49 protein-coding genes (2 of these 49 running past the window's edge) are annotated in these 57378 nt (G+C 56.3%); 32 read left to right on the plus strand and 17 right to left on the minus strand.

Translation table 11 applies throughout. The features are described 5' to 3' along the window. A protein-coding gene (locus NYE92_RS21245; RefSeq protein WP_014593230.1) for a Bax inhibitor-1/YccA family protein crosses the window boundary here: on the plus strand, nt 1-247 show its end. The gene continues 461 nt to the left of window position 1, outside the view; the window shows 247 of its 708 coding nt (coding positions 462-708); the start codon falls outside the window, past its left edge; its stop codon occupies nt 245-247. Between the two features lie 41 nt (nt 248-288). Here the strand turns inward: NYE92_RS21245 and NYE92_RS21250 are convergent, their stop codons facing one another. Genes NYE92_RS21250 through NYE92_RS21260 form a run of 3 tightly spaced genes read right to left on the minus strand, consistent with a single transcriptional unit; the run spans nt 289 to nt 3256 of the window. Further along, nucleotides 289-1254 carry a lysylphosphatidylglycerol synthase domain-containing protein gene (locus NYE92_RS21250; RefSeq protein WP_014593231.1) on the minus strand — a complete coding sequence of 322 codons (966 nt, stop codon included), beginning with the start codon at nt 1252-1254 and terminating at the stop codon, nt 289-291. Beyond that, entirely contained in the window at nt 1254-2498 is a 1245-nt protein-coding gene (gene clsB / locus NYE92_RS21255; protein WP_014606268.1) for a cardiolipin synthase ClsB, read from the minus strand. The genes NYE92_RS21250 and clsB overlap by 1 nt, the downstream gene beginning before the upstream one ends. After that, nucleotides 2495-3256: an endonuclease/exonuclease/phosphatase family protein gene (locus NYE92_RS21260; RefSeq protein ID WP_228225295.1), complete on the minus strand. Its 762-nt coding sequence runs from the start codon at nt 3254-3256 to the stop codon at nt 2495-2497. The genes clsB and NYE92_RS21260 overlap by 4 nt, the downstream gene beginning before the upstream one ends. A 177-nt stretch (nt 3257-3433) precedes the next feature. On the opposite strand from NYE92_RS21260, the gene NYE92_RS21265 reads away from it, so the two are divergent. The 3 genes from NYE92_RS21265 (at nt 3434) to dusC (ending at nt 6388) form a co-directional block, all read left to right on the plus strand. Beyond that, on the plus strand, nt 3434-3826 hold the full coding sequence (locus NYE92_RS21265) for a YbhQ family protein (protein WP_013025119.1): 393 nt from the start codon (nt 3434-3436) through the stop codon (nt 3824-3826). Nucleotides 3827-4049: 223 nt separating this feature from the next. Next, entirely contained in the window at nt 4050-5399 is a 1350-nt protein-coding gene (gene rhlE / locus NYE92_RS21270; protein WP_014593234.1) for an ATP-dependent RNA helicase RhlE, read from the plus strand. A gap of 2 nt (nt 5400-5401) precedes the next feature. After that, the gene (gene dusC / locus NYE92_RS21275; protein WP_014593235.1) at nt 5402-6388 is read left to right on the plus strand and encodes a tRNA dihydrouridine(16) synthase DusC; all 987 of its coding nucleotides are present in this window, start codon (nt 5402-5404) and stop codon (nt 6386-6388) included. A 29-nt stretch (nt 6389-6417) separates the two neighbouring features. On the opposite strand, the gene ppk2 is transcribed toward dusC, so the two are convergent. Together ppk2 and NYE92_RS21285 are read right to left on the minus strand one after the other, a co-directional pair. After that, on the minus strand, nt 6418-7335 hold the full coding sequence (ppk2, locus tag NYE92_RS21280; RefSeq protein WP_104933274.1) for a polyphosphate kinase 2: 918 nt from the start codon (nt 7333-7335) through the stop codon (nt 6418-6420). Nucleotides 7336-7349: 14 nt separating this feature from the next. After that, nucleotides 7350-8954, minus strand: coding sequence for an inorganic phosphate transporter (locus tag NYE92_RS21285; protein ID WP_014606264.1), 1605 nt, complete (start codon nt 8952-8954; stop codon nt 7350-7352). Nucleotides 8955-9117: 163 nt separating this feature from the next. Here NYE92_RS21285 and NYE92_RS21290 point away from each other — a divergent pair, with 163 nt between their 5' ends. Next, nucleotides 9118-10140, plus strand: a complete 1023-nt coding sequence (locus NYE92_RS21290) for a transporter (protein ID WP_259019414.1) — start codon at nt 9118-9120, stop codon at nt 10138-10140. Nucleotides 10141-10234: 94 nt separating this feature from the next. Here NYE92_RS21290 and NYE92_RS21295 read toward each other — a convergent pair whose 3' ends face one another. Together NYE92_RS21295 and NYE92_RS21300 are read right to left on the minus strand one after the other, a co-directional pair. Then, nucleotides 10235-11386, minus strand: coding sequence for a L,D-transpeptidase family protein (locus tag NYE92_RS21295; RefSeq protein ID WP_259019415.1), 1152 nt, complete (start codon nt 11384-11386; stop codon nt 10235-10237). A 196-nt stretch (nt 11387-11582) separates the two neighbouring features. Then, a complete protein-coding gene (locus tag NYE92_RS21300) occupies nt 11583-13397 on the minus strand; it encodes a glycoside hydrolase family 15 protein (RefSeq protein ID WP_259019416.1) in 1815 nt (604 codons plus the stop codon). Between the two features lie 156 nt (nt 13398-13553). Here NYE92_RS21300 and NYE92_RS21305 point away from each other — a divergent pair, with 156 nt between their 5' ends. After that, nucleotides 13554-14327, plus strand: a complete 774-nt coding sequence (locus tag NYE92_RS21305; protein ID WP_014606261.1) for an SDR family oxidoreductase — start codon at nt 13554-13556, stop codon at nt 14325-14327. On the opposite strand, the gene NYE92_RS21310 is transcribed toward NYE92_RS21305, so the two are convergent. After that, entirely contained in the window at nt 14321-14902 is a 582-nt protein-coding gene (locus NYE92_RS21310; RefSeq protein ID WP_014593240.1) for a DedA family protein, read from the minus strand. The genes NYE92_RS21305 and NYE92_RS21310 overlap by 7 nt on opposite strands. A 207-nt stretch (nt 14903-15109) precedes the next feature. Here NYE92_RS21310 and NYE92_RS21315 point away from each other — a divergent pair, with 207 nt between their 5' ends. From NYE92_RS21315 to NYE92_RS21325, 3 genes are all read left to right on the plus strand, one after another. After that, nucleotides 15110-15697, plus strand: a complete 588-nt coding sequence (locus tag NYE92_RS21315; protein WP_013025130.1) for a Yip1 family protein — start codon at nt 15110-15112, stop codon at nt 15695-15697. A 175-nt stretch (nt 15698-15872) separates the two neighbouring features. After that, a complete protein-coding gene (gene pbpG, locus NYE92_RS21320) occupies nt 15873-16820 on the plus strand; it encodes a D-alanyl-D-alanine endopeptidase (RefSeq protein WP_014593242.1) in 948 nt (315 codons plus the stop codon). Between the two features lie 135 nt (nt 16821-16955). After that, nucleotides 16956-19406, plus strand: a complete 2451-nt coding sequence (locus tag NYE92_RS21325) for a DUF3772 domain-containing protein (RefSeq protein ID WP_014606259.1) — start codon at nt 16956-16958, stop codon at nt 19404-19406. 62 nt (nt 19407-19468) lie between these two features. Here the strand turns inward: NYE92_RS21325 and dld are convergent, their stop codons facing one another. After that, nucleotides 19469-21172 (minus strand): D-lactate dehydrogenase, encoded by a 1704-nt coding sequence (gene dld, locus NYE92_RS21330; protein WP_019106157.1) that lies wholly within the window; start codon nt 21170-21172, stop codon nt 19469-19471. A 151-nt stretch (nt 21173-21323) separates the two neighbouring features. Between dld and bglX the strand changes: the two genes are divergently transcribed. From bglX to NYE92_RS21370, 8 genes are all read left to right on the plus strand, one after another. Then, nucleotides 21324-23621: a beta-glucosidase BglX gene (bglX, locus tag NYE92_RS21335; RefSeq protein ID WP_259019417.1), complete on the plus strand. Its 2298-nt coding sequence runs from the start codon at nt 21324-21326 to the stop codon at nt 23619-23621. Nucleotides 23622-23816: 195 nt separating this feature from the next. Further along, nucleotides 23817-24923 carry a suppressor of fused domain protein gene (locus tag NYE92_RS21340; protein WP_259019418.1) on the plus strand — a complete coding sequence of 369 codons (1107 nt, stop codon included), beginning with the start codon at nt 23817-23819 and terminating at the stop codon, nt 24921-24923. Between the two features lie 178 nt (nt 24924-25101). Then, nucleotides 25102-26997, plus strand: a complete 1896-nt coding sequence (locus tag NYE92_RS21345; protein ID WP_026021034.1) for a methyl-accepting chemotaxis protein — start codon at nt 25102-25104, stop codon at nt 26995-26997. A gap of 148 nt (nt 26998-27145) precedes the next feature. Further along, the gene (gene idi / locus NYE92_RS21350; RefSeq protein ID WP_014593247.1) at nt 27146-27679 is read left to right on the plus strand and encodes an isopentenyl-diphosphate Delta-isomerase; all 534 of its coding nucleotides are present in this window, start codon (nt 27146-27148) and stop codon (nt 27677-27679) included. A gap of 235 nt (nt 27680-27914) precedes the next feature. Beyond that, nucleotides 27915-28772, plus strand: coding sequence for an ABC transporter substrate-binding protein (locus NYE92_RS21355; RefSeq protein WP_085980253.1), 858 nt, complete (start codon nt 27915-27917; stop codon nt 28770-28772). 3 nt (nt 28773-28775) lie between these two features. Then, complete coding sequence (locus NYE92_RS21360; protein WP_015700702.1) at nt 28776-29957, plus strand: ABC transporter permease; 1182 nt, start codon at nt 28776-28778, stop codon at nt 29955-29957. Further along, nucleotides 29944-30891, plus strand: coding sequence for an ABC transporter ATP-binding protein (locus tag NYE92_RS21365; protein ID WP_015700701.1), 948 nt, complete (start codon nt 29944-29946; stop codon nt 30889-30891). The genes NYE92_RS21360 and NYE92_RS21365 overlap by 14 nt, the downstream gene beginning before the upstream one ends. Beyond that, nucleotides 30879-31610, plus strand: coding sequence for an ABC transporter permease (locus tag NYE92_RS21370; protein WP_013025141.1), 732 nt, complete (start codon nt 30879-30881; stop codon nt 31608-31610). Before NYE92_RS21365 ends, NYE92_RS21370 begins: the two co-directional genes overlap by 13 nt. A 172-nt stretch (nt 31611-31782) precedes the next feature. Here the strand turns inward: NYE92_RS21370 and NYE92_RS21380 are convergent, their stop codons facing one another. After that, nucleotides 31783-32517, minus strand: coding sequence for a MerR family transcriptional regulator (locus NYE92_RS21380; RefSeq protein ID WP_013025143.1), 735 nt, complete (start codon nt 32515-32517; stop codon nt 31783-31785). A 149-nt stretch (nt 32518-32666) separates the two neighbouring features. Between NYE92_RS21380 and NYE92_RS21385 the strand changes: the two genes are divergently transcribed. The 4 genes from NYE92_RS21385 (at nt 32667) to ybiB (ending at nt 37110) form a co-directional block, all read left to right on the plus strand. Beyond that, nucleotides 32667-33230 carry a helix-turn-helix domain-containing protein gene (locus NYE92_RS21385; protein ID WP_042677159.1) on the plus strand — a complete coding sequence of 188 codons (564 nt, stop codon included), beginning with the start codon at nt 32667-32669 and terminating at the stop codon, nt 33228-33230. Then, nucleotides 33227-33757 carry a GNAT family N-acetyltransferase gene (locus NYE92_RS21390; RefSeq protein ID WP_014593251.1) on the plus strand — a complete coding sequence of 177 codons (531 nt, stop codon included), beginning with the start codon at nt 33227-33229 and terminating at the stop codon, nt 33755-33757. The genes NYE92_RS21385 and NYE92_RS21390 overlap by 4 nt, the downstream gene beginning before the upstream one ends. A 194-nt stretch (nt 33758-33951) precedes the next feature. Further along, nucleotides 33952-36114, plus strand: coding sequence for an ATP-dependent DNA helicase DinG (gene dinG, locus NYE92_RS21395; protein ID WP_014593252.1), 2163 nt, complete (start codon nt 33952-33954; stop codon nt 36112-36114). A gap of 27 nt (nt 36115-36141) precedes the next feature. Beyond that, nucleotides 36142-37110 carry a DNA-binding protein YbiB gene (gene ybiB / locus NYE92_RS21400; protein ID WP_014593253.1) on the plus strand — a complete coding sequence of 323 codons (969 nt, stop codon included), beginning with the start codon at nt 36142-36144 and terminating at the stop codon, nt 37108-37110. Here ybiB and NYE92_RS21405 read toward each other — a convergent pair. Further along, on the minus strand, nt 37107-38270 hold the full coding sequence (locus NYE92_RS21405; protein ID WP_259019419.1) for a M20 aminoacylase family protein: 1164 nt from the start codon (nt 38268-38270) through the stop codon (nt 37107-37109). The two genes, ybiB and NYE92_RS21405, sit on opposite strands and share 4 nt — an antisense overlap. Before the next feature lie 142 nt (nt 38271-38412). Beyond that, a complete protein-coding gene (locus NYE92_RS21410) occupies nt 38413-39468 on the minus strand; it encodes a LacI family DNA-binding transcriptional regulator (protein ID WP_019106162.1) in 1056 nt (351 codons plus the stop codon). A gap of 269 nt (nt 39469-39737) precedes the next feature. On the opposite strand from NYE92_RS21410, the gene NYE92_RS21415 reads away from it, so the two are divergent. After that, on the plus strand, nt 39738-40934 hold the full coding sequence (locus NYE92_RS21415; RefSeq protein WP_013025150.1) for an L-talarate/galactarate dehydratase: 1197 nt from the start codon (nt 39738-39740) through the stop codon (nt 40932-40934). Between the two features lie 72 nt (nt 40935-41006). Then, nucleotides 41007-42320: an MFS transporter gene (locus NYE92_RS21420; protein ID WP_105078741.1), complete on the plus strand. Its 1314-nt coding sequence runs from the start codon at nt 41007-41009 to the stop codon at nt 42318-42320. Nucleotides 42321-42418: 98 nt separating this feature from the next. On the opposite strand, the gene hutU is transcribed toward NYE92_RS21420, so the two are convergent. Further along, nucleotides 42419-44101, minus strand: coding sequence for a urocanate hydratase (hutU, locus tag NYE92_RS21425; RefSeq protein WP_022623659.1), 1683 nt, complete (start codon nt 44099-44101; stop codon nt 42419-42421). A 10-nt stretch (nt 44102-44111) separates the two neighbouring features. Continuing rightward, nucleotides 44112-45668, minus strand: coding sequence for a histidine ammonia-lyase (gene hutH, locus NYE92_RS21430; RefSeq protein ID WP_014593259.1), 1557 nt, complete (start codon nt 45666-45668; stop codon nt 44112-44114). 303 nt (nt 45669-45971) lie between these two features. On the opposite strand from hutH (NYE92_RS21430), the gene hutC reads away from it, so the two are divergent. Continuing rightward, complete coding sequence (hutC, locus tag NYE92_RS21435; RefSeq protein WP_014606249.1) at nt 45972-46727, plus strand: histidine utilization repressor; 756 nt, start codon at nt 45972-45974, stop codon at nt 46725-46727. On the opposite strand, the gene NYE92_RS21440 is transcribed toward hutC, so the two are convergent. Then, nucleotides 46711-47256, minus strand: a complete 546-nt coding sequence (locus NYE92_RS21440; protein ID WP_014593260.1) for a HutD family protein — start codon at nt 47254-47256, stop codon at nt 46711-46713. The two genes, hutC and NYE92_RS21440, sit on opposite strands and share 17 nt — an antisense overlap. Then, complete coding sequence (locus NYE92_RS21445; RefSeq protein WP_072138656.1) at nt 47253-48608, minus strand: formimidoylglutamate deiminase; 1356 nt, start codon at nt 48606-48608, stop codon at nt 47253-47255. The genes NYE92_RS21440 and NYE92_RS21445 overlap by 4 nt, the downstream gene beginning before the upstream one ends. An 84-nt stretch (nt 48609-48692) precedes the next feature. Between NYE92_RS21445 and hutI the strand changes: the two genes are divergently transcribed. The 7 genes from hutI to hutH (NYE92_RS21480) all read left to right on the plus strand — a co-directional run bounded on the left by hutI (nt 48693) and on the right by hutH (NYE92_RS21480) (nt 55976). Beyond that, the gene (gene hutI / locus NYE92_RS21450) at nt 48693-49910 is read left to right on the plus strand and encodes an imidazolonepropionase (protein ID WP_259019420.1); all 1218 of its coding nucleotides are present in this window, start codon (nt 48693-48695) and stop codon (nt 49908-49910) included. After that, a complete protein-coding gene (gene hutG / locus NYE92_RS21455) occupies nt 49907-50698 on the plus strand; it encodes an N-formylglutamate deformylase (protein ID WP_259019421.1) in 792 nt (263 codons plus the stop codon). Before hutI ends, hutG begins: the two co-directional genes overlap by 4 nt. A 662-nt stretch (nt 50699-51360) precedes the next feature. Next, nucleotides 51361-52209, plus strand: a complete 849-nt coding sequence (locus NYE92_RS21460) for a transporter substrate-binding domain-containing protein (RefSeq protein WP_014606246.1) — start codon at nt 51361-51363, stop codon at nt 52207-52209. A gap of 12 nt (nt 52210-52221) precedes the next feature. Beyond that, the gene (locus NYE92_RS21465) at nt 52222-52941 is read left to right on the plus strand and encodes an ABC transporter permease (RefSeq protein ID WP_207806346.1); all 720 of its coding nucleotides are present in this window, start codon (nt 52222-52224) and stop codon (nt 52939-52941) included. Nucleotides 52942-52952: 11 nt separating this feature from the next. Next, nucleotides 52953-53684 carry an ABC transporter permease gene (locus NYE92_RS21470; protein ID WP_013025162.1) on the plus strand — a complete coding sequence of 244 codons (732 nt, stop codon included), beginning with the start codon at nt 52953-52955 and terminating at the stop codon, nt 53682-53684. A 1-nt stretch (nt 53685) separates the two neighbouring features. Continuing rightward, nucleotides 53686-54477, plus strand: coding sequence for an ABC transporter ATP-binding protein (locus NYE92_RS21475; RefSeq protein WP_013025163.1), 792 nt, complete (start codon nt 53686-53688; stop codon nt 54475-54477). Further along, nucleotides 54477-55976 (plus strand): histidine ammonia-lyase, encoded by a 1500-nt coding sequence (hutH, locus tag NYE92_RS21480; protein ID WP_072138657.1) that lies wholly within the window; start codon nt 54477-54479, stop codon nt 55974-55976. The genes NYE92_RS21475 and hutH (NYE92_RS21480) overlap by 1 nt, the downstream gene beginning before the upstream one ends. Nucleotides 55977-55979: 3 nt before the next feature. Here the strand turns inward: hutH (NYE92_RS21480) and NYE92_RS21485 are convergent, their stop codons facing one another. Continuing rightward, the gene (locus NYE92_RS21485; RefSeq protein WP_210475852.1) at nt 55980-56609 is read right to left on the minus strand and encodes a flavin reductase family protein; all 630 of its coding nucleotides are present in this window, start codon (nt 56607-56609) and stop codon (nt 55980-55982) included. 318 nt (nt 56610-56927) lie between these two features. On the opposite strand from NYE92_RS21485, the gene NYE92_RS21490 reads away from it, so the two are divergent. Continuing rightward, nucleotides 56928-57378, plus strand: partial view of an SDR family oxidoreductase gene (locus NYE92_RS21490; RefSeq protein ID WP_014593269.1) — the start only. The gene runs 656 nt beyond the window's last position; only the first 451 of its 1107 coding nucleotides appear in the window; the start codon lies at nt 56928-56930; its stop codon lies beyond the right edge, outside the window.

Here is a 57378-nt window from a genome sequence, read left to right on the forward strand (position 1 = left end):
GGCATCGCTGGTGAACTTCTGGCTGAAAAGCCCGGCGTTGATGTGGGCGATTACCTACATTGGCGTGGTGGTGTTTGTGGGCCTGACGGCCTATGACACGCAGAAACTGAAAAACATTGGCGAGCAGATTGATGCGCGCGACACGGAAAACCTGCGTCGCTACTCGATCATGGGCGCGCTGACGCTCTACCTTGACTTCATCAACCTGTTCCTGATGCTGCTGCGTATTTTCGGCAATCGCCGCTAAAAAACGGGCTGCTCTGGTTTGCCAGAGCAGCCGCTCCCCGGTTACGACTTCTGCAGTTTCTGTTCGTTTTTATGCCGCATATGCTTAGCGCGACTCTCCAGCCCCAGGTACAGCACCAGCGCCAGCAGCAGGGGCAAAATAAAGTAGAGCACCCGGTAGGCCAGCAGTGCGGCAATAATGGTACCGTGAGAGAGATCTTCGCCGCTCAACAGCGCTAAAAACACCGCCTCAAGCACGCCAATCCCCGCCGGAATATGAATAATCACGCCAGCGATACTGCTGATCAATAAAACCCCCAGCACCATCGGATAGCCCACATCCCGGCCCAGTAGCAACCAGATAATGGTGCCCATCACCATCCAGTTGGCACAGGAAACGGCAAACTGAAACAGCGCCATACGTAATGAAGGCAGCTGTAACGTCTGGCCTTTGACCGTCCAGCGGCGACGTTTTGAAAAGGCACAGGACCAGAGGTAGAAGGCGACCAGCACCAGCAAGACAACCCCGATCAGCCGTAGCGTGGTTTCGCCAATAAACCAGCCGCTGGGAATGGAAACCATGCCCGCGCTGAAGACGACGCCCGCCAGCAGGATATAGCCCAGCCAGTTGGTGGCAATGCTGAGTGAGAAAATGCGCGTAATGGTACCGCTGTCCAGGCCAAGGCGTGAATACAGTCGATAGCGCATGGCCACGCCGCCAACCCAGGTACTGAGGGTCAGGTTAAAGGCATAGCAGATAAACGACACCAGCATCACCTGGCGCCTGGCCAGTTTATGACCGCAGTAGGCGCGACCGATCAGGTCGTAACAGCCATACACGAGGTAGCTGACGATCACCAGGCCTGCGGCGGTCAGCACCACGAAACGGTTGTAGTTGACGATAACTTTATAGACGTCATCCCAGTTCACCTTGCGTGCATAGATGACCAGCAGCACAATGACGGCCACGAAAAACAGGCCGGTGAGTATTTTTTTTGCCAGTTTCCAGCGCGGATGCGTGTTTGCCATCAGGATTTCGCTCCTTCATTGTTGGCTTCGACGCGATCTTGCGTCTCCATTTCAGGCTGCACGGGCGGGTCAACCTGGGCCAGTTTTGGCGTGTGTGCCGGCAGCCAGCCGGCGATTGCAGGAAAGTGGCGCAGGAAGTGGAACACTACGACGCTTTTCGACAACTGCCACCAGTTACGCGGCGGCAGTTTATCCTCCTGAACGCGCTGGCAATCTTCTGCCAGTAAATGCTCAAGATTGTCGCGTAATGTCTCATTAAAGTGGCGATCGTGAATGATCAGGTTCGCTTCGAGGTTTAGCGACAAACTTAAGGGATCGAGGTTGCTGGAGCCGACCGTCGCCCACTGCTGATCTTTCACCGCCACTTTACCGTGCAGCGGACGACGGCAGTATTCGTAGACCTCCACGCCAGCATCCACCAGATAGTTATAGAGCAGCTCTGCGCCCACTTTCACAATCGGCATATCGGGCTCGCCCTGCACAATCAAACGCACCCGAACCCCGCGCTGTGCCGCATTGCGCATTTCCCGCAACAGTCGGTAGCCGGGGAAAAAATAGGCATTCGCGATAATCACGTCCTGTTTGGCACTGCGCAGCATATCCAGATAGTGCTGTTCAATATCGTCCCGGTGATCATCATTATCGCGATACACGAAGAGCACCTGCGCGTCGCCGGGCAGGGCGTTCTTAGCCGGACGATGTGAGCGCTGTCCCCACCAGCGGCGGGTGGTGGCCTGACTGCCGATTGCCTCTTGCAGGTAGCGGGTAATATCCGCCACTACCGGCCCTTTCACCTCAACGGTGTAATCCTGTTTGGCTTCAGGGCCATAGTCGGTGTAGTGCTCGGCGGAGAAATTAATCCCGCCGACAAAGGCGATAACCCCGTCAACTACCACGGTCTTGCGATGCAGGCGGCGAAAGACGTTGGTACGCATGCCCATCACCAGCGGACGCGGATCGTAGTAAATAAAACGGACGCCCGCCTGGGTAAGGCTGTTCACAAAGTCGTCTGACAGCTCCGACGATCCGTAACCATCCACCATCATTTCAACTTTGACGCCGCGCTGTGCTGCGGCCAGCAACTCGCGGTGTAAAGCGTTACCGACATCGTCTTCAAACAGGATAAAGGTTTCCAACAGCACACTGCGCTCGGCACGCTGAATTGCGCCAAAAACCCGGGGGAAAAACGTATCCCCGTTTTCCAGCAGGCGCAGTTTATTGCCGTTTTGCCAGTCAAAATTCATAGATGGATCTCCACCGCCAGCGGCGCGTGATCGGAAAGGTGTGACCAGGGTTTACGCGGCAGCGCCCAGGGATGACTCACCGTGGCGTTGCGAACATAAATACGATCCAGTCGTAGAAGAGGAAAGCGGGCCGGGAAGGTGCGTGCCGGTCGACCATGTTTGATGCTGAATACCTCTTTTAGCCCGGCCCCTTTTTGCAGGATTTTATTAGCGCGTCCCTGCCAGTCGTTAAAATCGCCAGCCACCACCACGGGCGCATCCGGCGGCAGGGCCAGCACCATCTCGTTCAGCATTGCCATTTGGGCGCGACGGTGGGCCGCTTTCAGACCCAGGTGAACGCAGATAACGTGCAGCGGACCGTAGGGCGCGGGGAGCGTAATCTGGCAGTGCAGCATGCCCCGGTTTTCACTACCGGCCACCGAGACATCGCGGTTCTGATATTCGGCAATGGGAAAGCGCGACAGCACGGCATTGCCGTGGTGTCCTTCCGGATAGACTGCGTTACGCCCATAGGCAAAATCATTCCACATGGTGTCAGCCAGAAACTCGTAATGTGAGGTATTGGGCCAGTTTTCATGTTGCAGAGGATGGATGTCATGTGTTCCCATCACCTCCTGCAACAAGACGATATCTGCCGACGTTGCGCGTACGGCTTCGCGCAATTCTGGCAAGATGAAGCGTCGGTTAAACGGGGCAAAACCTTTATGGGTATTGATCGTCAGGACTTTAAATGAAAATCCTTGCTGGATTTGTGGCATACTCGCGACGCGCTCCTTTTCATCTTCATCAACCACAAAGTGTAGTCTTTGTCACAAATGGAGGGTGAAGAAGAGGAATAAATAAGGCGTTATCTGATATTTGCTTTACATTGATGAAACCGTCCCTGGCCGGATCCGGTTGCATTCAGGCAACCCGCCAGGTCTGCAGGAGAAAAAATGAAATTGTCTAATCGCTTTCAAATTATTACCGGTCAAACCTGGGCCCATATCGCTATGCACCTGCTGGTGATTGCCGCGCTGGTATGGGGCTGGAAACACAAAGCACTGGTCGAAGTGTGCAGTACCCTGGTGGTGACGTATGCAGGGGTGTTTATCGCCATGCTGATCACGCAGCGTAGTGCCCGTTTGCGTACCCTCGGTGATTACCTCGAAGAGGCGACGACCACCTACTACTTCGGCGCTGCGATGATGACGCTGTTCCTGGTCTCTCGCATTTTCCACAACAATCTGCTGCTGGCCAGCCTGGGCATGGTTATGCTACTGGGCCCGGCACTGGTTTCTCTGCTGGCCAAAGAGCCTGCACGACGCATTGAGAAAAAACGCAGTTAACTGAACCGTCCGATAACCAAAGCCACCGTAAGGTGGCTTTGTTGTTTAGGCCGTTTGTAATCAATTGTGAGCTATCTCGCACAGGAACGTTAAAGCTGTTACACTCCGCCGCTTATGCATCGTAGTTTGCACCCTTTTCACGCGTCAGCGTCAGCTGGCGTCACTATCCCTCTGAAAACTACACCGTGAAACACGGTCAGAGTGGACCGGAGTAATACTCGTCATGTCTTTTGACTCTCTCGGCCTGAGTGCCGATATTTTGCGTGCGGTTGCTGAGCAAGGCTACAGCGAACCGACTCCTATCCAGCGCCAGGCGATTCCTGTGGTGCTGTCCGGCCGCGATCTGCTGGCAAGTGCGCAGACCGGCACCGGCAAAACGGCCGGATTCACGCTGCCTTTACTACAGAAGCTGTCGGCGAATACCGGCGCAGTACGTGGACGTCGTCCGGTGCGTGCGCTGATCCTCACGCCTACCCGTGAACTGGCCGCTCAGGTCGGGGAAAACGTTGTTGAATACAGTAAGTATTTACCGCTTCGTTCGCTGGTGGTGTTTGGTGGTGTCAGCATTAACCCGCAGATGATGAAGCTGCGCGGCGGGGTCGATATTCTGGTGGCAACACCGGGCCGTTTACTGGACCTGGTCCATCAGAACGCCGTTGACCTCTCTCAGGTGGAAGTGCTGGTTCTGGATGAGGCCGATCGTATGCTCGATATGGGCTTCATCCACGATATTCGCCGTGTGCTGGCAAAACTGCCTGCCAAACGTCAGAACCTGCTGTTCTCTGCCACCTTCTCGGACGAGATTAAAACCCTGGCAGAAAAACTGCTGCATAACCCGGAGCAGGTGGAAGTGGCACGCCGCAACACCGCTTCGGAGCAGGTTTCTCAACAGGTGCATTTTGTTGATAAGAAACGCAAACGGGAACTGCTGTCGCAGCTGATCGGCGAAGGTAACTGGCAGCAGGTGCTGGTGTTTACCCGAACCAAGCATGGGGCTAACCACCTTGCAGAACAGTTGGGTAAAGACGGTATTACCGCTGCGGCGATTCACGGCAATAAGAGTCAGGGTGCACGTACGCGCGCACTGGCTGATTTTAAATCCGGCGCAATTCGCGTGCTGGTGGCCACCGATATCGCGGCCCGTGGCCTGGATATTGAAGAACTCCCACACGTCGTAAACTATGAGCTGCCAAACGTAGCGGAAGACTATGTGCATCGTATTGGTCGTACCGGCCGTGCGGCGGCAACCGGCGTCGCACTGTCACTGGTGTGCGTGGATGAACACAAACTGCTGCGCGATATTGAACGTCTGCTTAAGCGTGAAATTCCGCGTCTGGCCGTACCTGGCTATGAGCCGGATCCAAGCATCAAAGCGGAACCTATCGTGAATGGCCGTCAGTCACAGCAGCCACGCGGCCGTGGTCGCAGCCAGGGCGGACAGGGTGCAGGCGCTGCGCGTCCGCAAGGGGACAAGCGTTCACAGCCCCGTCGTCAGGGACCGGCAGCGGGCCCGTCTGACAAGCCAGCCGCGCGTCCACGTCGCCCAGCGCCTAAGCGTAGCGGAAACGCCTGACAATGCGGGTTTTACTGGCACCGATGGAAGGCGTACTGGATTCTCTGGTGCGCCAGCTGTTAACGGAGGTCAACGACTACGATCTGTGCATTACAGAATTTTTGCGCGTCGTGGATCAACTCTTGCCGGTAAAATCCTTTTATCGACTCTGCCCTGAACTGCACCATGCCAGCCGCACGCCCTCGGGCACGCTGGTCCGTCTGCAACTGCTGGGGCAGCATCCGGACTGGCTGGCGGAAAACGCCGCACGAGCGGTTACTCTGGGCTCCTGGGGCGTTGATCTGAACTGTGGTTGTCCGTCAAAGCTGGTCAACGGCAGCGGCGGCGGTGCCACGCTGTTAAAAGATCCCGATTTAATCTATCGCGCGGCAAAAGCCATGCGGGCAGCAGTACCGGCTTCGTTGCCCGTCACGGTGAAGGTGCGGCTGGGATGGGATTCCAGCGCGCGCAGTATGGAAATTGCGGATGCGGTACAGCAGGCCGGTGCCAGCGAGCTGGTGGTGCATGGTCGAACCAAAGAAGACGGTTATCGTGCCGAGGCGATCAACTGGCAGGCCATCGGCGACATCCGTCAGCGCCTACGTATTCCGGTTATCGCGAATGGCGAGATCTGGGACTGGCAAACGGCCCAGGACTGCCTGCGGACCACCGGTTGTGATGCCGTGATGATTGGCCGAGGCGCGCTTAACGTGCCTAACCTGAGTCGGGTCATCAAATACAATGACGCGCCCATGCCCTGGCCGGAGGTGGTGGCGCTGTTACAGAAATATACCCGGCTGGAAAAACAGGGCGATACCGGCATGTACCATGTTGCCCGTATCAAACAGTGGCTCGGGTATTTACGTAAAGCCTACGTTGAAGCCGGTGAGCTGTTCGGTGAAATTCGCGCGTTAAAATCATCCCAGGATATCGCCACGGCCATCGACCGTTATGCCCGGTTGCAAGAGCAGGCCAGCTCTGAAGCCTTCAGTGTGGTGAAAACCGGTTAGCGCAGCGTCCTGCCGCGCTTGGCTTGCCATTAATACTTTTCAGGCACGATCATCGTGTCCGGCACGTCATTACGGCGGTAATCCTGCGACCGTTCACGCGGTGGCAAAATAATTTCATCATGCGTAGCGTCTTCATACGGCACCTGTTGCAAGAGGTGGCTGATGCAGTTCAGTCGCGCACGCTTTTTATCCACGCCCTGCACGACCCACCAGGGCGCATCCGGGATATGGGTCCGGCTCAGCATCTCTTCTTTGGCTTCGGTATAATCTTCCCAGCGGCGGCGACTTTCCAGGTCCATCGGGCTGAGTTTCCACTGCTTCAGCGGATCGTGAATACGGCTCAAAAAGCGCAGTTCCTGCTCCTCGTCCGTAATGGAAAACCAGTATTTGATGATTTGAATACCGCTGCGGGTCAGCATTTTTTCAAATTCCGGCACGCTGCGATAGAACTCCTCGACGTCAGCCTCACTGCAAAAGCCCATCACCCGTTCCACGCCCGCCCGGTTGTACCAGCTTCGGTCGAACAGCACCATTTCCCCGGCGGCGGGCAGATGAGCAATGTAACGCTGGAAATACCACTGGGTTTTTTCGCGGTCGTTAGGTGCTGGCAGGGCGGCAACCCGGCAGGTGCGCGGGTTAAGGCGTTGCGTGATGCGTTTGATAACACCGCCTTTACCGGCGGCGTCGCGGCCTTCGAACAGAATGACCAGCCGATGGCCGGTGCGCATCACCCAGTCCTGAAGCTTAACCAGTTCGCCCTGCAGGTGCAGCAGTTCGCGAAAATAGCGACGACGCCAGGCCTTCTCATCATTCCCGTCAGGCGTGGTCTCGCCAAAACGCAGGTCGTCGAGTTCCATCTCCAGTTCTTCATCGTAGCTGTCGTAGAACTCCTGTAACAGACGCTGATTAAATGTATCCCGGTTGAAGCTGTTATCGTGTGTTGCCATAACGAATCACCTGGTCAGATGTGGATAAACAGCCCGTAGAGCAGGGCAGAAAGTAAGACTGAAACCGGCAGCGTCAATATCCAGGCCACTGCCAGATTCCGCAGCGTGGACATTTGCAGGCCTGATCGGTTCGCCGCCATGGTGCCTGCCACACCCGAGGAGAGAACGTGTGTGGTGGACACGGGCAAACCGAATGCGTCGGCCGCACCGATGGTCACCATCGCCACCAGTTCGGCGCTGGCACCCTGCGCATAGGTCAGATGGGTTTTACCGATACGTTCCCCCACGGTGACCACAATGCGACGCCAGCCCACCATTGTGCCCAGCCCCAGTGCAATCGCCACGACCACCTTCACCCAGACAGGAATAAAGCGCGTAGCGCTGTCCAGCTCGGTTTTCACGGCGGTTAAATTGCGTTCAGTGTCGTCCGGCAGGGCAACGTGGGCGCTTTGCAAATGTTTAATGGACTCCGACGCGAGGTACATTTGATTGCGCGTGTTGCTCACGGATTGCGCCGGGATATTTTCCATCGAGCCGTAGCGGCGGATCTGTTCGCCCACGTCGTGCAGCGTCATCGCCAGGGCCGGCAGCACGTTGGCATTCATTTTTTCGCTGCTGACAAACGCGGTTAACACGTCCCGTGGGGCCGGTGCGGGCGTGGTGGCAGGCTGAATGTGCAGGAGCTGGCGCGCCGTGACGTCGGTCAGGGCGGCCACGCGCGGGATCTGATCGGGCGGCAGGGAACGGTTCAGGGCATAGGCGATCGGCATGGTGCCGACCAGGATCAGCATGATGAGCCCCATGCCTTTTTGTCCGTCATTCGATCCATGGGCAAAAGAGACGCCGGTACAGGTCAGAATCAGCAGTCCACGGATCCAGACGGGCGGCGGCTCGTTGCTCTGCGGGGCCTGATAAAGCTGACGGTTACGAATAAACAGCTTCATCGTCCACAGCAGCAGGGCGGCGCAGACAAACCCCACCACCGGCGACAGCAGAAGGGCATAACCGACTTTCAGCGCCTGCTCCCAGTCAACGCCGCTCAGCCCGCTGCGGCCGTGCAGCATGGCATTGGCAACGCCCACTCCGATGATCGAGCCAATCAAGGTGTGCGAGGAGGAGGAGGGCAGGCCAAGATACCAGGTGCCCAGGTTCCAGATAATGGCCGAGAAGAGCAGGGCATAAATCATGGCAAAACCGTTGCCGCTGCTGGCCTGCAATATCAGTTCGACGGGCAGCAACGAAATAATCCCAAACGCCACCACACCGCTGGAGAGCATCACGCCAAGGAAATTGCAGAATCCCGACCAGACCACGGCAACACCGGGCGTCAGAGAGTGGGTATAGATGACCGTCGCGACCGCATTTGCGGTATCGTGAAAACCGTTTACAAACTCAAAGCCCAGCGCAATCAGCAGCGCGAGGCCCAATAAAAAGAAGGGTAAGTAACTGGTGACCGGCGTGTTGGTTTTTTCTACGTCATGAAACAGGTTAAATCCGGCAAAGGCCAGACCGGCGATCAGCAGAAGAAAGAAAATCGGTTTTGTGAAGCGGCTACCTTTGCCATTGAAATCGGGTCGTCCATGAGTCGGGCCTGAAGAGGGTAAACTGTTTTCGCTCATGCAAAACCTCATAGCGGATGCAGATGCGGATTTACATCTGTTTCACGCTGTGTGATACCCGCTTTTTGTGACAAAAAAATGATCTGCGCCGTGAGAGGTCATTTTGCTGTAACAAAACTTCAGCAGGCTGAACCTCTTTATTAATGATGCTGACAGGATAGCCATGGCGACAGACGTTGTTCTTACCCCACAAAAACGTGATTTTGATGATGATGTGGCAGGACTCATTCATGGTTATCTCTTTTCTCCCGATGCCCTTCCTGTTCGCCTGAATGCCCGTGAAGCAGTTAAACTCGGTGAGCATCTTCCTGATGACGGCTTTCTCTGGCTGCATATCAATCTGAACCATGCCCGCGCGCAGCACTGGGTGCAGAGTCATTTTCAGGTGGATGATGACTTCTTCGATGAAATTCACTCGGCCTCGCCGCGAACCCGGCTGGCGGAGCAAAGTAGCGCGTTGCTGGCGGTACTCAACGACGTCACGCTTAACCAGGAGAACCGCAGTACGCAAAATGCGACGCTGTGGATATGGTGCCGGCGTAACCTGGTGGTCAGCGCACGTTATCGCCCGTCAGTGATGATTGAAAAGATGCAGCAGAGGTTAGCCCGGCATAGCTTTCCCAGTGCAGAGGCTTTGTTGCTTTATCTGCTTGGTGAGCAGGAGTCGCAACTGGAACAGGTCGTGCGGCGCATCAGTCAGGTGGTCGATAACATTGAAGAGCGCCTCTTAAGCCCCGCCATTAAAGCTAATCGCAGCGAGCTGGGGCACTACCGGCTCATGCTGTTGCGGATTCAGCGCCTCCTGGCACCTGAACCGGCGGCGCTGTTTCGCTTGCTCAACCGACCTCCGGCCAGGCTCAACCACGACACGCTCCGCGAGCTGCGGGCGTTTACCGAAGAGTTCAGCGTGGTGCTCAACGATCTCGCCAGCCTGATGGAGCGCATCCGGCTGTTGCAGGAAGAGATTGCAGCGCGTCTGATGGAACAGAGTAACCGCACGCTCTACCTGTTAACCGTGATAACCGTTCTGGCACTGCCAATTAATATTGTGGCGGGATTTTTTGGCATGAATGTAGGCGGTATTCCGCTGGCAGCGAATCCGCACGGGTTTTTACTGCTGGTGCTGATCGTGCTCGCGTTTACCCTGCTGGCGGGCTGGCTGGCCTTGCGAAGGCCCAGCGTGTAGAGGCTGCACCCGGTGACAAAGCCTGTAAAGGGCACAAAAAAAAAGCCAGCCCGGTTAACCGGCACTGGCTTTTTACCCCGTTAAGGATCAGACCTTACAGATTACCATTGCTTGCTGGCGCAGGCTGTGACGGCTGCACAGGCTGCACAGGCTGCGAAGGCTGAACCTGCGGCTGCTGTTCTGCCGGTTGCGACTGCTGAGGCTCAGGCTGCACAGCGACCGGATTCGTTGGCTGTGACATCACCGGCGTCATCGGCTCTTCCTTCGGCTCGGCGTCTTCGCCTTCGGTTACCTGAACAGGCGCGGGCACCACGTTGTTTTCTGGCGCGTTAACCTGTACGGGCATACCGGAGCGGTTCTGAATCGCTTTATCAACCTGAGACTGGTTGATGCTGCCGTCTACCAGAACTTTGCCAACGGCCTGGGTCAGCGTAATTGGCACCAGCTCACGAGAGTTAAACTGCTCTTCCGTGGTCGAGAGCGGATTGTGCACTTCCATCCAGCGTGAACCGTCTGGCTCAACCGAGGCTTTCACAGGCTGGTTGATAAACTGCACGCGCGTGCCAACCGGCACATGATCGAACAGCCATTTGATGTCGTCGGCACGTAAGCGCACGCAACCGTGGCTGACCCGCAGGCCAATACCGAAGTTAGCGTTGGTGCCGTGAATGGCATACAGACGACCGATATAGAGCGCATACAGCCCCATCGGGTTATCCGGACCAGCCGGGAACACGGCAGGCAGGTTTTCACCACGTGAAGCGTACTCCGCGTGCATCGCTTTCGTTGGCGTCCACGTCGGACCATCTTTTTTACGCTGAACAGTGGTGGTCCAGTTCAGCGGCGTGTCTTTACCCAGTTCACCGATACCGATAGGCAGTACAACCACCGTTTTGGTGCCTTTCGGATAGTAGTAAAGACGCATTTCAGCACTGTTGATCACAATGCCTTCACGCGGCGCGTCAGGTAACAGTAACTGCTGTGGGATAATCAGTTTGCTGCCAGGTTTTGGCAGATAAACGTCAACGCCCGGGTTGGCTTCCAGCATATTGCTGAGGCCCATTTGGAACTGAGCTGCAAAAGCTTCCAGAGGTAATTTGCTGTCCTCGGGAATGGTAATTTCAATATTTTGCCCGGTCAGACGGCTGTTTGCCGGCGGTAACGGGTAAACAACAGCAAGGGCTGACTGACTGAATGCCGCCAAAGCCAATGCAAGTGAAGCGAACGCGCGAATGCTTTTTTTCATATTTTACAAGTCTTTATCGCCATGTTTCAGGCTTGTCAATGTATCGAACCCATGCTGGTCACTATGACCTGCTGCGCATTATATGTTCATTAAACTGATGTTGTGAATCAGGATTTTAACCGCTTTAAAATACTTTACCTGACTCGCCTGCGTTATCTGCCTTTGTTCTTTACCAATTTGGGCGAAAAACAGCCCATTATGGCTGCCAAAGCGTGACGTCCCCGTTTAGCTTACGGTTCAGGAAAAACGCGGCGCTGATCAACGCAAGATGCGTCAACGTCTGGGGCGTATTTCCCAGTGCCTGCCCATGACTGTCAAACTCTTCCGCATACAAACCCAACGGATTAGCGTAGCTCAGTAATTTCTCGAACTCAAAATGTGCCTCGCGAATGCGTCCGGCACGCGCCAGACATTCCACATACCAGAACGAGCAGGCACCAAAGGAGCCCTCTGCGCCCGTTAGCCCATCAGCTGGCGTTTCGTGAATGTTATAACGACGTACCATGCCGTCGCTCACCAGGTTCACCTGGATGGCATCCAGCGTTGCGATCCAGTCCGGATCGGTGGCGCCCACAAAACGCACCAGCGGCATCAGCAGCATGGAGGCATCAAGGTGTTCACCGTGGCGGGTCGAAACAAAATGCCCGCGTTCACTGTTCCAGAAATTCTTCCAGATATCATCGCGGATCTCGCGACGGGTTTTGTCCCAGCGATCGTAAGGCATCGGCAGTGAACGCTTCATTGCCAGCCGCAGGCCCCGATCCAGAGCGACCCAACACATTAAACGTGAGTGAAGGAAGTGCTCCGGCTCGCCGCGCATTTCCCAGATGCCGGCATCGGGCTGATGCCAGTTATCGCACAGCCAGTCCAGCATTTCTGACACATGATTCCAGCCCCGCTGAGAAATGGCCTCGCCGTATTTGTTGGACAGGTAGATGGCATCCATCAGTTCGCCATAAATATCTAGCTGTTTTTGCCGCCAGGCATCGTTACCAATGCGCACCGGACTGGAGTTGGCATAGCCGGACAGGTTAAGCAGCGACATCTCCTGAAGATCCGTACTGCTGTCCAGGCGGTACATCACCTGCAGCCGCATTTCATCGTGGTGGCTGTTTTCTACACAGCGACCGACCCATTCCGTAAAGTGCTTGGCTTCGTCCACGTAACCCAGCCGCATCAGGGCGTACATGCTGAATGAGGCATCCCGTATCCAGGAGGCGCGGTAATCCCAGTTGCGCTCGCCGCCCAGCTCCTCGGGCAGGCCAAAGGTGGCAGCCGCGGCGATGGAGCCGTGTTGCCAGGAGGTCAGCAGCTTAAGAACCAGCGCAGAGCGTTGTACCATCTCCTGCCAGCGACCGTGATAGGTGCTGCGGCTGCTCCATTCCCGCCAGTAGCTCAGCGTTTCTTCAAAGCAGTTGGCGGTGGCCAGCTTTTCGATGTGGGCATCCTGTACGCTGCCAAATTCGAATTCGGCATGTTCACCGGCTTTAAGCTCAAAACTGGCGGTGGCGTGATTGCCTTCCAGCGTCATCACCACCGTTGCCGCCAGGCGCAGCGAGGGCTGATCGGTGGCGTGAAAATCAATACAGCCCCGCTGTACCTCTGCGCGGGTGTCCGCCCGGGCGTAATCATGGCGCGGGGAGCACACCATATTAAAGCGTGCCCGGCCCCGAACCATCTTTACCCGACGGATGATACGCGGCAGTTTATCCTGCCGGTCGCAAATCGGCATGTAGTCGGTGATCTCGGCGACGCCTTCTTCGGCCAGCCAGCGGGTCTGCAGGATGTTGGTATCAGGCAGATAGATTTGCTGGCGACGGGCGTTTTGCCAGTCGGGTGCCAGGGAAAACAGGCCGGCCTCGTCGCTGTCCAGCAGGGCGGAAAACACCGATGGGCTGTCCAGTTCCGGCCAGCAGAGATAATCGATAGTGCCATCGTTTGCGACCAGGGCGCAGGTGCGTAAATCGCCTATTACGCCATGGTCGTCAATCTTACGTTTAACCTTACTCATCGGTTTCTCCCTGTCAGTGTCAGCCTTAACTATAGCCAGGTGCCTTCATCGCGCTGTGTTCTGACACAGATCGTTAATCCGGGCGCCGGGCCGTCCGCAAACGGCACAATTTTCATTGCGGTATATACTTTTCATACACTTCCAGAGGAGACCGTCATGACTACACCACAACGAAAAGTTGCAATCGTTACCGCGTCGGATTCAGGCATTGGCAGTCGTTGTGCTGAAATGTTAGCAGAGCAGGGGTTTGATATTGGCATCACCTGGCGATCTGATGAGGAAGGCGCACAGCGCACGGCAAAACGGGTGGCGGAGATTGGGCAGCGAGCTGAGACGATCCAGCTCGACCTGGCCGATCCGCCCGCAGGGGGCAAGGTGCTGCAGCAGCTTATAGACAAGCTGGGCCGCATTGATGTTCTGGTCAACAATGCCGGGGCGAATTTCAAAGCGGACTTTATGGACGTGACCTGGGAAGACTGGCGTAAGACATTTAGCGTAGATGTGGATGGCGTGTTTATCTGCGGCCAGGTTGCGGCACGCAACATGATCAAGCAGGGGCAGGGCGGACGTATCATCAACATCACCTCCGTGCATGAACACACTCCGCTGCCGGGTTCCGTTGCCTACACCGCGGCCAAACATGCGGCAGGCGGGCTGACTAAATCGATGGCCTTGAGTTTGCTGCCCCACAATATTCTGGTGAATGCCGTGGCGCCAGGCGCGATCGCCACGCCGATGAACAAAATGACCGATGGCGATGCGCACAAGGTCAAAATGCCTGAGATCCCTGCGGGTCGTCCAGGAGATACGCACGAAATTGCCAGCATGGTGGCCTGGCTGAGCTCTGAATGGGCCACCTATACCACCGGCCAGTCATTTATCATCGATGGCGGCTTTATGCTGGCAAATCCCCAGTTCAAGGGTTACTGATCGTCGGCCCGGCGGTTATTCCAGTGGCGAATGGCCCAGCGAACCCCAAAGGCAAAGAGCACGGCGGCAGCCAGCCACAGCAGATGTTTAAAGTGCTGATCAAGCTTGTGCAGCCAGGGGGCAATGATTCCGCCAGCAAAATAGCCGAGTGTCACAAACAGCAGTGACCATAATGCCGCCCCAATGATGTTAAGCGCCAGAAACTTCAGCGGATTGAGGCGGCTTGCCCCAATGATAATGGGACCAATCAGGCGAAAGCCGTACATAAAGCGCGCGCCGATCACGAACAGGCTGGGACGCCGCTTAATCAGGCGGTTAGCTTTAACAATTTTGTCCTGATGTTTTTTAAACCGCCGCAGGATGCCTGTACCAAAGCGCCGGCCAATCCAGAAGAGCAGCTGGTCGCCCAGAATGCCGCCTGCCATCGCCGCCAGTACCACACCCGCGTAATGCAGTAATCCTTCATGCGCGGCTACGCCGCCCAGCAACAGAAATGTTTCCCCTTCGGCAATACAGCCGATAAACAGTGCAAGATAGCCGTACTGCGTAATTAATGCGTTGATATCCAAATGCAAGGTGCACTTCCTGTGTGAAGAAATTTCTTTCAGTTTATACCTGATTCGTTAAGCCATCCGTTTAAGCGTTAATCAGCGATCTTTTTCGCTGTTTTTTTGCGCAGGCCCCACAGAAGTTGCCTTGCCGTTTATACTGTAAGCAATGCTGCCCTTACGTGGATGCTGCATCAAAACGGGGTAGCCCAACGGCATCAGAGGAGTAAGCGTATGAACCATGTCTGGGGTTTGTTAGCGCATCCTAATCAGGAAATGCGCAATATCAAGCAAGAGAACGAAACGGTTTCGCACCATTACACTCATCACGTTCTGCTGATGGCAGCCATTCCGGTTATTTGCGCCATAATCGGCACCACGAACTCAGGCTGGAATCTGGGTGAAGGGCAGTATGTACAATTGAATTTCCTGACAGCACTGGGCCTGGGTATTCTGTTTTATCTGTTGATTCTGGGCGGTGTGGCGGTGATGGGACGCGTTATTCACTGGATGGCGCGTGACTACCCGCAGCGCCCTGGCGTTGAACGCTGTACGGTGTTTGCGGGCTATGTGGCTACGCCGCTGTTTTTAAGCGGACTCGTGGCACTTTATCCGCTGGTATGGCTGTGCGTATTAGCGGGTGCGCTGGCGCTGCTGTATACCGGCTATCTGCTGTACGTGGGCATCCCGCTGTTTCTGAACATTGACCGGGATGAAAGCCTGCGTTTTTCCAGTTCCACTCTGGCCATCGGCGTGCTGGTATTTGAAGTGTTGCTGGCCTTAACCGTGATTCTGTGGGGCTATGGCCCGCACCTGTTTTAACGTGCCGTTGCCGCCTGCAGGGCGGCAACATCTTTTTAACGCTCAGAAACAATCTCACCAGGATAATTTTACCGCTTCAGAGTATGATGCTGCGGCCAGCCCGCGCACTGCCTGCTCAGTCGTCGGCGGCCTGTGTTTACACAGCGCACAATCTTAACCGGGTCTTTTTTTCACGATGCCTGCAAAAATTCGCTTTTCACTGTTAACGCTGGCGCTGCTCGTTTCCGGGCAGGTTGTTTCCCTTCCAGCACAGGCGACCACGACGCTGTCGCAAATGGCGCCCATTGCTCAGCCGCAAATTGCCTCAGGCAGCGCCCTGATCGTCGATCTGACGAGCGGGAAAACGTTATTTTCCAGTCACCCTGACCGGGTGCGGCCGATTGCCTCGATCACCAAGTTGATGACGGCAATGGTGGTACTGGATGCGCATCAGCCGATGAACGAGATGGTCACGGTTGATATCAGTCAGACGCCAGAGATGCGCGGCGTGTTTTCACGCGTGAAGCTTAACAGCCAGATAAGCCGTCGGAGCATGCTGATGCTGGCGCTGATGTCATCTGAAAACCGCGCGGCGGCCAGCCTGGCCCATGCGTATCCCGGCGGATATAACGCCTTTATTAAGGCGATGAATGCTAAGGCGCGTGCGCTGGGCATGAACCATACCCATTACGTTGAACCTACCGGTCTCTCCATTCAGAACGTCTCCAGCGCAGAAGATTTGGTGAAGCTGTTAAAAGCCACGCGCGAATATCCCCTGTTGGGCGAGCTGAGCACGACCAAAGAAGAAACCGCCGTATTTACCCATCCCAGCTACGCGCTGCCGTTCCGCAATACCAATCATCTGGTGTATAAGAATGGCTGGCACATTCAGTTGACCAAAACGGGCTATACCGATGAAGCGGGACATTGCCTGGTCATGCGCACCATGATTAAAAACCGCCCGGTGGCACTGGTGGTGCTGGATGCATTTGGTAAATATACCCATTTTGCCGATGCTAACCGTCTGCGCGACTGGCTGGAAACGGGCAAAGCGGCGCCGGTTCCGGCGGCCGCGCTGGCCTATAAAAAACAGAAAGCAGGTCAGGTTGCCAGCAACGCTGCCAGCGGTTCTGAAGTAGAGTAATATCCCGTCGGGCTGCCGCGGGCGGCCCGACCAATATTGATCGGTATTCCTATAGTTTCACGCCAGGCGAAAACTTAAACTACCCGCAAATGGCGAGGGTGATTCGCCTGATTACTGTGCCGGAATCTCATTCATATGCTCACGTTACGATCCTTTATTGTTCTGATTTTTTTAGCATTGTTCACCGCCGTTCCCACCCTGAGCGTCGCCGCAGACGATCCGGCTCAGGCCACCACTACCCAGCAGCCTGACGACAAGCCGAAAGTGAACGCCTCGGTCGAGCTGCCCAAGATGCAGAAAATCCTCGACAAAATTAAAAGTCAGGTTTCCGTTGAAAGCGATGAAAATAAGCTGAGTCGGCTGAATGAAATGGCGCTGGAGCTGTCAGGCAATACGGATACGCTGGCCCAGGCGTTGCAGCCTGACCGTCAGCAGCTTGAGGCCCAGCTGGCCGTGCTTGGCCCAGCCCCCAAACCGGAAAGCGGCGTCAAAGAGACGGCAGACGTCACGCGCAAACGTAGCGCGCTGGAAAGTCAGAAAAGTAAGCTCGACGATCAGATTAAGCAGGCGGAGGGCATTAAAAACAGCGCCCTGATGCTGTCATCGCAAATCGTCAATCTGCGCCGCGATCAGTTGAAAAACAAACTGGCGCTTAACTCTGGCAGCATTTTAGGGCCACGTTTCTGGTCGCCGGTATTCAGCAGTCAGGATCTTGATGATGAGAAGATTGGCGATTTCTTAAATGAGCTGAAAGATACCGCTGCGCTGTCCTGGGAGTCAGGCTGGCGTCTGGGTACGCTAGGCTGGTTGCTGGCCGCCGTGCTGGTGATGACGTTGGGACGCCGCTATGGCGAAGAATTTTTAGCCTGGGTCAGCATTAATAAACTGCCGGAAGGACGCCTGCGCCGCAGCTTTCTGGCGACGGCCGTGGCCCTGACCAGCCTGGTGGCGGTGGTGTTGACCTTTGCCTTTATTTCCCAGGCCTTTACCCGCCGCGATGAAGTTTCCAGCGACGTGCAGGACTTTATTTATCGTCTGGTCGAATTAAGCGTTTATTGTGGTTTGATTGCCGGGCTCGGGCGGGCATTTTTGTCCACGCGTCGGCCAAGCTGGCGTTTACCCACCATCTCGAACGAGGTGGCGCTGGCCCTGAAACCTTTCCCACCTATCACCGCCTTGCTGGTGTTTATTTTCCAGACGGTAGAGTCCTTTAACTACACCGCCGGGACCAGCCTGAATACCAGTATCTTTGCTAACGGCCTGACGGCATTGCTGATCGGCAGCACGGCGCTGGCAATCAGCATGCGCACCAAGCGCGTTCGTCGGCGTCTGGCGCAGGAAGGCACGCCGCCGGAAGCGCGCTCAACGCTGGTCGGGCTGATTCAGATGGCCCTGACGCTGACGTCGCTGACGATTCTGGCTTCGCTGGTGATTGGTTACGTCACCCTGGCGCGTTTTTTAAGCTACGAGCTGGTGTGGTGTGGCATTTTGTTTGGTTCGTTTTACATACTCAGTCATTTGATTAACGACGGCTGTGAAAGCCTTTTCTCTGTCAATAATACGACGGGCAAGCGTATTCAGGGCTCGCTAAACATTGATGAGCGACATCTGCAGCAGGTCGCCACCATTCTTGCGGCGATCGGTAAAACCTTGCTGATCATGTTTGTCGCGCTGGCACTGCTTAACGGCACCTTTGCCTCTTCAACACCGATTGAGCTGCTGCAAAAGGCGATTGAGTTCTGGGGCGGTAAGGGCCTTGAATCCCTGAATATTGTCCCGGCGCACCTGGTTAACGCGCTGCTGTGCCTGATCGTCGGCATTTACATCCTTCGCTCGGTACGTCGCTGGCTCGATAACGACTTCCTGCCAAAGACCACGATGGACAGTGGCATGCGCATGTCATTGGTGACGCTGTTCAGCAACGTCGGCTATGTCCTGATTATTTTGCTGACGCTGTCGATTATGGGGCTGCAGTGGAACAAGCTGGCCTGGATCGTCAGCGCCCTGTCGGTCGGTATCGGTTTCGGCCTGCAGGAAATCGTTAAAAACTTTATTTCCGGTCTGATTTTGCTGACTGAACGTCCGGTCAAAGTCGGGGATTTGGTGACGATCAGTGGCGTTGAAGGGGATATTCGCCGCATCAACGTGCGCGCAACGGAAATCCAGCTGGGTGATAAATCCACCGTGATCGTGCCTAACTCACAGTTCATCTCTCAGAACGTACGTAATGCGACAATGGGCAATGCGCAGGGCGTGGTGACCATTAGCCTGACGTTTCCGCTGGATATCGATCCGGTACAGGTGCGGGAGATTTTGCTGAAGGTCTATGAGGAAAACGAGCGTATTCTGGAGAACCCGGAACCCTCGGTATCCTTTAAAGATCTTACCGCCCAGGGCATCGTGCTGAGCGTCACCGGCAACGTTGCCAGTCAGCGCCAGATCGCGGGCGCGAAGAGCGATCTACTGTTCGATATTCTGACCCGCTTGCGTAAAGAGGGCATTGTGCTGTCCACGCCGCAGACCATGATTATTGAGCGCCGTCAGCTGGTTTCTTCTGATGCGGTAACCGAAGAACCTCCTCGCTAAATAAACGGGCGGTCATTTTCGCTGGCCGCCCGTTTTACTCTGTTCAGGTGCGACGTGCCCAGTCAGGGCTGTTTTACCGCCCAGCCTTTTAGCTTACTGGTTTTACCGATGCCCGGATTAAAGCTGTTGGTGGGATCGAGCTTGCGGTAAAACGCGGTGAGCTGTGGCTGGGCCTGATACAGATGCCCGACATTATGCTCTGCCGGATATTCCGCCCCGCGGCTGTGCAAAATCGCCAGCATCTTTTCTTTCAGCGCATGAACATCCACGCCTTTTTTCACAATGTAATCCTGATGGAAGACATGGCAGAAGAAGTGCCCGTAATATAGGCGATGGCTTATCGACTGGGTAATCTCATCAGGCAGGCTCTCAAACCACGCTTTATCATTGCGACGCAACGCAATATCCAGCGCCAGAATATCTTCTACCTCATCCGCATGAACGGCGTGATAGCGCACTGCCGCGCCCGCGGCCGCAAAGCGATGCAGAAAGGCATGCGCACCTTCTTTTCCTTCGCATTCAAAAAACTCGCCGCCGCCCTCACGAAAAAACTCACGCAGATAGTCACGCGCCTCCGCAATGCCATCACCCGACATTTTCAGCATTAAATGGTGTTGGTATTTATCACGATACTGTTTCATGCGTTTGGGAAGATGGGCGGGGAAGAGGCGACTGACGCGCTGCAGCAGTCGGTCGCTCAGATGCGGTTTGATAAACGACAGTTTGTTCAACCAGCCATCGACCCGGCCCTTGAGACTGAAAAACAGCGGCATCTTATCGGTGCCAAGCTTGTCGATCATCAGGAAGGTGTCTTTGCCATAGACTTCGGCGATGTCGTAGATATCCCGATGCATATATTCCGCGGCCACGGGCAGATTGTTGAAATTCGCCAGCATATGGCAGCGCAGGTCACCCAGTACCGAGGCATCATTGGTGCCGATATAAAACACCTGCTGTTGCGGTTCGCGCGCAAACGTATCCAGGCGCACCGCAAATACCGCCAGCTTGCCTGCGCAGCCCGACGCTTCAAACAGGCGGCGGGCATCGGCGTTAAAACGGGCGGGCGTATCGGCATCAACATCACGCACCCGTTCGGCGTAGTCGTGATCGGAGGCATGACGGCCGTCATGCAGCACATCCCCGGGCTGCCAGCGATCATCATCCAGCCGCCCCAGAATCTCTTCCGGCGTGGTGCCAAGCTCAATACCAAGGTGGTTAACCAACTTCAGCCGTCCCTGGGCATCAATCTGGGCAAACAACGCCATCTCACTGTAGGCCGGGCCACGTTTAATCAGTGAACCGCCGGAGTTGTTGCAGATGCCACCCAGCACCGACGCGCCAATGCAGGATGATCCAATAACGGAATGCGGCTCGCGGCCCAGCGGCGCGAGGATTTTTTCCAGCTGATACAGCGTACTCCCCGGAAAGGCCAGCACCTGTTTGCCGTTGTCGATCAGCTGTAGCTTATCCAGCCTCAGGGTACTGACAATGACCAGCGGGCGATCGTAGTCGTTACCCTGCGGCGTTGAGCCTTCGGTGAGGCCGGTGTTCGCCGCCTGCATCAGAATAATGGCATCGGCAGTCACCAGCGTTTGCAGGACGCGCCACAGTTCCAGCAGCGTCGCGGGAAAGACGACCGCCAGCGCGTCTCCCTCACCGGAACGGAAGCCTTTACGATAGCGGGCGGTATGGGCGGCCTCGGTCAGTACGTTACCAGAGCCGACCTGGCGGCGGAGATCGGCGATCAGGGCAGAAGGTGTCATCATGGGCAATTCCCTTGTCTTATGCATGCGTCATTACTGTAGCACGTGAGTTGCGTCGGGCGCAGTGTGATAGCCGCAGGTGACATGCTATGCTCTGAAGATGGCATTCTGCATTTAGTCGATATTGCGCAGTTACTTAAGAGAACCCAACCTGATGAAATGGATTTGCTCTGTTAGCCTCGCTGTTTCCCTTGCTCTGCAACCTGCATTTGCCGGGGAGCCCACCGTTCACCATCCCATGACCGAACAGGCGCGTGATGCCTACGTGAACAACCTGCTGAAAAAAATGACGCTGGACGAGAAAATCGGCCAGTTACGTTTAATCAGCGTGGGCCCGGATACGCCAAAAGAAGCCGTACGTGAGATGATCCACAAAGGTCAGGTTGGCGCCATTTTTAATACCGTGACGCGTCAGGATATTCGCGCGATGCAGGACCAGGTGATGCAGCTAAGCCGCCTGAAAATTCCGCTGTTTTTTGCCTATGACGTGGTACACGGGCAGCGAACGATTTTCCCGATTCCCTTAGCGCTGGCATCCAGCTGGGATCTCGACGCCGTCAATGAAGTGGGGCGCATTTCTGCCTATGAAGCGGCGGACGATGGGTTAAATATGACCTGGGCACCGATGGTCGACGTCAGCCGTGAACCGCGCTGGGGCCGCGTGTCTGAAGGGTTCGGCGAGGACACCTATTTAACCTCTGCCATGGGACGCACCATGGTGCAGGCGATGCAGGGCAAAAGCCCCGCAGACCGTTACAACATTATGACCAGCGTGAAACACTTTGCGCTCTATGGCGCGGTGGAAGGCGGACGCGATTACAACACCGTGGATATGAGCCCACAGCGCATGTTCCAGGACTACCTGCCGCCGTATAAAGCCTCGCTGGATGCCGGCAGCGGCGGCGTAATGGTCGCGCTGAATTCCATTAATGGCGTGCCCGCGACGGCCGACAGCTGGCTGCTGAAAGATCTGCTGCGTCATGAATGGAAATTCAAAGGAATAACCATCAGCGATCACGGGGCGATTAAAGAGCTGATCAAGCACGGTGTGGCGAGCGATCCCCAGGATGCCGTGCATATTGCCATTAAGTCTGGCGTAGATATGAGTATGAGCGATGAATACTACAGCCAGTATTTACCCGACCTGGTGAAGCGCGGCATCGTCAGCAAAACCGAAATCGATGATGCGGCCCGGCACGTGCTCAATGTGAAATACGATATGGGGCTGTTTAACGATCCCTACAGTCATCTTGGCCCGAAAGAGAGCGATCCGCAGGATACTAACGCCGAAAGCCGCTTACACCGCCCGGAAGCCCGCGATGTGGCCCGCAAGAGTATGGTGCTGCTGAAAAACCGCCTTGATACCTTACCGCTGAAGAAATCTGGCACCATTGCCTTGATTGGACCGCTTGCCGACAGCCAGCGTGACGTCATGGGCAGCTGGTCGGCGGCGGGCGTCGCCAAACAGTCGGTTTCCCTGCTGCAGGGCATGAAAAACGCCACCGAAGGCAAAGCCACGCTGCTGTACGCCAAAGGCGCGAACGTGTCAGATAACAAAGGCATTCAGGACTTCCTCAACATGTATGAACCGGCCGTGGCGGTCGATCCGCGTTCGCCGCAGGCAATGATTGATGAGGCGGTCGAGAAAGCGAAGCAGGCCGATGTCATCGTGGCGGCGGTAGGGGAAGCGCAGGGCATGGCGCACGAGGCGTCCAGCCGCAGTAATCTGATGATCCCGCCTTCGCAACAGAAGCTGTTAGCCGCGCTGAAAGCGACAGGCAAGCCGCTGGTGATTGTGCTGATGAATGGTCGCCCATTGACGCTGGTTGATGAAGACAGAATGGCCGATGCCATGCTGGAAACCTGGTTCAGCGGAACAGAAGGGGGCAATGCTATCGCGGATGTGCTGTTTGGCGATTACAACCCATCGGGTAAACTGCCGATGTCCTTCCCCCGTTCCGTGGGTCAGATTCCCATCTATTACAACCATTTACCGACAGGCCGCCCGTACAATTTTGCCAAGCCCAACAAGTACACATCGCACTACTACGATGCGGAAAACGGCCCGCTTTACCCGTTTGGTTATGGCCTGAGCTACACCACGTTCACCGTATCGCCAGTCACGCTTTCATCAGAAACGATGGCGCATAACGGCAGTATCGAAGCCAGCGTAACCGTAACGAACAGCGGCAAAGTGGACGGTGCCACGGTGGTACAGCTCTATCTTAACGATCCCGCTGCCAGCATCAGCCGTCCGGTAAAAGAGCTGCATGGCTTCAAGCGCATCATGCTCAAAGCCGGTGAATCTCAGCAGGTGACCTTTAAGATTGATGTGGATGCGCTGAAGTTCTGGAACCAGCAGATGAAGCACGTTGCCGAACCGGGTAAATTTAACGTCATGATTGGTCTGGACTCAGTCCGCACGCAAAACACCCAGTTCACCTATCAGTAAACCTCAGACGGACCTGGTTGCAGGTTCCTGCTGATGTCACCGCTTCCCCGTTCGGGGAGGCGGGTTTATCCTCCGTTCCTGCCTTCTGCCTTCATCGATTCACTTTGAGAGTTTTACCCTTGCCTGTCGTGGCAGCAGACGTGATCCTGCTCTATCCTCGGGGAAAATGGATTCCTCAAGTACTGTCGAGGCGCTATGACGTATCAATCACTGATTGCTGAAGTCCACAATCAGCAGCGCACCCTGACGGCAATTGTCGAACAGGATGCGCGGACTGCTTATTTCTATATCTGGCCAACCGATCTGTTTCGTAGCCAGTTTGCGGTGCGTGGCTGCTGGTTACGAAACCTGCTCCCTGCGCCGGTTCAGGAAGATCACCAGGCGATGGAACAGGGCATTGCCCCCCTGCTGAGTGCAGAATACTGCCGTAATCTGGAAGCTGAACCGCCGCTGGATCCCGCAGGTCTGCAAATTCTCTGGGAACCCGGAGATGCGGGAGCGGCACTGTGGTACTACGGGCAACTTCTTGCCGTGATTCCTGGTTGGAGCCTTTACCAGGATAAACAGGTCAGTTTCTCCGCCGGTTGTATCAAAAAAAACCGTCTGACCGCGCCGCTCGGTTCAGCCTCGACCAATCATTACTATGCCCTTGCCGAACAGCAGCGCCAGTTCTGGCGTGAATGGCATGACGGCAGCCAATGGGACAAGGTGCAACAGGACTTGCTGGCCTGTTATCAGGCGCAGTTTGGCGAGTCGGTCAAATACTACGCGATCGATCAGGGCAACTGGCCGCCCATGGCGCTCTCTCAGCACTACCATAACGGCATCTGGTACTTTCTGACCCTGGGCATGAGCATTCGCCCCATGCCGCAGGTTGATTTTCTGTTCGATGAGCTGGCCCCGCAGTACCGCCGGGCAGAGTTGGCGATGGCGGTCGATGGCGAAGTCATGACAGAAAGCAATGCGGTCCAGATGGCCAGCGCGCTGGCTGAATTTGTCCATTTGCCGTGGGCGCGGCTGACCTGGCTGGGTGAAGGCCATACGCTGGCCTCAGAGGTGGCACCGGTGGGATTCGAAAGCTACCTGTTAGCCAACGAGCTGGCCCCGGAACAGACCCAGTTCGCGCTGCCGAGACAGGATGGCGACAGGCCCACGCTGCTGTGGGCCACGCCGGTAACCGAAGCGGAACGGCAATTTGCCCAGAGCGAAGCCCAGGGCGGGCAGCATCTGCTTGAACGGCTCACCGCCGGGGGAAATACGCACATATTTCGACCGCGTGAACAGGTCGTGAACACAGAATAAACGCCGGAGACAGGGCGATTTTTCCGCCTGGTGGAAAAAGTTACTGACCTGGCGTAACTAAATATCTTTATTGTTAAAAGACTTGTTAAATTTGTGATCTGGTCTACTCAAGTTCCCCCTTGCCGTGCCGTTAACCCCGATCAGGCAATAGCGCCACAAAAGGTCCAGGGGAACAATGATGTTAAAGACCACGCAATCCCGCTTCACAGCAACGCTTATCGGTTTTTTTGTTGCGCTAGTGTTGGTCACTATTTGGGTGATCAACCAGTTTGTCGCGCCTCAGTTGGTAGACAATGAAAGCCGCCTGATTCGCTATCAGGTGGATTCGCTGGCAACCGGCATCGTTGAGCAAATGAACCGTGTTCAGGCACAGCAACGTGCCATTACCGAGGCCGCCTCGGTCATCGACAGCGCCGCCATCGACACCTTATTACCTGCACTGGTCAACCAGTATCAGGACAGTAACGTTTTCGGTGGCGGTATCTGGCCTTTACCCCATCGTCGCGAGGCGGGTAAAGAGAAAGACAGCAGCTTTTTTGCACGTGACGCCAGCAACAAGCTCCAGGTTAACACCTACTGGAACTCTGAAGCCGCGGACAAATACTGGGAGCAGCCCTGGTATAAAGACGGCATGGCCGCGCCGAAAGGGCAGTGCGCCTGGGCTAAAGCTTATCAGGATGCCGCCAGCCCACAGCCGCGTACCAACTGTGCCATGGCAATCTACCGCGACGGGACAGTCTGGGGCGTTTCCACCATCGACGTTACGCTGGGTTTCTTCAACCAACTGGCTAAAAAGATGGGCGAGGCGATTCATGGAGACGTCCTGATCGTTGAGTCCGACGGCAAAGTCGTGGGTAACGCGGCGCTGGTTAACGGCACGCCGAAACTCGAAAACCTGAGCGATCTGCAAAATCCTATGGCTGCGCCGCTGAAAGCGATGCTTGCCAGTGCGGGGACAAAGTCCGCAGAGTCAACCTATAGCAGCAACGATGGCGAGCAAACGCTGTTTCTGCAGGCTATTCCGGGCAGCCCGTGGTATCTGGCCAGTAGCGTACCGTCCAGCCTGCTGAAAGCCCAGTCCCACAATATGCTGATGCGCCTGGGTTTGGTGCAGATCCCTCTGGCCATTATTCTGTTGCTGGTCATGCTGGGTTTCATGCGCGCCATGATGAAGCGTTTGAGCATGCTCAACCAAAATATCGAAGCGCTGTCGACAGGGGGCGCGGATCTCACGCAGCGTCTGCCAGCCAGTAACAGCCCGGAATTTAACGCCGTTGCACAGAGCTTTAACCACTTTATCAGCTATCTGCAGGGGTTAATGCAGCAGGTCGGCAGCAGCGCCCTGGCCATCTCTGCGGCGTCGCGTGAAATTGCCAGCGGCAACACCAACCTCTCCTCGCGCACGGAAGAGCAGGCCAGCTCGATTGTTGAAACGGCGGCTTCTATGGAGCAACTGACCGGCACCGTACGCCAGAACGCCGACAACGCAACGCATGCGAACCAGCTGGCGGGTGAGGCTTCTAAAGTGGCGTCGCGCGGAACGGAAGTGGTTCGTCAGGTGGTGAGCACGATGGGCGAAATTCACCACTCTTCGCGTAAAGTCGTCGATATCATCAGCGTGATCGACAGCATTGCCTTCCAGACCAATATCCTGGCACTCAACGCCGCCGTTGAAGCCGCGCGTGCTGGCGAGCAGGGCCGTGGTTTTGCCGTGGTCGCCTCGGAGGTGCGTAATCTGGCGCAGCGTTCGGCCAACTCCGCACGTGAAATCAAAAAACTGATCGAAGAGTCGGTCGCGAATATCGATGCAGGCAGTCAGCTGGTCGAACAGGCAGGACAAACCATGGACGAGCTGGTGCAGGGCGTGAGCAGCGTCACTACGCTAATGAGCGAGATCATGGCCGCCAGTCGTGAGCAGAGCATGGGCATCGAACAGGTTAACGTTGCCATTACTCAGCTTGACGGCACCACGCAGCAGAACGCCGTCTTAGTGGAAGAGGTCTCCTCTGCCGCGCAGGCGATGGAAGCCCAGAGTCTGCAACTGGAACAGGTTGTACAAAGCTTCAAACTGTAATTCACAGTCAGGCCAGCGCCCGCTGGCCTGACGTTTTCGACGATCGCCATTGCCGTCTGACAGATTTGTGCATAAACAGCACAATTTTATCCCCTCAACCTCCCCAATCTTGTGCCAGAATAATGAGGAATACACTCAAGGAATCCTCATGTCTGCTATTGAAGTTATCCTCGTCGACCATCTTGATCGTCCCACCGGCAAAATGGAAAAGTTGGAAGTGCATGAAAAAGGATTACTGCACCGCGCTGTCACGGTGTACGTTTTTAACACCCGGCAGGAGCTGCTGCTCCAGCGTCGCGCCAGTGACAAATATCACTGCGGCGGATTATGGAGCAATACCTGCTGCGGTCATCCTTATCCTCATGAATCGACTAAAGAGGCGGCCGAACGCCGTCTGCGCGAAGAAATGGGCATGATCCTGTCGCTGACGCCTGTTTTCGAACTGAGCTATAACCTGCCGCTCAGTAATGGCCTGACAGAGCACGAGTACGGCCATGTCTTTTTTGCCGTGAGCGACGCGCTGCCCGTGCTTAACCCGCAGGAGGCGGATGCATTTGACTACCGCTCAATGCAGGATATTGCCCAGCAAATGCAGCAGCAGCCCCAGCAGTTTACGCCCTGGTTCCTTCATACGTTTCCCCGTATTCCTGCCTGTCTCGACAGTTTCACTTTCCCGGCTTAATCACCGAGCCCTGGCCGATGCGGTCAGGGTTAGCCGCATCTGATTTCAGGACAAAACAGATCGCGGAATGCGATTGCCAGGCTACGCTTTTATTGCAACCTCTAAAACGGTGGGCGTGCCTGTCAGGTTATCCCTACGGCCAACCGTACTTCCAGATAAATACATCAATAAGGAAAGCATCATGGCAAACATTCGCGGTTTGGCCGGCATCAGCCTTTTACTGCTGAGTCTGGGAATGGCGCACGCGGCCGACCCGGTACGTGTGGGTTCCAAGATAGATACTGAAGGCTCACTGCTGGGCAATGTCATCCTGCTGGTGCTGGAAAAGCACGGCGTCAAGACCGTAAACAAAATCCAGCTGGGGGCAACCCAGGTGGTGCGGGGCGCCATCACCGCGGGCGAACTGGATATCTACCCGGAATACACCGGCAACGGAGCCTTCTTTTTTAATGACGAAAAAGACAGTGCCTGGAAGCATGCCCGCGAAGGCTATGAAAAAGTGAAAAAACTTGATGCCGAAAAAAATCACCTCGTGTGGCTGACGCCCGCGCCGGCGAACAACACCTGGACCATCGCGGTCCGTAACGACGTCGCGGAGAAAAATCACCTTAACTCCCTTGACGATCTCAGCGCCTATCTGAAAAAAGGGGGCACGTTCAAGCTGGCTGCCTCTGCGGAATTTATCGAACGCAGTGATGCGCTTCCCGCATTCGAAAAAGCCTATGGCTTTACGTTAAAACAGGATCAGCTGTTATCGTTGGCCGGGGGCGATACCGCCGTGACTATCGGCGCAGCCGCGCAGCAAACGTCAGGCGTCAACGCCGCCATGGCTTACGGTACGGATGGCCCGGTTGCCGCGTTAGGCCTGAAAACGCTCAGCGACCCAAAAGGCGTTCAGCCCATTTATGCGCCTGCGCCAGTAGTGCGTGAAGCGGTTCTCCAGGCTTATCCGCAAATGGCTGCATGGCTTAAACCCGTTTTCAGTGCGCTGGATGAAAAGACATTGCAGCAGCTCAACGCCAAAATTGCCGTTGAAGGGCAGGACGCCAGCAGCGTGGCGAAAGCGTGGTTAGAACAGAAAAAGCTGCTGTAACCGATGTGGCTATCGCGGGAGGCGATATCCCGGCCTCGACAGCAGCCGGTGGCGCTGGTACTGATTATGTTACTGAGCCTGACGTCAGGCTGCCTGCCGTTTGTCAGCTTTGCGGCTAATCGTCTGGTTGCCGGCCAGCCGGTGATGCTCTGGCAAATGGCGCACGGCATGGCGCTTCTGCCCCCGCTGGCGTTGCTGTGGTTACTGCTGTGGGCCAGACCGACGGGGTTTCGCTACACGTTGCAGTTAATAAGCGCCGGGCTGGTGCTGGCGGTCATGATCTGGCTCAGCGGCGACCAGGCCAGGGTGCTGGCCGGGCAGGGCAGCCGACTGGCGCGAACCAGCTTTGCGAGCGGCATGTGGTGCGGCAGCGCGCTGACGCTACTTTTGATCACCGATACCGCGCGTGCGCTCACCCGCCGCAGGCTGTGGCAACTGGTGCTGAATCTGCTGGTATGGATCCTTCCCCTCTGGCTGCTGTTCAGCGGCCAGCTGGACGACCTGTCGTTACTGAAAGAATATGCCAACCGCCAGTCGGTCTTTGATGCGGCCTTATTGCGTCATCTGACGCTACTGGCCGCCACCGTCCTGCCTGCTTTACTGATTGCTTTCCCGCTGGGCATCGTGCTTTACCGGCGATCCGGCTGGCAAAGCAGCGTCTTCGGCGTGCTGAATGTGGTTCAGACGGTGCCCTCCGTGGCGCTGTTTGGCTTACTCATTGCCCCACTGGCGGGGCTGGCAAAACGCTTTCCCTGGGCAGGTGCATGGGGCATCAGCGGCATTGGCATGGCGCCCGCGCTGATCGCGCTGGTGTTGTATGCCCTGTTGCCGCTGGTGCGCAGCGTGGTAACCGGACTGCAGCAGGTGCCGCCAGACGTGCGCGAAAGTGCGCGCGGCATGGGGCTGAGCGGCAGGCAGCAGTTTTTCGCCGTGGAGGTGCCGCTGGCCTTGCCGGTGTGGTTGTCGGGCATACGGGTTGTGGTGGTGCAGACACTGGGCATGGCCGTGGTGGCGGCGCTGATCGGCGCAGGCGGATTCGGCGCGATTATTTTCCAGGGGCTGCTGAGCAACGCGCTGGACTTAGTGCTGTTAGGCGTGATCCCGGTGATTGCGATGGCGGTGACTTTGGATGCGTTATTCCGCTTGTTGATTTCCCTGCTGGAGAGAAAAGATGATTCAGTTTGATGGCGTCACCCGGTTCTTTGCGGGTAAAGCCGCGGTTAAAAACCTGTCGCTGACCATCGCAAAAGGAACCTTTACCGTGCTGCTGGGCACCTCGGGCTCGGGTAAATCGACCACGCTTAAAATGATTAATCGTCTGGTGGAGTACGATGAAGGGGAAATCCGCTTTGCAGGCGAATCTATTCGTCAGATGGATGCCCAGGCGCTGCGCCGCCGTACCGGCTATGCCATTCAGTCGATTGGTCTGTTTCCGCACTGGACGATTGAAAAGAATATGGCCACCGTCCCTGCTTTGCTGGGCTGGTCAAAAGCGCGCAGGCGCGAACGTATTGACGAGTTGATCGCACTGCTGAATTTGGATCCGGCATTACTTCGCCGCTATCCACATCAGCTCTCCGGGGGACAACAGCAGCGCGTTGGTGTTGCGCGGGCGCTGGCGGCGGATCCTGACGTACTGCTGATGGATGAACCCTTTGGCGCACTGGACCCGGTCACGCGCGCTGCGCTTCAGCAGGAGATGTTACGCATTCACCGTGCCTCAGGGTGCACCATCGTGCTGGTCACGCACGATATTGATGAAGCCCTGACGCTGGCCGACAATATTGTACTTATGGACGACGGTGAGATCGTTCAGCAGGGTAAACCGCTTGAATTGCTGACCCGACCAGGCAACGACTTTGTGCGTGATTTTCTGGGGCGCAGCGAGATAGGGCTGCGTCTGCTGGCGCTTGGCCAGGTGGGACGCGCAGTACGTCGTGGGGAATGGCTGGATGCCGAGCCGCTGGCGGCGACGCTGAGCCTGCGCGAAGCGTTGTCACAGTTTATCAGCCGCGGCACGGATAAACTGCCCGTCGTAGATGCGCATCAGCAACCGCTGGGCGTGCTCTACTTCAGCGATCTCCTTCATCACGCAGAGGCTCAACAATGCGACGGCTAGCCGATCCTCTGCTGTGGCTGGTCCTGTTTTATCTCAGCCTGCTGGCGGCCATGCCCTACAGCGGCCCCGTGTTTGCCGCCTGGTTTCCCGATCTGGCCCGCCCGCTTTATCAGCAGGACAGTTTCTGGCAGCTCACCCTAGCACATCTTTTTCTGGTGGTAACCGCCAGCCTGATGGCGGTTGTTATCGGCGTCGGCAGCGGTGTGCTGGTCACTCGCCCTGCGGGACGGGCTTTTCGCCCGTTGTTGGAAACCATCGCCGCCGCCGGTCAGACGATCCCGCCGGTGGCGGTGCTGGCGATAGCCGTGCCTGTCATGGGATTCGGCGCGTGGCCTGCCGTGGTGGCATTGCTGCTTTATGGGCTGCTGCCGATTTTACAGGGCACACTGGCGGGGCTGGACAGCGTCCCGGCCAGCAGTCGAGAGATCGCCGTGGGTGTCGGCATGAGTGGCTGGCAGCGTTTGTGGCAGGTTGAGCTTGCGCTGGCGGCACCGGTGATCATTGCCGGGATACGTAACTCCGTCATCATCAATATCGGCACGGCGGCCATCGCCTCTACCGTCGGGGCAAAGAGCCTGGGCTCGCCCATCATCATCGGCCTGAGCGGCTTTAATACCGCCTATGTCATACAAGGCGCGTTGCTGGTCGGGCTGTTAGCGATCGTCAGCGATCGCCTGTTTGAACGGCTGCAGCGCCGTCTTAGCGTGAATGAACGATAAGTGAATAGCCGACCAGCATAAGTCCACTGGTGCCGCCGATAGCCATAATGGCAAACAGCGTGGCAAAAAATGTTTTTTTCCAGTTCATAACTAACCTGAGGGTGTTTACGTCAAGGCGGGGATAATAGCGCGCGCAAGGCAGCCGTCATAGTGCCGAGCGTGCGTTTTTATTTCAGTGTGCGTCGTGCAAACGTACAGAGAATCCCTGTTCCTGCCAGTGTGCCAGCTGTTCCTGCTGACGGCGCGTCAGTCTTTTACCGGTAAAAACAAACATATTCAGCCCCGGAAATAACTCGGGCCGGGGAACATCAAGCGGTTCGGCAAGCACGTCGATGCGCCAGCCGTGCTGCGACAGTCGCCATCCTTCCAGCCAGATGCGCGTGCGATCTTCAATGCCCCAGCCAATAATCAGCGCTTCTTTACCGGCTTTTTTGCGACTGCTTGCCAGACAAAAAGCCACGTAGTCGATCAGGATGCCATCCAGCAGGCTGCACATTGTCCGTGCTGTATTCTGATCCAGGCTGAGTTTCTGCCTTATGGGCATAAAAACGTGATCGATCAAGGCATCAACCGCATGTTCGCGACCAATTAAAGCGATCTTGTTGCGTAGCTTAGCCGGTCTTACATGGCGCAGTATGCTGATGAGTTCGTCCTGCATGGCGGTCCAGCCATCGTTGGAATCAACATCTCCACCTTCCAGTAGTGCTTTGACCTTGCCTACTGGTACTCCACTTTCAATCCAGCGCATGATTTCCTGGATACGCTGAACATCTTCTTCATCGAACTGTCGATGACCGCCTTCGGTACGTTGTGGTTTCAATAATCCATAACGTCGTTGCCAGGCGCGTAAGGTAACCGGATTTATGCCACAGCGTTCGGCGACATCGCCGATACTGTATAAGGTCATATTTACCTCTTTAAACTGACCTGAGTTAAAACACCATAACGAAGCCTGTTAAGTTGTACAACCAATTTTTAGATGTACAACTTGACGGCTGCGCTTAATTGTTGTTCTATCTCAATTATGAGATTTATTTTTCATAATTGAGATGAAACATGTCTTTTGATAATACGGAGCAACGCTTAGCAGCCCGCCTTGCAGAATTACGGATGAAGCAGGGTTGGTCACTTGATGAACTCTCAACCGCCACCGGCATTAGCCGGCCCACATTATCGCGTATTGAGCGTGCTGAAACCAGCCCAACGGCTGCCCTGCTTAATCGTTTGTGTGTGGCTTACAGTCTGACCATGTCGCGCCTGCTGAGCGAAGTGGAAGCGGAAAGCGATCTCCTGATCCCTCGCGAACGCCAGCCGATCTGGAACGACGAAGCCAGTGGATTTAGTCGCCGCAATGTCTCACCGCCAACCCATAATTTCCGCTGTGAGCTGATCGAAGGCACACTGCGGCCCGGCGCGCGCGTCGAATACGACGCGCCACCGCTACAGGGCATGGAACAACATATCTGGATGCAACAGGGACAGCTGACGATAACCATGGGCGCGCAGAGCTGGACCTTAGCACCCGGCGACAGCCTGCGTTTTCATCTTAGCGGCGCGTCCGCTTTTCAGGCACATCTTACTGAAGGTGCCCGCTACTTACTGGTGGTCTGCAAATCATGATGACGTATCAACAACTCAGCGCCGCTGAGGCACAACAGGTTTTACCCGAACTGGCCCAGGTCTTACAGGCCTGTGTGGCCGAGGGTGCCAGCATCGGTTTTATCGATCCTGAAAACATCAGTGTGATGACCCTTTTTTGGCAAAATCAGCTTGCCGCGCTGGAAAAAGGCCAGAGTGAACTGCTGGTTGCCCGCCAGCATGGCCGGGTGGTGGGCACCGTGATGCTCAATGACAGCGCCATGCCCAATGGAAGCCATCGGGCCGAAGTCAGTAAGCTGCTCGTACATCCGCAGGCGCGGCGGCAGGGGATAGCGCGTAGGTTAATGCAGCAGGCAGAACAGCGGGCGCATCAGAAGGGAAAACGCCTGCTGGTGCTGGACACCCGGTCCGGGGACGTGGCCAGCGATCTTTATCGCGCGCTGCACTGGCAGGTTGCGGGTGAGATTCCTGCCTATGCGCAGTCTATTGAGGGAAAACTGGACGCGACCACGGTGATGTTTAAGGTGCTGGATTCGCACGGCGGCTGAAGTACAGGCCTTCGGGCCGCCGCCTTATCCCTGCGCAACACGCGACAACACGATACGGCGGCTGTGGCCTGCTGTTGACCCGACAGCACGAGCAGGCCTTTTCTGAAGCCAGCACGAAAAAAAAGACCCGAAAGCTGACGTCACTGCGATACTGTGTAAAAATACAGGCCATCGAGTAAAGTGGTAATCTTAACATGGCCCTGACAGCAGCATTAAAAAGCCAGATCGCACAGTGGTATAAAGCGCTGCAGCAACAGGTGCCAGACTTTATTCCCCGTCCTGCTCAGCGGCAGATGATCGCGGAGGTCGCGAAATGTCTGTCGGGTGATGACGGGCGCCACCTGGCTGTAGAAGCGCCGACTGGCGTGGGCAAAACGCTTTCGTATCTTATTCCTGGCATCGCCGTCAGCCGCGCGGAAGAGAAGCGGCTGGTGATCAGCACGGCCAACGTCGCCTTGCAGGATCAGATCTTCAGCAAAGATTTGCCGTTGCTTAAAAAAATCATTCCGGATTTGACCTTCACGGCGGCCTTTGGCCGGGGGCGCTATGTGTGTCCGCGCAATCTGGCCGCGCTGGTCGCAGACGATAATCAGCAGGCCGATTTGCTGTTCTACCTGGATGATGAGGCGGTCAGCAGCACCAAAGAAGAGCAGATCCAGTGCGGACGGCTGCAAAAGTCACTGGATCGCTATCAGTGGGATGGCCTGCGCGATCACAGCGAGGAGAACGTCAGCGACAGCCTGTGGCAGCGTCTGTCTACTGACAAAGCCAGTTGCCTTGGCGTGCATTGCCGCTGGTACCGGGAATGTCCGTTTTTCGTTGCCCGGCGGGAAATCGAGCAGGTCGATGTCGTGGTGGCCAACCACGCGCTGGTGATGGCGGCCATGGAAAACGAATCGGTGCTGCCCCCGGCCAAAAATCTGATGCTGGTGCTGGATGAAGGGCATCACCTGCCTGAAGTGGCGCGTGATGCACTGGAGATGAGCGCCGATATCACGCCCGGCTGGACCAGCCTGCAGCTCGATCTATTTGTGAAGCTGGTGGAGGCGATTATGAGCCAGATGCGGCCCAAATCACCCCCGCCGCTGGCTAATCCCGAACGTCTTAAAGCCCACTGTGATGAACTGCGCGAACGCCTTGCCACCATAAGTGAGGCATTAAGCCCATTGCTTCCGCCGCACAATCAGCCCGGCGAGTTTCGTTTCGTGTTGGGCACCTTACCCGACGAGCTGCTGGCGCTGTGCGCCCGGCTGTTCAAGCTGAGCGACGGGCTACGTGGGCTCAGCGAAGGGTTGATTAACGCCTTGAGTGAACAAACCGGAAGCGTCGATCTCGTGCGTCTGCACCGCAATTTATTGCAGCTCAACCGCCACTTTGGCTGGTTTGAATCAGTCAGCAAGCTGTGGCGACTGGCTGCGATGGAAAAAGCCTCTGGTGCGCCCGTTTCAAAATGGATAACCCGTGAACTGCGCGACGGTCAGGCACACCTGTTCTTCCACTGCGCGGGAATTCGCGTCTGCGATCAGCTGGAAAAAATGCTGTGGCGCAAGATTCCTCACGTTGTCGTGACCTCCGCGACCTTGCGCTCATTGAACAGCTTTAGCCGCCTGCAGGAAATGTCGGGGTTGAATGAAAAGGCGGGCGACCGTTTTGTGGCACTGGCGTCGCCGTTCAGCCACGTCGATCAGGGCAAGCTGGTGATCCCGCAGATGCGCTACGAACCGTTGATGGCGAATGAGGCTGAGCACATCGCGGAGATGGCGGCCTTTTTCCGCCAGCAAATGCAGACAGAAAAGCATAAAGGCGTGCTGGTGTTGTTTGCCAGCGGGCGCGCCATGCAACAGTTTGTCGAGGCGCTGCCGGAATTACGACTGATGATGCTGGTGCAGGGCGATCAGCCCCGCAGTCGCCTGATCGCCCTGCACCGCAAACGGGTAGAGCAGGGCGATACCAGTATTCTCATCGGCCTGCAGTCGTTTGCGGAAGGGCTGGATTTAAAAGGTGAGCTGCTCAGTCAGGTACATATCCATAAAATTGCTTTTCCGCCCATAGACAGTCCGGTAATTTTAACCGAGGGCGAATGGCTGAAGAGCCTCAGGCGTTATCCGTTTGAGGTACAGAGCTTACCCAGCGCCTCTTTTACGCTGATTCAGCAGGTCGGGCGTTTGATCCGCAGCCATCAGTGTTTTGGCGAGATAGTTATTTACGATCGCCGCCTGTTGAGTAAAGCTTACGGCAGTCGGCTGCTGGCGGCGCTGCCGGTGTTTTCAATTGAGCAGCCGGTCACGCCTGAACCCGAGGCCAGAAACACCAAACCCAATCCCGGCACGCGCAAACCGCGTGCGAAGCGGCGTTAAGTCGTTGCCACTGAGCGGAAATGCGTGATGGAACTGAATAAAATTATCAAAGAAGTCGGGCGCGGTAAGAACCATGCTCGCGATATCGATTTCGACAGTGCCCTGGCACTCTACGGCGCAATGCTGGACGGCGAGGTGCCGGATCTTGAAATGGGCAGTATTTTAATCGCCCTGCGAATCAAAGGTGAAGGCGAAGCAGAAATGCGCGGCTTCTATCAGGCGATGCAGTCGCGTGTGATGCGCCTGCAGGCGCCGAGCGGTCGTCCCATGCCTGTGGTCATTCCCAGCTATAACGGTGCGCGCCGTCAGGGAAATTTAACCCCATTACTGGCGCAGGTGCTTAACAGGCTCGGTCTGCCCGTGCTGGTTCACGGCGTCAGTGACGATGCCACGCGCGTGACCAGCGAAGCGGTCTTTGCCGCGCTGGGGATCGTGCCGGTCACTACGGCCGAACAGGCACAGGCAAAGCTCGACAGGGGTGAGCTGGCCTTTATTACCATCGATCACCTCTGCCCACCCATGGCAAAACAGCTGTCGTTACGCTGGCGCATGGGCGTGCGTAACAGCGCCCACACGCTGGCGAAGCTGGCCACGCCGTTTGGTGAGCGCGAGGCCCTGCGCCTGTCAAGCGTATCCCACCCGGAGTATGTTCCACGGGTGGCGACCTTTTTTAGCGCTATCGATGCCCCCGCGATTCTGCTGAACGGGACCGAAGGTGAGGTTTATGCCAATCCGCAGCGCTGCCCGGCCATCAGCTATGTGGGCGGTGCAGCACAGCAGGCGGAGGTCTGGGTAGAGAGACAGCCGGAGGTAGCGGTGCCGCTGCCCGCCGACAAGTCGGCCGCCGAGACAGCGCGGTGGACGGAAGAGGTGCTGAATCACCAGCGCCCTCTACCAGAGGCGCTGCGACTGCAAATTGCCTGCTGCCTGCGCGCAAGCGGTCAGTGCGCCTCGCGGGAAGCCGGCCTTGAGAAACTGGCGGCGGCCGGTTTTTAACGGTGAGCCTGTGGCAGGGCGTGCTCAACCAGGTTTTGCCAGAAGCGGATACCGGTGGGGATGAGCGCATCGTTGAAATCGTAGTGAGCATTATGTAAGGGGGCGGATGGGGTTGCACCATCTGCACCGAGCCAGAAATAGGCCCCCGGGCAGGCTTCCAGCATGCAGGCGAAATCTTCAGAGGCCATAGAGGGATTCACCTGCCACCGCACCTGCTCTTCCCCCAGCGTACTGACGGCAACGTCGTGAACCTGCCGGGCCGGGCCTGCATGGTTGGTTGTCACCGGGTAGCCAGGTAGCCAGCGAATCGCGCCGCAGACGCCAAAGGGTTTCGGCAGCGTAGTGACAAAATCATCAATAAGCGCATGAACCCGTTTGCGCACATCGTCTTGCAGGCAGCGCACTGTGCCGCGCAGAACGATCTGTTCGGGAATCACGTTAATTGCCTCACCACCCTGAATCTGCGTGACGCTCACCACGGCTGAGGAAAGGGGAGAAAGGCGACGTGAGGGGATCGTTTGCAGGGCCAGAATCAGTTCAGCCGCCACCACCATCGGGTCGGCACCGCTTTCCGGCATGGCCGCGTGGCAGCTTTTACCGCTCAGCGTAATTTCAAACGCATCCAGAGAGGCCATCATCGCACCGGCGTTTACCGCCAGCGATCCCAGCGGCAGGCCGGGCCAGTTGTGCATTGCATAGACAGCATCCATGGGGAAACGGGTAAATAATCCCTCTTCCACCATTTTCCGGGCGCCGCCGAGGTTTTCTTCCGCAGGCTGAAAAATAAAATGCACCGTGCCGCTGAACTGACGCGTGGCGGCAAGCTGTCTGGCGGCCGCCAGTAAAATCGCCGTGTGGCCATCATGGCCGCAGGCGTGCATCACACCAGGTTTACTGGAGCGCCAGGCGGTTTCGCCTTTTTCATTGATGGGCAGCGCGTCCATATCGGCACGCAGGCCGATGACCGGTCCGCTTCCATTTTTCAGGGTGCCAACCACGCCCGTCCCGGCAAGACCACGAAATACCTGCAGGCCCGCCTGCTCAAGTTCATGCGCAACCTTATCGCTGGTCCGATGTTCCTGATAGCCGAGTTCGGGTTCGCGATGAAACTGGTGGCGCCAGCGCAGCGCATCATCAAGCAGGTCAGAGGAAAGAGTCATGCAATGTCGCGCTCCATATCATTCAGGAAGCTTCACTTTAGAGGCCGGGCGAGAGCGCGTCTATCGCCAGGCGCGATAAAATAGCGAATGGGCTAAATCAAAATGGAATAAGTAATAAACAAGCGTGCAACCGTATCGCCTGTTATGCCGACTCACGCTTAATTAAATGGAAGCCGATATCAATAATGCTTTCTGCGCAGGGACGCTGTTCGATCCGATCGGCCAGCAGCGTAGCGGCACGTTGGCCTATAGCGACCCGATCGACGCTGACCGTGGTGAGGGCAGGGCGATTGCTTGCAGCAAAATCCAGATCGCCAAAGCCCATCACCGCAATATCTTCAGGTACTCGCAGGCCACGGCTTTCTGCCTCCATAATCGCACCCTGTGCCAGCGTGTCTGAACTGCAGACGATGACGTCATACTCACCCTGATCGAAGAGCTGCGTTAAACCGGCGCGTCCGGATGCCAGAGAGGCGGGGAGCGCCGCGTCTGCCTGTGGGATTGCGTCAATTCCCTGCTGGCTGAAGACGTCACATAATCCCTGTTTACGCTGTCCGGCACGTTTGTCTGACGTCCACACCAGGCCGGGCCGACGGAAGCCTTGTTCAAGCAGGTATTCTGCCGTGGCCTGACCAACGCGTTGATGCGAGAATCCCACCAGCATATCGAGCGGCGTTGGCGTCAGATCCCAGATTTCAACGACCGGTATCGCGGCATTCAGGATCACCTTTTTAAGGGCGGCCGAATGATGGATCCCGGTCAGAACAATCCCGTCCGGACGTCGTGACAGCAGTGTTGCCACCAGTTCGGCTTCAGTATCAGTGCGATAGCCCGCCACGCTCAGCAGGATATGATAACCCCGCAAGCCCAGCTCATCACTCAACGACTGAATGGTATCCACGAACATGTTGTTGTTGATTTGCGGCACCACGACAGCGATGAGCTTACTGCGCCTTGAAGCCAGGCTTCCCGCCAGCGCATTAGGAATGTATCCCGTCACCCGCACCGCCTCCATGACTCTTTCTGCCGTTTTAGGCCGCACTAACTGCGGGGCATTCAGCACGCGGCTGACGGTCATCGGTGACAGTCCGGCATGGCGGGCGACATCTTCAAGCGTGGGCGCATGGGTCGGTTTCGAACTTTTCACGGCAATCCATTTCACGGTGACGGCGGTATTCGCACTGGCATTATTCTTCATGTTCCTGAGCATTTCCAGCCGGTGCGTTACGCATTAAGCAGTATGCGCTGACATGACTAAAAAAATTCGCGATAGATGTTAACGCAATCATTATGTTGTTTAACACGAAGAAAAAGTCATAAATGCGATCTCGCTGGCAGCATGGCTCCCTTTATGCAAGGTAAATGTGATCTGTTGTTCAAAATAAACACAACGCGGTTTTCTGCCGCAGGCCGGGATGTAAAGATAAAAATGTTAGGGCAATCATTTTTAGACCACAGGAGATAACTATGTCTGTAAGCGCAAATTCTAATGCCGTGAGCTATGCCAAAACGGTAAACGCAAAAACGGCGGCTGACGTCGGTGATCGTATTGAATGGGTCAAACTCTCCCTGTCGATTTTACCCCTGGCCACGCCCGTCAGCGATGCCAAGGTGCTGACAGGGCGCCAAAAGCCGTTAACCGAAGTGGCCATTATCATTGCTGAAATTCGTAGCCGTGAGGGTTTTGAAGGGGTGGGATTCAGCTATTCCAAACGCGCTGGCGGGCAGGGCATTTACGCGCATGCTAAGGAGATTGCCGATAATCTGCTGGGGGAAGATCCAAACGATATTGATAAAATCTACACCAAACTGCTGTGGGCGGGCGCATCGGTAGGACGAAGCGGCATGGCGGTGCAGGCTATCTCTCCCATTGATATTGCGCTGTGGGATATGAAAGCGAAACGCGCCGGGCTGCCGTTGGCAAAACTGTTAGGTTCCCATCGTGATTCCGTACAGTGCTACAACACCTCGGGCGGCTTCCTGCATACACCGCTGGAGCAGGTATTAAAGAACGTGGTGATTTCGCGTGAAAACGGCATCGGCGGGATCAAGTTGAAAGTGGGGCAGCCAAACTGTGCCGAAGACATTCGTCGCTTAACGGCAGTGCGTGAAGCGCTGGGCGACGATTTCCCGTTGATGGTTGATGCCAACCAACAGTGGGATCGTGAGACCGCTATCCGTATGGGCCGCAAAATGGAGCCGTTCAATCTGATCTGGATTGAAGAACCGCTGGATGCTTACGATGTGGAAGGCCATGCACAACTGGCCGCCGCGCTGGACACGCCCATTGCGACCGGTGAGATGCTCACCAGCTTCCGTGAGCATGAGCAACTGATTTTGGGCAACGCCAGTGATTTCGTTCAGCCGGATGCGCCGCGCGTGGGTGGCATTTCCCCTTTCCTGAAAATCATGGATCTGGCGGCGAAGCACGGTCGTAAGCTTGCGCCACATTTCGCCATGGAGGTTCACCTGCATCTGGCGGCGGCCTATCCGCTTGAGCCCTGGCTGGAGCATTTCGAATGGCTGAACCCGTTATTTAATGAGCAACTGGAATTACGTGACGGACGGATGTTTGTTTCAGATCGCCACGGACTTGGTTTTACGCTCAGCGAACAAGCACGAAGCTGGACTCAATTAACCTGTGAATTCGGCAAACGTCCCTAATCTTTTTGGCGGGAATCTCTCCCGCCACCTCTCCTTTTAAATCTCTCTCAACCCGATATCCAGGAGTGGGTGATGAATACAATAATAAAACGTACCAAGGTACGTTATTCTATTTTGCTATTTCTGTTTCTTGCCACCGTATTTAATTATGCCGATCGTGCGACGTTATCTGTTGTCGCGCCTTTTATGAGTCAGGAGTTGGGCTTTGATCCTGAAGCAATGGGGCTGGCCTTTTCGGCCTTTGGTATTGCCTATGTCATTATGCAATTACCCGGCGGCTGGTTACTGGACCGCTACGGTGCCCGCATGGTATACGGCTGTGCGCTGATTGGCTGGTCGCTGGTGACCATGCTGCAGGGCACGATTTATCTCTACGCCAGTCCGCTTATCGTTCTGGTGATTTTGCGTTTATTAATGGGCGCCATTGAAGCGCCAGCGTTTCCGGCAAACAGTCGGTTAAGTGTGCAGTGGTTTCCAAACAAAGAGCGGGGATTCGTGACGTCGATATATCAGTCAGCACAATATATCTCGCTCGGAATTATTACGCCTTTGATGACAATTATTCTTCATAATTTAAGTTGGCACTATGTTTTTTATTATATCGGCGCGATTGGCGTTATTTTAGGGATCGTCTGGCTGTTTAAAGTCAGAGATCCCTTACAGCATCCCAAAGTAAATCAGGAGGAAATCGAGTATATTCGTAACGGCGGTGGAGAACCCGCATTAGGCAGTAAAAAGGCGCAAGAGAAAATTACACTGGCGCAGTTTAAAAGCGTGTGTATTAACCGCATGATGATTGGTGTCTACATTGGCCAGTTTTGCGTTACCTCAATTACCTGGTTCTTCCTGACCTGGTTCCCTACCTATCTCTATCAGGCCAAGGGCATGTCGATTCTGAAAGTGGGATTTATTGCCAGTATACCGGCCATCGCGGGTTTTGTGGGCGGCCTGTTGGGCGGCGTGTTTTCTGATGCGTTACTCAAACGCGGTTACAGCCTGACGGTTGCGCGTAAACTGCCCGTCATCTGTGGGATGCTGCTCTCCTGTGTCATTGTTATCGCCAATTACACGTCCTCGGAAATTGTGGTGGTTGCGGCCATGAGCGTTGCCTTTTTCGCCAAAGGTTTTGGCAATCTGGGCTGGTGTGTGCTGAGCGATACATCGCCGAAAGAGGTGTTGGGCATTGCCGGTGGCGTTTTCAACATGTGCGGCAATATGGCCAGTATCGTTACCCCGCTGGTGATCGGGATCATTCTGGCAAATACGCAATCATTTGATTATGCGATTTTATATGTGGGATCGATGGGGCTGCTCGGCCTGATTTCCTATCTCTTTATTGTCGGGCCTTTGGAACGGATTACGCTGACGTCCACGAAGCCTGAGTAAGCCTGTTGCGAGTATTTCGCGCCGCTGTTCCGGAACCGCACTCCCCGGAACAGCGTTTTTTACCGCATGACGCGACTCAATAAAATCGGCGTTGCGGGTTATTGCATCGGTAAGTTCAGACCGTGTTTTGTCGCACACTGCTGTGCCTGTTCGTATCCCGCATCGGCATGACGCATCACGCCGGTAGCAGGATCGTTCCATAGCACGCGGCCCAGACGGGCATCAGCCGCTTCCGTGCCGTCGCACACAATCACCACGCCAGAATGCTGGGAGAAGCCCATGCCCACGCCACCACCATGATGCAGGCTCACCCAGGTCGCGCCGCCCGCCGTATTCAGCAGGGCGTTGAGCAGCGGCCAGTCGGATACCGCATCCGACCCATCTTTCATCGCTTCGGTTTCGCGGTTTGGCGAGGCAACAGAGCCACAGTCGAGGTGATCGCGACCGATCACAATCGGTGCTTTTAGCTCGCCGTTGCGTACCATTTCATTGAACGCGAGGGCCGCGAGATGGCGCTCACCCAATCCCAGCCAGCAGATACGCGCCGGTAAGCCCTGGAAGGCGATGCGTTCCTGCGCCATATCCAGCCAGCGATGCAGCGTTTTATGTTGCGGGAAAAGTTCTTTGAGTTTGGCATCCGTTTTATAGATATCTTCGGGGTCGCCAGACAGGGCAACCCAGCGGAACGGACCTTTACCTTCGCAAAACAGGGGACGGATATAGGCTGGCACAAAACCGGGAAAATCAAAGGCATTGCTGATGCCTTCATCCAGTGCGACCTGGCGAATGTTGTTGCCATAATCGACGGTAGGAATGCCCATATGACAGAAGTCGAGCATCGCCTGAACGTGGACGGCCATAGAGGCACGGGCAGCTTTCTCCACGGCTTTAGGATGTGTCTTGCGTTCCTGCTCCCAGCGTGAGACGTCCCAGTCAATGGGCAGATAGCCGTTAAGGGGATCGTGCGCCGAAGTCTGGTCGGTGACGATGTCAGGCTTAGGTCCACCCGCTTTGGCGCGCTTAACCAGCTCGGGCAGGATTTCCGCCGCATTGCCCAGCAGGCCGACAGAAATGGCTTTCTTCGCTTTGGTCGCCTCATCAATCAGGGCCAGTGCCTCATCCAGCGAGGTGGCTTTGTAATCGACATAACGCGTGCGTAAACGAAAATCGATACGGGATTCCTGACACTCAATCGCCAGTACGCAGGCGCCCGCCAGCACGCCTGCCAAGGGTTGCGCACCACCCATGCCACCTAAACCGGCGGTCAGGATCCAGCGTCCGCTTAGATCATTGTTATAGTGCTGGCGTCCGGCCTCGACAAACGTCTCGTAGGTGCCCTGAACGATTCCCTGGGCGCCAATGTAAATCCATGAGCCGGCCGTCATCTGGCCATACATCATCAGCCCGGCTTTATCCAGTTCGTGGAAGTGATCCCAGTTAGCCCAGTGAGGAACCAGATTGGAGTTGGCCAGCAGGACGCGGGGAGCATCCGCATGGGTACGAAACACGCCGACGGGTTTGCCCGACTGGATCAACAGGGTTTCGTCCGGCTGCAGGAGCTGCAGCGATCGTAAAATTTGCTCAAAACATTCCCAGTTGCGCGCGGCTTTACCAATACCGCCGTACACCACCAGATCTTCCGGACGTTCTGCCACGTCGGGATCCAGGTTGTTCTGAATCATGCGGTAAGCCGCTTCAATTAACCAGTTAGCGCAGTGCAGTTCATTTCCACGCGGCGCACGGATCTCGCGTGCTACCGCTTTAGACAGGGTTTCGCTCATGACGGATTCCTTATTTAACTGAATAGGTGCCCATGCTGGGTAGTAATGCGGTGAGTGCCTCTGGCCAGTCGCAGCGGCTTGCCCACTGACGCATCGCCTCAATGTCGGGTGCCAGCAGGCGGTCTTCTTCCAGGAAGGCAACGCGTTCGCGGATGCGGCCAATGGCCTGCTCTATCGGTGCAGAACTTTGCAAGGGACGATGAAACTCAATGCCCTGGGCGGCGGCCATCGCTTCAATGCCCACCACGGCGGCGCTGTTGAAGCACATATCCCCCAAGCGGCGGGCGGCATAGGTGGCCATGGAAACGTGATCTTCCTGGTTAGCCGAGGTCGGTAAGCTGTCTACACTGCCGGGATGGGCCAGCGATTTATTTTCTGATGCCAGCGCCGCCGCAGTGACCTGGGCAATCATAAAGCCGGAGTTCACGCCGCCGTCGCGAACCAGGAAAGGTGGCAGTCCGGACAGGCCGGTATCCAGCAGCAGGGCCAGTCGACGTTCCGAGATAGCGCCCACTTCAGCCACGGCCAGCGCAATAATGTCGGCTGCAAAGGCGACCGGTTCAGCATGGAAGTTGCCGCCGGAGATCACATCGCCGGTTTCGCTGAAAACCAGCGGATTATCAGAGGCGGCGTTGGCTTCAATTTGCAGGACGCGCGCGGCATGAGAGAGGTTATCCAGGCAGGCGCCCATTACCTGAGGTACGCAGCGGATAGAATAGGGATCCTGTACCCGGCCACAGTGGGTATGTGAACCGAGGATTTCGCTTCCTTCAATCAGGCTGGTAATCGCGGCGGCCACGGCAATCTGCCCGTGCTGACCGCGCGCCTGATGGATACGGGCATCGAAGGGTTTTAACGAACCTTTGATCGCTTCTAACGACAGGGCGCCCGCCAGTAAACCTGCGGCAAACAGGTTTTCGGCTTCAAACAGGCCACGCAGCGCCAGCGCCGTGGAAACCTGGGTGCCGTTAAGCAATGCCAGACCTTCTTTCGGGCCCAGAACAAAGGGCGTCAACCCGACTTTAGCCAGGCCTTCTGTCGCCGCAATAAGTTCCCCTTTGAACCTGACCTGACCTTCACCAAGCAGCATCAGCGACATATGCGCCAGCGGTGCCAGATCGCCCGAGGCACCCACCGATCCTTTTTCCGGAATGCACGGCATGATGCCGGCATTAAACAGGGCCAGCAGGGCATCGATCAGTTCGATGCGTACACCCGAATGGCCCCGCGAAAGGCTGATCACTTTGCTGGCGACGACCAGCCGCGTGACGTTATCAGGCAGTAAATTCCCTAACCCGACGCTGTGGGACAGCACCAGATTACGTTGCAGATCCGCCAGACGGCTGGCGGGGATCTGGGTTTGGGCCAGTTTGCCAAAACCGGTGTTAATGCCGTAAACCACGCTGCCGGAGGCGACGATCGCGTCAACGGTGCGTTGTGCCTCGGCGACGGCCTGGCGGGCGCCATCGTCGAGGCTGAGGGTAACGTTGCCCTGATAAATTGCGCGTAACGTCGCGAGATCAACATTACCTGGCACCAGGTGTAATACCTGAGTCGAACCTGACATAACCTGCTCCTGTCTATACAAGGGTTGGGTTGCCGCAGGGCATCTTTATTGACCCTGATCAACTGAATAACGCGAGTGAACCATAAGTGTCTATTCTTGTCTATACAAGTTGCAATCAGCGTGCCAAACCGATCACAAAATTGATCGGGCGTCAGGGCAGGGGGGAGCGAGCAACGACCGGTATTGCTGCACCTTTATCAGGCAGCAGGTGCACGGTTAAAGTGCTGAAACCGCGTCTGAATGTATATACATCCAACCCTGCAGGCAGTAAACTCTGCGCATTATCTGCGAAAGGAAAACGTTATGGCCGAGCATACGGCAATTGCACAACTGGCGGCGGCCATGAGCGATGAACCTGCGCCTATTTATCAACGGGTCAAGCAGGCTATCATCAGCCAGATTCGTGAAGGACACTGGAAAGCAAATCAGCGCGTGCCCTCCGAAAGCGAGCTGGTCAATGAACTAGGCGTGAGCCGGATGACCATCAATCGTGCATTACGCGAGCTGACCAGCGAAGGGTTTCTGGTGCGTATGCAGGGCGTGGGAACATTCGTTGCCGAAATGAAAGGCTATACGGCCATGCTCGAAGTGCATAACATCGCCGATGAAATTGCCCAGCGCGGTCACCAGCACAGCTGCAAAATTCTGATGATGGGTCAGAACAAAGCCGATCCCGAGCAGGCTTCGGTTCTGGGGCTGACCACCGGGCAAACGCTGTTTCATTCGCTGATTGTGCATTATGAAAACGAGTTGCCGGTGCAGCTTGAAGACCGACTGGTGAATCCGCAGCTGGCTCCGGACTATCTGACTCAGGATTACCATACGCTCACGCCTTATACCTATCTGATGCGGGCGGCGCCGTTAACGGCAGGCGAGCACATCGTTGAAGCGGTGATGCCCGATGCGCGTCAGCGTAAACATCTGGCGATCGATGAGCATGAGCCCTGTCTGCTTATCCGCCGCCAGACCTGGAGCGACAATAAAATCGTGACCTATGCGCGATTACTCTATCCGGGCTCGCGCTATAAGCTGCTGGGCCGCTTCAAAGGACACGGGTAAGGCGCACGAACAGCAGTCTTGCCTCCGGACTGGCTGGCGAGAGCAGGGTGGAGTGATCTACCCACCATGTCCCCTGCTGCGCCTCTAACCGCGCGTCATCCGCGATGCGCCATTCTCCGGCTAACACCCACGCTACGCCGTGCTCGCTGCAGACGGCTTGCGTAACGACGTCGGCCTGCGCCCGCCATGCGTCACGCCGCGTCATGACGTTAAAATCCTGACTGGCCTCTTTGCCTTCCAGACTGGCTTCAAGCGCCCATTCACCCGCGAAAGCCCAGGGAACTTCAGGCAGTAAGCGGTGCTCGCCTGCCGGACCTCGCAGCAGCACCGGGCTGCCGTTCAGCAGAGTAATGGTGCGATCTATGCCGTTGAACGTCGAAAACGGGCCGTCCTGAGCAATGGTCGCAATACTGGCTCGCCAGGCGAAATCGTCGGCATCAGGCGGAAAGCTGATAATCTCGCGTGTTTCGCCTCCGCCGTTGCGCCAGCGGCTAGCGGGTAAGTTTTCCAGAGAAAATAACGTTCTCATTGCAGCGCCGCCATTGCCTGGGCGAAGCGCGCCGCGCAGGCGTGTTCTTCGGCATGATGCCCGTCGTTAATGACCCGATTGCCCGCCACATACACGTCGCGAATCTGATCGCGCTGGCCCGCAAACAGCCATCGGTTAAGCAGGGCGTGGTCATTCACGCTGCCCAGCCAGGCCTGATCGCGCAGTACCAGCCAGTCGGCGCGCTGCCCCACGGCCAGTGAACCACTCCTGATCCCACAGGCCTGAGCGCCGCCTGCAGCTGCCTGCTGCCACAGCAGGTCGCCGACGGAAGGCTGGTGAGCCAGGGCGATACGGTTACGACGGCGGTCGCGCAGACGCTGAGCATATTCCAGCCAGCGCAGCTCTTCCTGAACGCTCAATGAGACATGGCTGTCAGAGCCGATGCCCCAGCGACCGCCCTGAGCGATATAGTCCACCGCCGGGAAAATGCCGTCGCCAAGATTGGCTTCGGTAGTCGGACACAACCCGGCGACCGCGCCGCTGGTGGCAAGGCGCGTCACCTCGCTGTCATCAAGATGTGTGGCATGGATCAGGCACCAGCGCGCGTCAACGTCAAAGCGGTTCATCAGCCAGCTCACCGGGCGCTCGCCGCTCCAGGCCATGCTGTCGTTCACCTCTTTTTCCTGCTCGGCAACGTGGATGTGCACCGGTAACGACCGATCGCTGGCGGCTAACACTTCGTGCATTTGCACTTCGCTCACCGCACGCAGTGAGTGAAAGCACAGGCCCACGTTGTGCAATGGCTTGTCTTTCACCCACGTCTGCAGGCGTGCCTGCTGTTGCAGGTAGTTGTCGGTCTGCTGAATAAAGCGTTTCTGCCCGGCCACAGGCGGCTGCGCGCCAAACCCGCTGTAGCTGTAAAGCACCGGAAGCAGGGTCTGACCAATGCCTGCCGTCTCGGCGGCGGCAATCAACTGCTGCAGCATGGCATCATCCGCATAGGGCAGGCCGTTAACGTCGTGATGCAGATAATGGAATTCTGCAACCTGGCAGTAGCCACCTTTTAACATATCGATGTACAGCAACGCGGCAATATCGCCCACCTGCTGGGGCGTCAGGCGCTGCACCATGCGATACATTAAGTCGCGCCAGGTCCAGAAGCTGTCTTGCGGATCGCCCGCCACTTCGGCCAGACCGGCCATGGCGCGCTGAAAAGCATGAGAGTGCAGATTTGCGATAGCGGGAATGACCTCGCCGGGTAAGCGACATGCCTGACGGTCATCACTGTTGGGCGTGATGGCCTCAATGATTCCGGCCGGACTGACGTGGATGCGTACCTGTTTGTTCCATCCGTCAGCCAGCAGTGCGCGGGGCGCAAAAAAAGTTGCCATAGTTGATCCTCAAGGGATGTGGTTGTATATACATATACATACTTTAAAGTGGGCTGTAAACGGCGAGAGTAACGAGAGGCAGGAATGGCAGAAGAACTCCAGGTAGACAGTGTGTGGACCGGTGCTGATGTGGTGACCATGCGCGGTGGCCGCTACGCGATGATTGAGCAGGGGGCGCTGGCGGTGAAGGCAGACAAGCTGGTGTGGGTAGGCGCCGCCGCGGATATGCCTGCCTTTAGCGCACAAAAACATCATCAGTTACCGGGCGGGATCATCACGCCAGGGCTGGTCGATTGTCATACGCATCTGGTTTTTGGTGGGGATCGCAGTCAGGAATTTGAACAGCGTCTCAACGGGGTCAGTTATGCCGACATAGCGGCACAGGGCGGGGGCATCCTCTCTACCGTTCGGGCTACGCGCGCGGCCAGCGAGCAGGCGCTGGTTTCATCGGCCCGCTGGCGACTGAATCGTTTACTGGCTGAAGGCGTGACGACTGTCGAGATCAAATCCGGTTACGGGCTGGACGAAGAGAGCGAATTACGTATGCTGCGCGCCATCCGCCAACTGGGTAAAGAGGTGGCTGCGGATGTGCAGGCAACCTGCCTTGCTGCGCACGCTTTTCCGCCGGAATTTAAACAGGATCCCGAGGGCTGGATAGCGATTATCTGCGAACGCCTGCTGCCTCAGGTCGAAGCCGAAGGGCTGGCTGACGCGGTTGATGCTTTCTGTGAACATCTGGCCTTTTCTCCTCAGCAGGTAGCCCGGGTGTTTGAGCGGGCAAAGGCGCTGGGGCTGCCGGTAAAACTTCATGCAGAGCAGTTGTCTGCGCTGGGTGGTGCGGCGCTGGCAGCACGCCATGACGCGCTCTCAGCCGATCATCTGGAATATGCCACCGAGCAGGATGTCCAGGCGATGGCCGGGCACGGCACGGTCGCGGTACTGCTGCCTGGCGCATTTTACCTGTTACGGGAAACGCAGCGCCCACCTGTGGCGCTGTTTCGCCGCTATGGCGTGCCCATGGCGCTGGCGAGTGATGCCAACCCTGGCACCTCTCCGGCCCTGTCACTGCGGTTAATGCTCAATATGGGCTGCACGCTGTTTGGCATGACGCCGGAAGAGGCGCTGGCCGGCGTCACCCTGTGGGGCGCGAAGGCGCTAGGGCTGGAAGCCAGCCACGGCTCGCTTGAGGCTGGCAAAGTTGCCAGTTTTGTCCACTGGCCGCTGGCTCGCCCGGCGGAACTGGTTTACTGGCTGGGCGGTGAACTGCCCTGTACGGTCATCTATCGCGGAGAAGCACAATGACACCTTTTCATTTCACCCAGGGCAATATTCCTCTACTGGTCAGTATCCCTCATGCCGGTACGCTGTTGACACCGGAAGTGGAGGAGGGACTCAGCGAGGCCGCCCGCAACTTACCTGACACCGACTGGCACCTGCCACAACTTTATGATTTTCTGCGTGATATGGGAGCGAGCATTATCATCGGTCGCTACTCACGATTTGTTATCGATCTGAATCGCCCGTCGGATAATCAACCGCTCTATACCACGGCTACGACCGGCCTGTTCCCCGAAACCCTGTTTGACGGCACGCCGACTTTTATCGAGGGCAAAACGCCCACGGATGCGCAGCGCCAGGGCTACATCAACGCTATCTGGCAACCTTACCATCAGCAGATTCAGCAGACGCTGGCGCAAATGAAAGCGGAGTTTGGTTACGCTTTGCTGTTTGATGCGCACTCTATTGCCAGTGAAATTCCCCGTCTGTTTGAGGGGCGGTTGCCGGATCTCAATATTGGTACCAACGATGGGGCGAGCTGCAGCAGTGCCGTGATTAACGGACTCACCTCGGTGTGCCGCGCGCAGGATCGCTACAGCTGGGTGGTGAACGGCCGTTTCAAAGGTGGTTATATCACGCGTGCTTACGGGCAGCAGCAGCAGCAGGTTCAGGCTGTGCAGCTGGAGCTGTCGCAAATTAACTATATGGATGAAACGCCGCCGTTTACCTGGCATGAAGCGCGGGCTGCGCAGTTGAAGAAGGTGTTAAAGCCGCTGCTGCATAGCTTTCTCGAACAGGGAAAAACGGGCTGAGGCGTAACCCAATCACCGCGGCCCGGCTGGCGGTTTTGGCCGGCGCAGAATAACGGACCTGATGGGCTTCGGCCACTTAGCGCCCGTTGGCACAATAGCACACAGCCGGGCGCCACGCTGGGTCCCGGCTGCCTCCTTTTACCGCATACCGCACGACTTTCTCCCACGACTCTCAGCATCTTTTCGCCTGTTCAGGCAAGGCATTTACAGGTGCGCGCCAGGCATGAAGAGGCTGAGCGATGATGTTCGCCAGACCGGTGAGAGGGGCTAAATGCAGGGCGCTTATCCGTGATCCCCGCCAGGCGATAACATAATCGGTTGCCGATCTGTTTCTGTCCGCCGCAGCACTGCGCGCAAGTTTGCGCTGAATGTGTGCAGTGCTGCACCTGAAACGGGCATTGGCCTGGTAAGAGCACTTTCACCGGGCAATAGGGCGGCGGTTGCCGAGCGTCCTGAACTGGCACGACCTTTGCTAGGTTGTATGTACAAGTTAGCTCTGTTCGATATCCCGTTGCTATTTATCGTGTCTGGCTCACAAAACGATCAAGCCGACAATGAATTCGACAATGTTAGCTTGTATATACATGATTCATCATCTTGTAAGTTTTTTGTTAAAACAACACTGACACTCTTAAAACGCATTTTCATCCAGGAGAAGCCGTATGAAGCACCCCGAAGCGTTTCGCCGTTTTTGCCTTACAACCCTGTTTTCCAGCCTGCTGCTCAGCACCGTTGCGGTGCAGGCGAAAGAGTGGAAATCGATCACGATAGCGACGGAAGGCAGCTATGAACCCTGGAACCTGACGCTGCCCGGCGGCAAACTCGGGGGATTTGAGCCGGAACTCATGGCCAACCTGTGCAAGCGCATGGGCATGGAATGCAAACTGGTTGTCCAGAACTGGGATGGCATGATTGCCGGGCTGAATGCGGGTAAATACGACGTGATCATGGACGCCATTGTGATCACGCCAGAGCGAAAAAAAGTGGTCAGTTTTACGCTTCCCTATGCCTCTACGCCAGCCACCTTTATTGCCGTAAAAGGGACGCTGCTCCCCCCGGGCAAGGGCGTGACGAAGTTGCATGATGATGAAAAAGAGATTGAAGCCGCGCTGGCACCGATAAAGGCGGCCCTGAAAGGAAAAACCATCGGTATTGCCTCCGGCACGGTATACACGCCTTTTATCGATAAATATTTCAAAGGCGTGGCCGACATACGCGAATACACCACCTCTGCCGATGCCATTCTGGATTTACAGGCTGGACGTATTGATGCGGTGTTTGACGATGTGACCTTTGCCAAATCAATGCTGACGCGCAAAGACAACAGCAACCTGGCCTTCAGCGGTCCGCAACTGGGCGGCCCGATCTGGGGCGAAGGTGAAGCCATGGGCGTGCGGATGGCAGACGGCGATCTGAAAGCAAAACTGGACGATGCCATCAAGGCCGCGCTGGCTGACGGCACCGTAAAAGAGCTCAGCGAGAAATGGTTTAAAACTGACGTTACGCCATAAGTGAGGTCGAGCATGATGAGCCTGCTGGGTTTTGGCGCAGATGGCTGGGGGCGGCTGATAGTGAGCGCAACGTTCACTACATTGCTGTTGTCGCTGGTCGCGCTGATGGTAGGAGCCGTCGTGGGCTCAGGCATCGCCGCGGCGAAATTGTCTTCTCACCGTCCCTTACGCTGGTTGGGTGAGGGCTATTCGGTGATTTTTCGCGGCATCCCGGAGCTACTGGTGATCTACCTGTTTTACTTTGGTGGTTCAGGCCTGATCACCCAGATCGGTCAAATATTTGGTGCGCAGGGATTTATCGAGGCGCCGCCTTTTCTGATCGGCGCGCTGGCGATCGGGCTGATTTCGGGCTCCTACCAGGCTGAAGTTTATCGTGCTGCCCGGCTGGCGCTGTCCCGGGGCGAAGTGGAAGCGGCGGTGGCAACAGGCATGTCGCGCTGGCGAATTCGTCAGCGCATCCTGCTGCCTCAGGTGGCGCGCTACGCGCTGCCTGGCCTGTCCAATGTCTGGCAGATGAGCCTGAAAGACTCTGCGTTGGTTTCGGTCACCGGCATCGTGGAGCTGATGCGCGCCAGTCAGGTGGCGGCGGGTTCTACGCGTGACTACTTCACCTTTTATCTGATCGGCGGCGGATGCTATCTGTTGTTAACTGTGCTGTCGAATCGGGCTTTTCTGCGCGTGGAAGCTCGTCTGGGCCGCGCCTGGCAGAGCCGAACGGCGGCACAGCATTAAGGAACCGCACCATGATCGATTTTGCCTTTCTTGCTGATACTTTCCTGAAGTTAAGCGCCGCCCTGCCGGTTACGCTCGGCCTGTTTATCAGTTCATTCCTGTGCGGCGGCGTGCTGGCGGTGGGCATTCTGGCGCTGCGCATGAGCCGCTGGCGCATACTGAGCAGTTTTGCCCGTGGCTATATTCTGGTGTTTCGCGGTTCTCCCCTGATGATCCAGCTGTTTTTAATCTATTACGGCCTGGGCCAGTTTGGCGTGATTCGCCACAGTTTTGTCTGGCCGTTTTTACGTGAGCCATTCAGCTGTGCCGTGCTGGCGCTGTCCCTGTGCACCGCTGCCTATACGGCAGAAATCCTGCGTGGTGCGTTGCTGGCGGTGCCCGCCGGGCAGGTGGAAGCCGGTATGGCGTGCGGTATGTCGCGCTGGCTGCTGCTGCGGCGCATTATTGCGCCCGTGATGTTGCGCTATGCCTTGCCGGCCTATTCAACCGAAGCCATTTTGCTGGTGAAGTCCACCGCACTCGCCAGCCTGGTTACCGTGTGGGATGTCACGGGCGTCGCGCAGCAGATTATCCAGCGTACCTACCGCACGATGGAAGTGTTTCTGTGTGCCGCCGCCATTTACCTGATCCTCAATTTCATCATCGTGCAGCTGTATGCCCTGCTTGAGCGTCGACTGACGCCGGTTCATCAGCCCGCAAAGAAGCCGCTAGCGGCCATTAAACCCGTCCCTGGGGGAGATTAAGATGCAGGATTCATCCGCCGTAACGCTGTCCGCCAGCGATATCCATAAATCATTTGGTGCCATGGAAGTGCTGAAAGGCATTTCATTACAGGCCCACAAAGGTGACGTCATTTCGATCCTCGGTGCCAGCGGCTCGGGCAAAAGTACCTTGCTGCGCTGTATTAACCTGCTGGAAACACCCGATTCCGGCGTGGTAAGCGTCGGCGGGGAAACCATTGAGATGAAACGCCATGCCCGCGGGCATCAACTGGCCGCGAATCCCAAACAGGTGGAACGTTTGCGCTCACGCCTGGGGATGGTTTTTCAGAGCTTCAATCTCTGGTCCCATATGACCGTGCTGCAAAACGTCATTGAAGGGCCGCACTATGTTCTGAAACGCGATAAGAAAACCTGTATTGCGCAGGCAGAACAGCTGCTGGACCGGGTCGGACTTTTGAATCGCAAAGGTTTTTATCCGGCCCAGTTGTCGGGTGGTCAACAGCAGCGCGTCGCCATTGCCCGTGCGCTAGCCATGGACCCGGAGGTGATGTTATTTGATGAGCCCACTTCGGCACTTGATCCTGAACTGGTCGGTGAAGTGCTGAAGGTCATGCGCAGTCTGGCAGAAGAGGGGCGCACCATGTTAGTGGTGACGCATGAAATGGGGTTTGCCCGCCACGTATCAAACCGGGTGATATTTATGCATCAAGGCACCATTGACTGTCAGGGAACGCCGGATGACATGTTCGGTGAGGGCGGCTCGGCGCGCTTCAGGCAGTTTATCTCCAGCCACCATGCAGCGGAGTCTGTGTGATGAGTCGCGTTGTTGTCTGGGGAGACGCGCCGGTAGCCTGGCAGGAGGTGGTTGAGGTCGCCCGCCACGATGCCGAGCTGGTGCTGAGCGAGAGTGCCTGGCAGCGCATTGCCCGGGGGCGAGAAATCGTAACGAATATCGTTGCGAGTGGTCAGATCGCCTATGGCATCAACACGGGGCTGGGGGCGCTGTGCAATATTATGCTGGCGGAAGAAGAGCTGAGTCAGCTGTCGCGTAACACCCTGTTAAGTCATGCCTGTGGCGTGGGGCCGCTACTCGCAAAACATGAGGTGCGCGCTATCTTATGCGCCGCGATAGCGAACTACAGTCACGGGAAATCCGGCGTGTCGGTCGAACTGGTTCGGCGCCTGTTGGTGCTGCTTAACCAGCACATTACGCCTCAGGTGCCTTCGCAGGGATCGGTAGGGTATTTGACGCACATGGCGCATATCAGCCTGACGCTGATTGGCGTGGGCGAGGCGGAATTTGATGGGCAGATTGTGCCTGCCAGTGAGGCGCTGGCGCGGACCGGACTCACGCCCTATCGACCCGGCGCAAAAGAGGGGCTTAGCCTGGTAAACGGTACGCCGTGCATGACCGGACTGGCCTGCCTGGCGCTGGATGATGCCCGCCGTTTGCTGGACTGGGCGGACGTTACCGGAGCCATGAGTTTTGAAGCCTTGCGTGGGCAGCTGGTTGCCTTTGACGAAGAGGTGTTGTCCCTTAAAGCCAGCCCGGGTATCCAGCGCAGCGGCGAGCGGTTACGGCGTTTACTGGGCGACAGCCCGCTATTGAAGATAAGCAGCGGCATCCGGACCCAGGATGCATTGAGCCTGCGATCCATGCCGCAGGTGCACGGTGCCTGCCGCGATCAGTTTGCACATGTCGAGCGTCAGATTGCAACGGAACTCAACGCCTGTACCGATAATCCACTGGTAATGGGCACACCGCAGGCCTGGCGCGTGGTCTCACAAGCGCATCCACATGGTGAATCGGTCGCGATGGCCTGCGACCTGCTGGCCATTGCCCTGGCGGAACTGGGGAGCATTGCCGAACGGCGTCTGGATCGTCTGGTCAACCCGTTGGTCAGCGGCTTACCGCCTTTCCTGGTCGGCCAGCCCGGCGTCAACTCCGGCATGATGATTGCGCAATACGTGGCGGCCTCGCTCTGTGCTGAGAATCGCCAGTTGGCCCAGCCGGCGGTGCTGGATAACTACATCACCTCCGGGCTACAGGAAGACCACCTCAGTCTGGGAACCGGTGCGGCATTAAAATTGCTGAAAACCGTGAGTAACGTCTATCACATTCTCGCCATTGAATACCTGCTGGCGGCCCAGGCGCTGGAGTTCCACGGTGAGGCGCAACTGGCAAGTGGAACCCTTCGCGCCTGGCGACGTCTGCGTCAGATTGTACCCTGCTGGCAGGAGGATCGGTGGCTGGCACCGGAGATTGCCCGCGCGGTGCAGGTCCTTCGAACCCAGATGCCGGAGGTGCTCTGAGATTTATCCCCGCCGCGCATCCGGACGCACCAGGTCAAACCGCTGCGCCTCAGTGATCCCGTAATAGGCACTGGGGCCGCCCGCGCGCAGAATCGGTTCGGCTTTTGCCGTCTGATAAATCCCGTTTTCCAGCAGACTTTCGTCAATGTGGATAGCGACGGCTTCGCCTAACACCAGCCAGCTGTCGATGGCTTTTCCCTGCGCATCCTGCAACTGAATCAGCTGCGTGAGTTTACATTCAAAATTCACCGGGCTTTCCTGCACCAGACTGGCGTTGACCTGAGAGGCGGCCAGGGGCGTTAAACCGGCAAGGGCAAACTCGTCCTGATCGGCGGGCGCAGAAATCGAACTTTCATTCATGGCCTCAGCCAGCGGACGGGTCGCCAGATTCCAGACAAATTCTTTGGTTTCAGCAATATTCTGCACACTGTCTTTCCAGCCGCTACTGGCAAAACCAATGATCGGCGGCAGGTAATTGAAACAGTTGAAAAAGCTGTAAGGGGCAAGATTACGTATGCCTTTGGCGCTGGTGGAGCTTATCCAGCCGATGGGGCGCGGGCCGATAATCGCATTGAGTGGATCGTGCGGCAGACCGTGTCCGGCGCGTGGCTGGTATGAATAACGTTTGTTCATGGTTGTCTCCCTGTAAAAGCTGATTCAAGCGTAGTGGGTAAATGGCTGTTGGCGGGGCAAATCTGTAAAAAAGGTCTCGATCAGGTACCGGATTATTCCTGAATAATAACAGCCGTTACTTTCTGTGCTAACGGATGAATTTTTGTTTAAATCAGTTAGTTAAGTGTTATTTTCCGATTTTACTGCTGAAAACAGGTGGTGCAAAAGTAAACGAAAAGTAAACGATTGCATTTTATACATTTTGTGCTAACAAAGTTTCGTATTTGTTTAACGAATTAGGTGCACTATACAACCTCATCAATTGTTCTCGTGGTCGATATGAAAAAAATTCTTGTTACAGGATCTTCTGGATTCGTTGGTGGTGCAGTTGTGGCAGAATTGCTGATGCGCCAGGATGTTGAGTTGCTGCTGCTTGTCAGAGCCAGCGATGCTAACCAGGGACTGGAGAGGGTTAAAGAAAATTTAACCAAGTTTTCATGTTCGGCACAGGCGATTCAACGCCTGACCGCAGATCATATTCTGGTCGGCGATCTCCTTGCACCCGAACTTTTTCTGGGTGATGCGCGTATCGATCAGGTCAGCCACGTTATCAACTGCGCAGCGATTGCGTCATTTGGTGAAAATAACGATATCTGGCGCGTCAACGTCGAAGGCACCTTTAAGCTGGCTGCCAGGATGGCTGGGCTGCCTGAATTCGTAAAATTTGTTCACGTGGGCACGGCAATGTCTTCCGCGCCGGATCAGGGTGAAGTCGTCAAAGAGGACCTGG

The sequence above is a fragment of the Pantoea sp. B566 genome, from assembly GCF_024793925.1.
GTDB lineage: Bacteria > Pseudomonadota > Gammaproteobacteria > Enterobacterales > Enterobacteriaceae > Pantoea > Pantoea ananatis.

What these genes read in the sequence shown, in the direction of transcription:
- NYE92_RS21410 (WP_019106162.1), bottom strand. Translation starts at nt 39,468, where the DNA reads ATGAAGAATAATGCCAGTGCGAATACCGCCGTCACCGTGAAATGGATT.
- idi (WP_014593247.1), top strand. Translation starts at nt 27,146, where the DNA reads ATGTCTGCTATTGAAGTTATCCTCGTCGACCATCTTGATCGTCCCACC.
- NYE92_RS21345 (WP_026021034.1), top strand. Translation starts at nt 25,102, where the DNA reads ATGTTAAAGACCACGCAATCCCGCTTCACAGCAACGCTTATCGGTTTT.
- NYE92_RS21475 (WP_013025163.1), top strand. Translation starts at nt 53,686, where the DNA reads ATGCAGGATTCATCCGCCGTAACGCTGTCCGCCAGCGATATCCATAAA.
- NYE92_RS21355 (WP_085980253.1), top strand. Translation starts at nt 27,915, where the DNA reads ATGGCGCACGCGGCCGACCCGGTACGTGTGGGTTCCAAGATAGATACT.
- dusC (WP_014593235.1), top strand. Translation starts at nt 5,402, where the DNA reads ATGCGGGTTTTACTGGCACCGATGGAAGGCGTACTGGATTCTCTGGTG.
- NYE92_RS21405 (WP_259019419.1), bottom strand. Translation starts at nt 38,270, where the DNA reads ATGACTCTTTCCTCTGACCTGCTTGATGATGCGCTGCGCTGGCGCCAC.
- ybiB (WP_014593253.1), top strand. Translation starts at nt 36,142, where the DNA reads ATGGAACTGAATAAAATTATCAAAGAAGTCGGGCGCGGTAAGAACCAT.
- bglX (WP_259019417.1), top strand. Translation starts at nt 21,324, where the DNA reads ATGAAATGGATTTGCTCTGTTAGCCTCGCTGTTTCCCTTGCTCTGCAA.
- NYE92_RS21440 (WP_014593260.1), bottom strand. Translation starts at nt 47,256, where the DNA reads ATGAGAACGTTATTTTCTCTGGAAAACTTACCCGCTAGCCGCTGGCGC.
- NYE92_RS21385 (WP_042677159.1), top strand. Translation starts at nt 32,667, where the DNA reads ATGTCTTTTGATAATACGGAGCAACGCTTAGCAGCCCGCCTTGCAGAA.
- NYE92_RS21260 (WP_228225295.1), bottom strand. Translation starts at nt 3,256, where the DNA reads ATGCCACAAATCCAGCAAGGATTTTCATTTAAAGTCCTGACGATCAAT.
- NYE92_RS21285 (WP_014606264.1), bottom strand. Translation starts at nt 8,954, where the DNA reads ATGAGCGAAAACAGTTTACCCTCTTCAGGCCCGACTCATGGACGACCC.
- NYE92_RS21295 (WP_259019415.1), bottom strand. Translation starts at nt 11,386, where the DNA reads ATGAAAAAAAGCATTCGCGCGTTCGCTTCACTTGCATTGGCTTTGGCG.
- hutH (WP_014593259.1), bottom strand. Translation starts at nt 45,668, where the DNA reads ATGTCAGGTTCGACTCAGGTATTACACCTGGTGCCAGGTAATGTTGAT.
- NYE92_RS21365 (WP_015700701.1), top strand. Translation starts at nt 29,944, where the DNA reads ATGATTCAGTTTGATGGCGTCACCCGGTTCTTTGCGGGTAAAGCCGCG.
- NYE92_RS21290 (WP_259019414.1), top strand. Translation starts at nt 9,118, where the DNA reads ATGGCGACAGACGTTGTTCTTACCCCACAAAAACGTGATTTTGATGAT.
- NYE92_RS21460 (WP_014606246.1), top strand. Translation starts at nt 51,361, where the DNA reads ATGAAGCACCCCGAAGCGTTTCGCCGTTTTTGCCTTACAACCCTGTTT.
- NYE92_RS21380 (WP_013025143.1), bottom strand. Translation starts at nt 32,517, where the DNA reads ATGACCTTATACAGTATCGGCGATGTCGCCGAACGCTGTGGCATAAAT.
- NYE92_RS21300 (WP_259019416.1), bottom strand. Translation starts at nt 13,397, where the DNA reads ATGAGTAAGGTTAAACGTAAGATTGACGACCATGGCGTAATAGGCGAT.
- NYE92_RS21470 (WP_013025162.1), top strand. Translation starts at nt 52,953, where the DNA reads ATGATCGATTTTGCCTTTCTTGCTGATACTTTCCTGAAGTTAAGCGCC.
- NYE92_RS21415 (WP_013025150.1), top strand. Translation starts at nt 39,738, where the DNA reads ATGTCTGTAAGCGCAAATTCTAATGCCGTGAGCTATGCCAAAACGGTA.
- hutC (WP_014606249.1), top strand. Translation starts at nt 45,972, where the DNA reads ATGGCCGAGCATACGGCAATTGCACAACTGGCGGCGGCCATGAGCGAT.
- NYE92_RS21265 (WP_013025119.1), top strand. Translation starts at nt 3,434, where the DNA reads ATGAAATTGTCTAATCGCTTTCAAATTATTACCGGTCAAACCTGGGCC.
- hutI (WP_259019420.1), top strand. Translation starts at nt 48,693, where the DNA reads ATGGCAGAAGAACTCCAGGTAGACAGTGTGTGGACCGGTGCTGATGTG.
- hutG (WP_259019421.1), top strand. Translation starts at nt 49,907, where the DNA reads ATGACACCTTTTCATTTCACCCAGGGCAATATTCCTCTACTGGTCAGT.
- NYE92_RS21325 (WP_014606259.1), top strand. Translation starts at nt 16,956, where the DNA reads ATGCTCACGTTACGATCCTTTATTGTTCTGATTTTTTTAGCATTGTTC.
- NYE92_RS21390 (WP_014593251.1), top strand. Translation starts at nt 33,227, where the DNA reads ATGATGACGTATCAACAACTCAGCGCCGCTGAGGCACAACAGGTTTTA.
- NYE92_RS21250 (WP_014593231.1), bottom strand. Translation starts at nt 1,254, where the DNA reads ATGGCAAACACGCATCCGCGCTGGAAACTGGCAAAAAAAATACTCACC.
- dld (WP_019106157.1), bottom strand. Translation starts at nt 21,172, where the DNA reads ATGATGACACCTTCTGCCCTGATCGCCGATCTCCGCCGCCAGGTCGGC.
- NYE92_RS21305 (WP_014606261.1), top strand. Translation starts at nt 13,554, where the DNA reads ATGACTACACCACAACGAAAAGTTGCAATCGTTACCGCGTCGGATTCA.
- dinG (WP_014593252.1), top strand. Translation starts at nt 33,952, where the DNA reads ATGGCCCTGACAGCAGCATTAAAAAGCCAGATCGCACAGTGGTATAAA.
- NYE92_RS21360 (WP_015700702.1), top strand. Translation starts at nt 28,776, where the DNA reads ATGTGGCTATCGCGGGAGGCGATATCCCGGCCTCGACAGCAGCCGGTG.
- rhlE (WP_014593234.1), top strand. Translation starts at nt 4,050, where the DNA reads ATGTCTTTTGACTCTCTCGGCCTGAGTGCCGATATTTTGCGTGCGGTT.
- ppk2 (WP_104933274.1), bottom strand. Translation starts at nt 7,335, where the DNA reads ATGGCAACACACGATAACAGCTTCAACCGGGATACATTTAATCAGCGT.
- NYE92_RS21465 (WP_207806346.1), top strand. Translation starts at nt 52,222, where the DNA reads ATGATGAGCCTGCTGGGTTTTGGCGCAGATGGCTGGGGGCGGCTGATA.
- NYE92_RS21420 (WP_105078741.1), top strand. Translation starts at nt 41,007, where the DNA reads ATGAATACAATAATAAAACGTACCAAGGTACGTTATTCTATTTTGCTA.
- NYE92_RS21485 (WP_210475852.1), bottom strand. Translation starts at nt 56,609, where the DNA reads ATGAACAAACGTTATTCATACCAGCCACGCGCCGGACACGGTCTGCCG.
- NYE92_RS21370 (WP_013025141.1), top strand. Translation starts at nt 30,879, where the DNA reads ATGCGACGGCTAGCCGATCCTCTGCTGTGGCTGGTCCTGTTTTATCTC.
- clsB (WP_014606268.1), bottom strand. Translation starts at nt 2,498, where the DNA reads ATGAATTTTGACTGGCAAAACGGCAATAAACTGCGCCTGCTGGAAAAC.
- NYE92_RS21340 (WP_259019418.1), top strand. Translation starts at nt 23,817, where the DNA reads ATGACGTATCAATCACTGATTGCTGAAGTCCACAATCAGCAGCGCACC.
- NYE92_RS21315 (WP_013025130.1), top strand. Translation starts at nt 15,110, where the DNA reads ATGAACCATGTCTGGGGTTTGTTAGCGCATCCTAATCAGGAAATGCGC.
- hutU (WP_022623659.1), bottom strand. Translation starts at nt 44,101, where the DNA reads ATGAGCGAAACCCTGTCTAAAGCGGTAGCACGCGAGATCCGTGCGCCG.
- pbpG (WP_014593242.1), top strand. Translation starts at nt 15,873, where the DNA reads ATGCCTGCAAAAATTCGCTTTTCACTGTTAACGCTGGCGCTGCTCGTT.
- NYE92_RS21445 (WP_072138656.1), bottom strand. Translation starts at nt 48,608, where the DNA reads ATGGCAACTTTTTTTGCGCCCCGCGCACTGCTGGCTGACGGATGGAAC.
- hutH (WP_072138657.1), top strand. Translation starts at nt 54,477, where the DNA reads ATGAGTCGCGTTGTTGTCTGGGGAGACGCGCCGGTAGCCTGGCAGGAG.